The following is a 49,302-nucleotide window of genomic DNA, read 5'->3' as shown; positions in this document are numbered from 1 at the left end:
GGCGAAGCCGTCGATCAGTTCAGGTGTGTAGGTGGACCCGCCACCCACTACTGCGAGCTTCATGTCAGCCCTTTACTCCGGTCAGTGTGACGCCTTCGACGAAGGCCTTTTGTGCGAAGAAGAAAACGATGACGACCGGCGCCATGACGAGGAGCGTCGCGGCCATGGTCAGGTTCCAGTTGACGCTGTGGGCGCTCTTGAAGGACTCCAGGCCGTACGACAGCGTCCAGGACGCCGGGTTCTGCGCCGCGTAGATCTGCGGGCCGAAGTAGTCGTTCCAGCAGTAGAAGAACTGGAAGAGAGCGATGGCGGCGATGCCCGGTTTCGCCATCGGCACGATGATCGTCAGCAGGGTGCGCAGCTCGCCGCAGCCGTCGACCCGTGCCGACTCGATGTACTCCTTGGGAATGGTCAGCAGGAACTGCCGCAGCAGGAAGATCGAGTAGGCATCGCCGAACGCCATCGGGATGATCAGCGGCCACAGCGTGCCCGAGAGGTGGAACTGCTGGGCCCACACCAGGTACATGGGGATCACGATGACCTGCGGTGGCAGCATCATCGTCGAGATCACCAGGATCATCAGCGAACGCCTGCCACGGAAACGGAACTTGGCGAGCGCGTAGGCGACGGGAATGGTCGAGCACACCGTGAAGAGCGTGCCGAGTCCCGCGTACATCAGGGAGTTCTTCCACCAGCCGAGGAAACCCTCGGTCCGGAAGACGGCCGTGTAGTTCTCCCAGTGCCAGGAGTCGGGCCACAGGTCGCCGCTCATGGCCTGGGCGTCGCTCATCACGGACGTCAGGAATACGAAGACGAACGGCAGGATGAACAACAGCGCGACGGCGAGGGCCACGCTGTGCACGGCGATCCAGTTGAGCAGGCGCTTGCGGCGGGCGCGCGTGGCCTCCGGGCCGCGTGCGCGGGGGGTGGAAGCGGCCGGAGGTGCGGCCGGGGCGTTGATGGTCGTAGTGGTCACCGGAATCAGTCCTCCGCCGAGAGCAGGCCCGAGCGCTTACGCATGAGCAGCATGGTCACGGCCATCGCGATGGCGAACAGCACGAGCGACAGGACGCACGCCGCGCCGGTGTTGAAATTCTGGAAGCCCATCGAGTAGACGAGCTGAGGGACGGTGAGGGTCGAGTGGTCGGGGTAGCCGGGCTGGATGACCGAGCCCGGTCCGATGGAGACACCGGAGGCGAGCTTCCCGGCCACCAGCGCCTGGGTGTAGTACTGCATCGTCTGCACGACACCGGTGACCACCGCGAACATCACGATGGGAGTGATGGACGGCCAGGTGACGTAGCGGAACCTGGCCCAGGCCCCGGCGCCGTCGAGTTCGGCGGCCTCGTACTGCTCCTTCGGTACGTCCAGCAGAGCCGCCATGAAGATCACCATCAGGTCGCCGATGCCCCACAGGGAGAGCATGACCAGCGAAGGCTTCGCCCAGGACGGGTCGTTGAACCAGTTCGGTCCGTCCAGCCCGACGGCCGAGAGGATTCCGTTGACCGGGCCCGTCGCCGGGTTGAGCAGGAAGACGAACGCGACGGTCGCGGCGACCGGAGGCGCCAGGTACGGCAGATAGAAGGCGGTCCGGAAGAGGCCGGGCCCCGACTTGATCTTCGTGATCAGCAGGCCGAGCGAAAGGCCGAAGACCACCCGCAGAGCCACCATGACCACCACGAGCCACAGCGTGTTCCACAGGGCCGGTCCGAACAGTGGCATCTGCTCGAAGACGTAACGCCAGTTCCGCAGACCCACGAAGGTCGGCCGCTGGATCTGGTTGTAGTGCATGAAGGAGAAGTAGACGGTGGCGATCAGCGGATAGCCGAAGAAGACGCTGAAGCCGATCAGCCACGGGGAGAGGAAGCCGAGCGTGCGGAGTCTGCGCCGCGCCGGTGTGGAAAGAGTCATTGCCATGGTGTGCTGCTCCCGCGTCCGTCAGCTCTTCGACTGGAGGGTGTCGGCGTCGATCTGTTCGTCCAGCGCGCGCAGGCCCTTGCGCAGGTCGTGGGCCCGTCCTGCCTCGGCCGAGTACGCGAAGTCCTGCAGCGAGGTGATGTACATGCCCCCGTTGGTGGACTGAGGCATGGATTGGCTGTACTTGTTCTGCGCGATGTCGATGAACGCCTTGAACGTCGGGTCGGCGTCCAGGTCCGGCGACTTCAGCGCCGCATAGGTCGAGGGAACGTTGTGGATCGCGTTGGCGAAGGACACCACCTGCCGGGTGTCCGTCGTCAGGAACTTCACCAGCTCCCACGCGGCGTTCTGATGCATGCTGCTGTGCGCGATACCGGTGACCGTGCCGGTCAGATACCCACGCCCGTAGGTCTCGGCCTGGTCGTCGGGCACCGGGAGCGGCGCGACGCCCCAGTCGAAGCCGGCCTTGGCGTCGTTCAGCATCAGGCCGCGCCACTCGCCGTCCAGATGCATGGCGAGCTTGCCGGTGAGGAAGGCGTTCTGCGCCGACATCTCGTCGCCGAACGAAGTGCGGAACCTCTCCAGCGCGCCGTAACCGCCCTGTGCGTCGGCGAGTTGGCCGGTCACCCGGAAGAAGTCGTACGTGGCCTGCTGCTTTGCGAGGACCGAATTGCCCTTGCTGTCGAAGTAGGTCGGCCCCCACTGGCCGAACAGGCGGTCCGGACTGTTCTGGTAGAGGCGGAAGTTGGGCATGAAGCCGACCCGCTTGTACGAGCCGTTCCCGGAGCGCACGGTCAGCTTCTTCGCATCGCGCACGAACTCCGACATGGTCCGCGGCGGCCGCGCGATACCCGCATCCTCGAAGGCGTCCTTGTTGTAGTACATCCCGAACGCGTCGGCGAGCAGGGGCAGCGCACACTGCTTGCCCTCGAAACTCGTGTACTGCAGGAGCGACTTGGGGAAGACCTTCGTCTTGTCGACGCCCGTCTTGTGCAGGAACGGGTCGAGGTCCGCCCACATCCCGGAGTCGCAGTACTGGCCCACGTTGTTGGTGGTGAACGAAGTGATCACATCGGGGGCGCTGCCACCGCCGGCCCGCAGGGCCTGGTTGATCGTGGCGTCGGTGACATTGCCGGTCGAGGCGACGTGGATGTTCGGGTGGAGCTTCTCGAAACGGGCGATGGAGTCATTGATGGCCTTGACTTCGCCGGGTGCCGACCAGCCGTGCCAGAACTTCAGTGTGACGGGTGCGGTCGCATCGTCCTCGGCACTGCCGACGCCCGGGTTGGCGCAGCCGGACAGGAGCAGTCCGGCCGTGGCGAGCGCCGCGGACACGCAGGTGCGTATGCGCCATCGCTGCATGGCGGCTTCCTTTGCGGTGGACTCCCTCGCGGGGGAGTGCGGAACAGGGGGAAGGGGGTCGAGCGGAGGATCATCGGACGGGGGATCAGGCAGAGGTGTCGAAGATGGTGTGGCGCGCCTGAGTGAGGGCGCGGTGCAGGGCTCCGATGAGGATGGGATCGCCATCCAGGTCACTGATGCGGAGTTCGGGGCGTGGTAGCGCGAGACCGGTCATCTCCCGTTCCACATGGGCACGCAGGGCTTCACCGCCGGCCTGGGCGACCTGGCCCGACAGCACGACGAGGTCGGGGTCGACGACGGCGACGACCGAGGCCAGACCGGTGGCCAGCCGACGGGCGATCTCCTTCAGGACGGACTCGTTGCCGAGTGCCTCCTCCAGCGAGACGGCACCGCCGGCCAGCCGGCGTACGGCGGACGCGGCGACGAGGGTCTGGAAACCGCCGCCGGTGTCTTTCCCTGCGCGGGTGCTGTCCTCGCCGCGCGCAAGGGGGGCTCCGGGGAGTGGCATGTAGCCGATCTCGCCCGCGCCACCCGTGGCGCCGCGCACCAGCGTGCCGCCCAGGACGATGGCGGCACCGACGCCCTCGTCGATCCAGGCCAGCACGTAGTTGTCCCGGCCCTGCGCGACACCGTCGTGCTGTTCGGCGATCGCGGCGAGATTGACGTCGTTCTCGATCTCCACCGGGGTTCCCAGGACCTCGGCCAGTTCCGCACGCAGCGTGCGGGAGTGCCAGCCCGGCAGATGCGGGGCGTAGCGGAGCTGTCCGGTGCGCGGGTCGATCGCTCCGGGGGTGCCGATGACGGTGGCCTCGAGGTCGTCGTGGCCGAGCCCGGCCCGGCGCAGCGCACCGTCGACCGCCTCCGCGACGAGCTGAGCGGTGCGGTGGCGTACGTCTTCCGTGACGGCGCTCGCCGCAAGGCGGCAGCGGCCCACTTCGTGTCCGGCGATGTCGGCGACGACAGCCGTGATCCCGGCCGGGTCGGCGGAGAGCGCCGCGACATGACCGGCGCCGGGTTCCACCTCGTAGAGCAGTGCGTTCGGTCCGGGACCGCCGGTCTGCGCGCCGGTCGCCCGCACGAGGCCGGCGCCCTGCAGGCGGTCCAGCATCTGCGAGATGGTCGCCTTGGACAGCCCGGTGAGCTCCCCGATACGCGCCCTCGTCAGTGAACCGTGCGTCACGAGGAGGTCCAGCGTCGCGCGGTCGTTCATCGCACGCAGGACGCGCGGGGTGCCGGGGGTTCCCGGGACCGATGCGGCCATGGTGTGGCTCCTCGCCGAATAGTTAGGACACTTTCCGATCTATTCGGGGAATCTAGGTCCGCGTGAGGAGGGCGTCAAGAGGTGACCGGACGCAGCGGCCGAAGCGTTACCTGGGAAGTCCGGCAGGGCCAGGCGTCGTCACGCGGGACGACGCCCGGCCGCCTCCCGGGGTGTCCGGGCACCGGAGCGGGCGATCACGGCCGTACGCCGTGCCGGCCCGCCGGCAGCATCACGGAATGGGGTGACGTCGTTCGGCGGGCACCGATTCGCCGGAGACGCTGAAGAGGCCGCCGCCGGGGTCGCTGACGACGGATTCGGTACCGCCACCGGGTGAGGGGGTCGAAGGGCTTGCGGTTCCTCCCGCCCTGCGGGCGGCGACGACGACCGATTCCACGTCGTCGACCGGGAAGCGCACATGCCAGCGTGGCCGCACCAGGGGGTCGGGACACTCCCCGACGCCGCCTCCGCGCAGGGTGGCCACGGCGTGACTGCCCTGGCGGACGGTGACGGTTTCGCGCTCGTAGACGTAGCTGACCTCGCAGCCGCCGGGGCCGCCGGGGGCCCAGTCGAAGACCTCGGCGTAGAAGATGGCGGCCTCGAACGCGTCGCGGGTACGCAGCTCGAGAAAGGCCGGTGCGTCGCCGTGCCCGCCCGACCAGGGAAGAGCACGGCCTTCCCAGAAGCCGAACACGGCTCCGTCACGGTCGGCTGCCACCACACCCCGGCCCAGGCCGAAGCGCACCGGCCCGACGGCGATGGTGCCGCCCCGCTCATGGACCCGGGCCGCGGTGACGTCCGCGTCCGCCACGGCGAAGTACACGGTCCACGCCCCGGCCGCCGGCAGACCGGGTGCGGCCTCGCCCAGCCCGGCCACCGGTCGCCCGTGGGCGGAGGCGACCGAGAAGCCCGTGCCCAGGCTGGCCGTGCGGAACTTCCATCCCATGACGGTCGAGTAGAAGTCCTCCGTGGCGTGCAGGTCGCGGGTCATGAGGCTGACCCAGCACGGTGTTCCGCACACCGGCGTGATGTGCCTGTCGGGCGTCATCGGGATTCCTCCTCGCCCCGGCCGGTCATCCGGCGGACAGGGTCTCGAGAAGGTCGCCCACGGCAGGATCGGGCAGCGCCCGGGCGACGTCGGCCTGGGCGACCACGCCGACCAGCACATGACCGTCGATGACCGGCAGCCGCCGCACCTTGTGTTCGCTCATGGTGCGGAGAATCTCCGACGCGTCGTCGTCGGCGCCGATCGTGACGGCCGCACCCTGTGCCAGCTCGCCCGCCTTGATCTCGGCAGGATCCCTGTCCGCGGCGAGCACCTTGACCACGATGTCGCGGTCGGTGAGTACTCCTTTGAGACGTTCGTCCGCTCCGCAGATCGGCAGAGCACCGACGCCCAGTTCGGCCATCTTGTGAGCGGCGAGGAGCACCGACTCGTTCGCGCCGATGCACACGGCGTCCGGGGTCATGATGTCTCGAGCGGTGGTCATGGCGCACCCGTCCTTCCGGATGGGGTTCGGTCGGGCTTCGGCGCGGCCTACGGCGACCGGAAGGTCGCCACGCGGTCGATGGGAGCACACGAAGCGGGACGGTCGTGTCGGACCCTCGGTAAGGACCTCCTCACCCCGGACCCACCGACTCCTCGGGTTGTCCCGCTCCTGCGGGAGGCCAGGTCTCCCCGACGGCCGGAAGACGGCGCGTACTCCTCGATGTCCTCCGGTGCCGAAGCGTGCGGCGCGCCCGCCGCCGGGTTCCGCGGACGCCGCGGCCTCAGCACATTCCAGCGTACGGGGGAGTGGCTCCGGCCGGGGGCGATGCTGTTTCGCGGTCGAGTACCGACCGGTCACCGCCCCTGTTGGGCGACAGCCCGGCGCCGGAGCAGACTGGGGACATGGACCTCTACGAGGGGCTGGCGACAGTGCAACGCACGGACGGGACCCTCGTCCGTGTGTGGACCGAGGTCACCGTCGCCAGGGAGCACGGCCCGGCAGCCGCGCACGTGCCCTGGACGGCCCGGCTGACCGCTCCCGGCGGTGAAGCACTGCTGCTGCGGGGCGCCGTCACCCTGATCCTGGACTCCGGGGCGCACTGGCCCGCCGAGGTCACCCATGTCCAGTTGTCCTCCGGGGCGCACTCCGCGAACTGGACCGAGATCAAGGGCACCGGTCCCGCCGTGACCCGGTCGGGCGTGAGGACGCGGGACCGGGCCGAACGTGGTGACGGACCGCGGCCCGGCACCACGGATCCCGGTGAGCGCGGAGGAACGGATCTCCGGCCGGAACCGGACGCCGACAACGGCGGATCCATCTGAGCGTCCGCAGCGTCACGACCCCCGACGGCGCCGGCCGGTGCCGTCGGGGGTCCTGGGCAGGCTGCCGGAGGCCGTCACGGCTCGTGGACGACGGTGTCTGCGGAGGCCCTCGCCGGGCCCAGCTCGCGGATGATCTGCGCCAGGTCGGCCGGGGCGGCCGCGAGGCGTACGGGCGTGCCCGCGTCGTCGAGTTCGGCCACGTGCCAGCTTCTGGGAACGGTGTCGCCGTCGTCTCCCCGGACGCGCCGCACGGTCGTGACGCTGAGCCGCTCCACCGGGATCCGCTTCGCCGCGAACCGGCCCGGGCCGGAGTGGGGTGTCACCGCGGGCGGTTCGCCGCCGAGGACGATGTGGGTGCCGAAGCCGTGCGGGTTGTAGTCGGTGTCGTCCAGGAAGCGGGCGGACAGGAAGAGATCCTCTCCGTTCCGCCTCTCTGCGGTTCCGGCGGACCCCTCGCTCGCTCCGGTCTCTCCGGGCGTACGGATGCGGGTGGCACGCCAGGCCCAGCTGAGAAGGCCCAGCGTGGCCAGCGAACCCGCGCCCACCCACGCGATCGTCACCGGTGAGGAGGCCGGGGCCATGGGGTGGAGGTAGCAGAGCGGCAGCAGCCACAGGCCCGTACCGACGAGCGCGGCCGCGAACGGAAGGGCCGACGGGAGGACCTCGTCGTCGGGCAGCCGGCGTCCGCGCAGACGCAGCAGAACCCGGGAACCTGGATAGCCCGCGGCGAGGGCGCACGCGGCCGCGACGACGGCCAGGTCTCCGGAGCCGGGTATGTGCTTGCGCCATACATGCCCCGCTCCGGCGACCTCTCGCACCTCGCGGCGCCAGACGGTCAGTTCGACGCTGTCACCGGGCCGGAACGCCTGGGCGCCCTCCCGCGAGACCGCGAGCCGCTCCAGCGGCCGGCTGTCGGCGAAATGCAGCCAGCTGCGCTGACTCCCGCTGCCGACCTCGGTCCGCGTGATCACGGCCTGCAGGGTGGTGAGACACTCGCCGCGCTCCGCGGCGGGGGTCGCGGCGGTGCACGGGGTGGCCGACCTCCACGCCTGGCTCTCCGACCTGGCGATCGGCACGAACCACGCGGTCACCCCAGCGCCCGCGAGCAGCAGTACGCACAGGCCCAGCCACACGGCCGAACCGCGTCCCGCGGTGCGGTACGAGATGACGGGGACGCGGTCCGACTCCGGGGATCCATGACGGCGGTGCAGCGCCCGGAGCGCCGCCAGCTTCGTGTCGAAGTCGGCCCGGTCGTCGTGGGACGCGCTCACCGGCAGGGGCAGCCGCCACTTGCGTCCGTCGCGCAGCAGCGCGTCGACGCGGCGGATCTCCTGGTTGCGCCCGTGCTGCAGGTACACGCGGAGGTCGGCCACGTCGCGCCACGGCACGCTCCGGCGGCGCAGCAGCGTACGGCAGTACAGACCGTTCGCGTCGGCGCTCACCCGGGCGGTGACGACGGGGAGACAGACGATGCTCACCAGTGCGACAAGCAGGCCCGTACCCGCCCACACGTCCACGAGCCTGCCCCGGTACGCCATGCGCAGCGCGGCGAGGATCGCTCCGGCCGCCCCGAGTCCCACGACGAACCAGAGGGAGCGCTCCCGGAGGGGGCGGTAGGTCACTTCCCGCACATCGTTCATGCGCGAGATACTGCCATCGCCCCGGCCGCACCTTCTTGTGCTGCGTGCGGCAGTTTTCCGGACCGTGACGTTGCCGACCGGGCAGCAGCCGGGACGACGGCGACGGCGTTGTGGCTCTCATGGCGCATGCACGACGATCACCCGGCGTATTCGGGCTGATGGCAGACCTTGTACGCCGGGTTTCGAGGCGGCATGCTCCGGTTGGCGTGATGTGGTGCGGCGTAGCGCCGCAGCGCCGAGCCACGGCGGCACACTGAGTGAAGGCGCCGGCCCGGCGCCGAATGCGTCTCGGAAGGGGGCTCGCCCCCACCTGCGGGATCATCGAAGAGTCGAGGCATCACGCGTCGAACGCGGGTGGCGTCCCGACGGCCGACGGAGGTGGGTACCTTGACCGTGGCGGGCGACGTGCTCGTGATCATCGACGGCTCCGGTGTGATCATGGAGTGGAGCCGCGAGGCCGAGTCCTTGCTGGGCATGCCCGAGTCCGAGGCCCTGGGCCTTCCGGCGACGAGGCTCTTCACGGTCGGCGAGGGCAGCCACGGCGAGGAGGTGGTGCGGGCGACCGGCCGGGAGGGCGACACGGCAGACTGCGAGCTGCGGGTGCGACCGGTCCTCAGAGACAGGGCGGTGGCCTGGGAAATCGCGCGGCAGCCCGTGGAAGCCGCGGACCGGACCGGTGAGGGCGGTATCGGGGCCAGCGTCCTCGAGGCCCTCTTCACGCAGTCACCCATCGGCCTGCACATCCTCGACCCGGAGCTGCGCGTCGTGCGCTTCAACACGGCCGCACGAGGCATGAACGGGGTGCCGGCCGAAACCGTTGTGGGGCGGCCGTTCTCGGAGGTGTACCCCCTCTCGGACCCTGCGGCCGAGGAAGTCGTGGCCCGCAGGGTGCTGGAGGACGGACGGCCCGTTCTCGACCACCTGGTACGCGTTCGCCTTGCAGCGGATCAAGGCAAGGAACGAGTGTTCTCCACGTCCACCTGCCGGCTTCGGGACTCCGAGGGCAAGATCCTCGGGCTCGCGATCTCCACCGTCGACGTCACCGACCGGGAGCGGGGATTCGCCCACACCGCTGTCCTGGCCAGGGTTCGCGAGTGCGTCGGCCGGACCCTCGATGTGGTCACCACCTGCCAGGAGGTGGCGGATGCCCTGGTACCCCGGTACGCCGACATCCTCGCGGTCGAGGTGGTCGACGAAGTGGTACGGGGCGAGGACCCGCCCATCAGTCCTCTCAGCCAGGACGTGCCCCTGCGGCGTGCCGCCTTCCGCAGCTGTGTCGCGGAGCCCGTGCATCCGGTCGGCGATGTACGGGACGTGCCGTTCGAGACCCCGTTCGGGCTGGCTCTGTCCGACCTGCGTCCCCGGCTCCTGGACCTGACCACCAAAAGCGCGTGGCTGACGGCGGACCCGGCACGTGCCGCGGCCATCCGTGCCGCGGGAGCGCATTCGCTCATCACGGCGCCGCTGACGCTGCGCGGCACGGTGCTGGGGCTGATGTGCCTCTACCGCTGCGGGCAGACCGAGCCGTTCGGTGAGGACGACATCGGCCTCGCCCTCGAAGTGGCGGCCCATACCGCGCTGTGCATCGACAATGCCCGCCGGTTCACCCGGGAGCGGACGATCGCCGCGACGACCCAGCGCCGGCTCCTGCCGCAGAGCTCCTCCGCGCAGCCGGCCGTCGACACGGCGTGGCTGCACCTCCCTGGGGACCGGGGTGCGAGCTGGTTCGACACCATCGCCCTGCCCGGCGCCCGCACGGCACTGGTCACCGGCAGCGCGACCGGACACGGCATCTCCGCCGCCGCCACCATGGGGCAACTACGCACCGCCATCCACGCGTTGACCGCACTCGACCTGGCCCCGGACGAGCTCCTCGCCAGGCTGCACGACACCACCGGACGTCTCGCCGAGGAACGTGCGGCGCTCCCCTCGGCCGACCCGCTCCGCAAGGAGACGCTCACGGCGAGTTGCGTCTACGGTATCTACGACCCCATCACTCGCACCTGCACCATCGCTCGTGCGGGTCACCCCGCGCCGATCGTCGTGGACCCCGACGGCGCGGCCCGTGTCTGCGACGTCCCGGCGGGCCCTCCGCTGGGCAGCGCCGATGACATGCCCATTGCGCCCGCGAGTCTCCAACTCGCCGAGGGCAGCACCCTGGCCTTCTACACAGCGGCGCTGCTCCCGGAGACGGACGCGGAAGCGGCTCCAGGCCGGCTTCTCAGCGCCCTGGGGCGGTCCGGCCGCTCCCTCCAGTCTCTCTGTGACGATGTCGTCTACACACTGGGCTCCCACCCACGAGGCGACGCCGCACTCCTGTTGGCACGGACCTCCGGCATCGCCCCCGGTCATGTCGCCACCTGGCAGCTCAGCCCCCACGCGACGGCCGCCGGCGAAGCCCGGTCCCTCGCCCGGCGCCGGCTCAACGACTGGAACCTGGACGAGGAGACCATCAGTACGGCAGGGCTGATCGTCAGCGAACTGGTCACCAACGCGCTGCACTACGGATCCCCGCCCCTGCAACTGCGCCTCATCCTGGAGCAGACGCTCACCTGCGAAGTGACGGACGCCGGCAACTCCGCTCCCCATCTGCGGCACGCACGGGTCGTGGACGAAGGCGGTCGGGGGCTGTTCATCGTCTCGCAACTCGCCCATCACTGGGGCACCCGTTACGGCCGGAACGGCAAGACCATCTGGACCGAGCAGGTCCTCACACCCCACTGAGCCCGCACGCGGCGAAGGCCGGACGCCCCACCGCGGCCCCATTATCCCCGACCGGGCCGGGATCGGAGCATCTCTTCGGGCGACACCGACCCGTACGGCTGCACACCGTTCCGCCCCGGCAGAGCATCCGTGCCGTGCGGCGCCGGCCTGCGTAGCAGCCCGACAAAACGGGCATGGGCGTGAGTGAAGGGTGTCTTCTGCGCCCGCCTGGCGCACGAGCCTCATGGAGGGCGCCATGTTCATCATTCTCGGGCTGGTCGTTGTGATCGCAGCAGTCGTGGTCGCGGTCGCCGGCGTGCTCGGCAATTCCGGGAGCGGGCACGGCATCACGCGGGGGTTCGAGGTGTTCGGCTACCACGTGACCGGTTCGACCGGCACCCTCTTCCTGTACGGGATCGTGGTCGGGGCCGTCCTGCTGTTCGGTCTCGGCATGCTGCTCGCAGGTACCTACCGCACTTCTCGGCGAAGCCGGGCGGCCCGTGCCGAACTGCGTGATTCCCGCCGTCAGGGTGCCGCCATGGGTGAGGACCGCGACAACCCCGCAGCCCTGCGTGACACTGCCCGCATGGACCCCGTGGGCGGGTCCCCGGATGGATCTCCGCGCACCGATGCTCCACCCGCCCGGGGCGTGACCCATCGCAGGCGGCACCTGTTCGGACACTGAAGGGGAGGACTGCGGGGGCCGACCACGCACGCGCAGGCGGGGCACACAACGCTTTCCCCTCGGACACCGGCGGTGTCCCCGTGCCACTGCGAGCGGCCGTGGACATTCATCCGTGAGCCAGCAGCGGTTCAATCCGTGAGACGTATGCGGGGGCGGACCCGAGAAGTGGGTCCGCCCCCGCATACGCAAGGGTGTGGTCAGTCCTTGAGGACGTCCTTGACCTTCTCCTTGGCCTGACGGGCGTCACCCTTGGCCTGCTCGGCGCGGCCCTCCGCGGTGAGGCGTTCGTTGCCGACCAGGCGGCCGGCCGCCTCCTTGGCCTTGCCCTTGGCCTGTTCGCCCTTGGCCTGGGTCTTCTCGTCACTGGACACGGTCCATCACTCCAAGCGGTGGAAGACGCTTACGACATCGCTGGTGCCCTGCTCCCGAAGAGATAGTCATGTATTCGGGCGACCATTCTCTCGAGATGGTCGACGGACGCGAGCCCGGACGCCGCAGGCTGCACGGATTCCCGTCCGGGAGAATGAGAAACACGTGAATTCAAGCGCATGTGCGGGGTTCGGCGGGGCACAAGGCTGCTCGGAGGTCGATAACTATGGTTCCCCTGCTTCTCGTCCTGCTGCTTGCTCTGATCCTTTTCGGCGCCGGTTTCGCGATCAAGATCCTTTGGTGGGTCGCGCTCATCGTGCTGGTGCTCTGGCTGATCGGGTTCGTCGCCCGTCCGAAGGGCGGCACCGGTCGTTGGTACCGCTGGTAGCGGCGCCGGTCTGCTCGACGCACGGACGGCGGGGCCCACCCCCACGGGGGTGGGCCCCGCCGTCGTGTCGTGTCCGCCGGAATGCGGGAAGATTTCTTCAGGCCCGGTGACACTGCGGAATTCAGATATCGGAGGGCCGGCCGGGGAGATTTGCACTGCCCGGTGGCATCAGGCGCGGACAGCGGAAGTGGTCGAGAGAATTGCCGCCTCCGCTCAGCAGGTGAATGCTGCCGTGGTCAGGTGCCGCTCGGTCGTTCCTCCGGGAAAGGGGCTGCGGGTCTCGATGCGGCGCCTGCTCAGCCGCTGACCTTCACCACGCCCGAGGCCGTAGCGTCCGCGCCGGCGCCGTCCGCGGGGGTGGCGGTCAGGTGCCAGGCGTAGGCGCCGGGCGTCACCGGGGTGCCGGACCCGTCCGTTCCGTCCCACGTGACCCGTGCGCTGAAGGTCCCCTCGCCCGTCCAGGTACGGACCACCGCGCCGGTCGTGCGGCGGGTGAGGGTCAGCTGCCAGGAGGCCGCCGGCTTGGAGAGCCACCACACGGCAGCCCACTCCCCGGTCGGCGTCCGGGGCGCGGAGGTGCGGGCGACACGCAGTGGGGAAACCGCGTGCTGCGGCGCGGTGACGTGGACGGTGTCGTCCGCGTCGACCCAGGCGAGCTTGCCGGCGCCCGCGTCGAGGGTCCAGGTGGTGCCGCGTCCGTCGCCGTCCGCGGGCGGCTTCAGGCCCGTGACGGTGCCCAGGTCTGCTGTACCGCCGTCCGCCTGGAGGGCGGTGAGGCGCAGATCGCCGGATGTCTCGCGGTGGGCCAGGAAGTGGTCGCCCAGCAGGACGCCGGACGCAGGTGCGGGGTAGGTGTCCCCGGTCGCCAGGTCGCGTACGCCCGCGGCGTCCTGCGAGGCGCAGCTCCAGTACAGCAGGGTGCCGCTCCGCTGCAGTTCGTCGGGGACGCAGCCGGAGCCGAGAGCGATGGTCCCGGCCGGCTTGCCGGAGCGCAGGTTGATCACCTTCACCGTGCCTGGCTTGTTCGGCGCCGGCTTGTACAGCTTCTTCTGCTCCAGTACGGCGGCCTGCGACGGCTGCTCGCGGACGATGCGGTCGCGAGCGGTGTCGACGGCATACTGCTGTCCACCTGCCTCGTACAGTACGAACTCCGGTGCTGTGCCGAGGAGCCGGCCGTCCTTGCCCGGCAGCGGGAAGCTGTCCGCCGGGTGCTCCGGGTCGTCACCGGTCACCAGCACGTCGGTGCCCGTGTCCGGATCGGTGACCAGCCTGGCCAGTCCCTCGTCGGTTCCGTCGGCGAAGCGGCCCGCCGCGAGGCCTGGGAAGTCGGTGAGCCCCGCGCCGTCCACCGGGTCGAGTCCGGTGCCGATGTCCTTGCCGTGCAATGTCTCCGTACCGGCAAGGGCGTTGACGTACCGCAGCCGGCCCCGGTCGAGGCTCAGTGCCTCGACGGCGCCGTCCGCCGTCCTGACCTGCGGCACCTCCCGCAGCGGCAGATCCGCTACCAGCCCCAGGCCGTCCACGCTGAACAAGTGCACGGCGCGCTTTCCGTCGGCGTCCTTGCCGAGCGCGACCAGCGAACCGGAGCCCTCGGAACGCAGGAACACCTGCTCGACGTCGCTCAGCAGCGTCCGCTCGGTGTCCGCACCGGCGAAGGGGGTGAGACGCAGCCGGCCGCCGTCGCCTTCGTACCAGAGCACGTTGTCGCCCACCACGAAGGAGGTGACCTTGCTGTCGGAGGACTGCGTGGCGAGCGGTACGACGCGCGGGGCCGCTGCGCTGCCCAGCGGCATGACCCGCACGCCCGGCTCCCCGCTGCGGGAGAACCAGCTCACGGTGGTCTGTGTGATGCGGAAGCTGCTTGCCTCGCCCGTCACGGGGAGTGGAGCGACCTTGCCGTTGTAGGTGGTGAGGATGCCGTAGCCCTCGGTGCCGTCGGCGGTGCGGTAGCCGATGACGAGCTGATTCGAGTAGGCGCCGAGCAGCACGGGTTCGGCGCCGGTGGTGGCTCCGGCGGGCAACTGCACGACAGGGTCACTCGCCTGGGCCCCGCCGCGTGCCACGCGCAGCTGGTACGTGCCGTCGCCCTGGTCGACCGTGGCCAGCACCCAGCCGTTGGCGACGCGCGGGTTGATGTATCCCGCAGGCACGCTGATGGTGCTGGTGAGGCGGGGATCCTCGATGCCGACCCGCACGACGTCCGTGCCGCCGTCCTCGCGAGGCTTGGTGTAGACGACGCGGTCGACCTCGTCGTGCGTGGGCACGACGGCGTCCTGGGGTACGCCGTCGAGGGCCGGGACGGGCTTGGTGGTGCGGTTGTACGTCGTCGTCCAGAGGTAGCCGCCGTCCTCCCGGTGCAGTACACCCTGGCTGCCGGTCGCCAGCACCGTCTCGGCCCCGTCGCCGTAGGCATCGGGTGCGGGTATGCGGACCTCGATCGTTTCGGCCGCGTGAGCTGTCGTCGGCAGTACGGTGGCCGGTCCCGCGGCAAGGACGGCGGCGACGGCGATGGCGGTACGACGGGCACGCAGCATGCGGCTGGTTGTACGCAGGTGATGGGACACCTGACCCCCTCTTGTGAACCGTTAACAAGCGCGTTGTGGTGTGAACACGGTTAACCATACGCAGATATGCGGGAGTTGTGTCCGAAACGTGTGCCGCTCGTGTCGCAGGGCTGTCACGGGGCTCGTTCGGTCGATGGCCGCCCCGAGGGGAGCCGCCGAGGCGGCGACCCCAGCCGGACGGGTACACGGCACGCGGTGAGGTCGAGCCACTCTCCGTAGCGCCGTCCGGGTTCCGTCCCGCCTTTTCCCGGGGCCTGGTTGTCGCTCCCCGCTCGTCAGCGCGTACCTTGGCCCTGTCCCGTGAGCGGGGTGGAAGGCAGCCTCGGCGCCTCTGCACCTGCCTGATGGGGCGTCAGGAAAGTCAGCAAGAGGTCGGCCTCAGCCCTGCGCGACGCGAAGCGCTGCTGAAGCTGACCATGCCTGCGACTCGGACCATGGCGGGAAGCCCGCCACTGACCTGTAAAGGTGCAGGTCAGAGCGATGCCTCGGGAGGGGCCACATGCTTCGTCAGATATTCAAGTCGAAGATTCACCGAGCCACCGTGACCCAGGCCGACCTGCACTACGTCGGTTCCGTCACCGTGGATGCCGACCTGATGGAGGCTGCCGATCTGCTGCCGGGTGAGCTCGTGCACATCGTCGACATCGACAACGGTGCCCGCCTGGAGACGTACGTCATCGAGGGCGAGCGCGGCTCCGGTGTCATCGGCATCAACGGCGCAGCCGCCCACCTGGTGCACCCCGGCGACCTGGTCATCCTCATCAGCTACGCACAGGTCGACGACGCCGAGGCCCGCACGCTGAAGCCGAGCATCGTCCACGTGGACGCGGACAACCGGATCGTCGCGCTCGGCGCCGACGCCTCGGCTCCCGTACCGGGGACTGCCACCGAGCGGAGCCCGTACGCGGTCCCCGCGACCAGCTGACCGTTCCACTTCCCCCGAGGGGATCCGCCATGGACGAGAACACCGAGCTCGCCTTCCACGACGACCGGGGGAACGGCAGTCTGCTCGCCGTCGTCGACGAGGCGACCGCCGGCCTCATCGCGGGGCGCAGAGCCACCCCGGCCGGGCCCCGGAAGCCCCGGCGGAGCTGGTGGAGCGGGCGAAGGAACAGCTGAAGTCCCACCCGGAGCTGTAGTGATCCGCGATCCGTGATCCGCGATCCGCGATCCGTGATCCGCGATCCGCGTCGGCAGCCGGTGGCGGCCGCTGCCGACGCGGTGAGGGAGACCGGTGTGATCGTGGCCGCCCGTGCGTCGACGGCCGACGCGGTCACGCCGGTTCCGGTTCCTGTCCAGCTCCGGCCCCGGACTCGTCGCCCCGGGCTCGTCACCGCGACGGCCGTGCGCCGAGGCGCCGCGCGGGTGTTCGCCGGACCGCGCGGGAGCCACCCGTACGTATGGACTCGGCAGGCGAGGGCAGCCGCTCCGGGAGACGGTGGAAAGAGATCCGCCCCAGACCCCGGAGGCCCGAGATGACCAATCCGTATCCCGACCCCGTGCCGCCCGCGCCGACGCCCGGGCCACTGCCCGGACCGCCGTCGCCACTGCCGGGACCGGCTCCGGTGCCACCCGGTCCGGTGCCGCCCGGCCCGGCGCCCGACCCGATTCCGCAGCCGCCCACTCCCAACCCGGAACCGGTACCGGAACCTGAGCCCTCGCCGCAGCCGACCGGGTGACGGCTCCACACCGGACGGCTACCCAGCGCTCTCCGGATGCAGCCCGAGGAGGGAGTCGGCGTGGCCCGCGCCGCTCTCCTCGGCGACCGACTCCAGCGACTGGGCGTCACGCACCGGCGCGAAGCGCACCGCGTCGGCGTCCGTGTCCGCGCCCGGGTCCGGGGCCGCTCCGCCGGCCGTGCTGAAGCCGTACACGGCGGGGCGGGGCAGGCTGTTGTACGACCAGGGAGTGGAGAAGTAGTACGCGCCGGTGTCGTACAGCACCACGAAGTCGCCCTCCCGCAGCTCCGGCAGCTCCCGGGCGTGTGCGACGACGTCCCCGGCGAAGCAGCACGGCCCCGCGATGTCCTGCACCAGGGACGGGCCGTCCTTGGGGCGTCCTTCGCCGTCGAACGCCCCCACCCGCAGCGGCCAGGCATCCGGCATGAGGACGGTACGGGTGGCGATCTGCGCGCCCGCGTGGGTGAGCGCGATCCGGCGATCACCCGCGTCCTTCGTGTACTCCACCAGTGCTCCGATGAAGCCGTTCTTCGCGAGCAGCGACCGGCCGAACTCGGTGACCAGCCCGTACCGGCCGTCGAAGAGCCCCGGCACGGCGGCGCGCAGCGCCGCCGCATAGGCGGCGAAGGTGGGCCGTACGGTGTCGTCCTCGAAGTTGACGGGCAGGCCGCCGCCGATGTCGATGCTGGTGATCTGCCGGGTGCCGAGCCTCTCGTTGATCTCCTCGGCGAGCCGGTACATCTCCGCGACACCGGCCGCGATCAGTTCCAGCGAGCAGCCCTGGGAACCGACATGGGCATGCAGCCGGGTCAGCCAGGTGCGCTCGGCGAACGCCTGTGCGACGTGTTCGCGGGCGCCGGGATCGCGCAGCGCCACGCCGAACTTGGAAGTCACTGTCGCCGTGCTCATCGCGCCGATGGAACCACCGCCCACCTGCGGGTTGACGCGCAGCCCGATGACGGAGGCCGAGCTCCGGGGCCGCAGCGAGGCGATCCGCCGCACCTCGTCGAGGCTGTCGGCGTTGAGCGCCACGCCCAGGGCGAGGGCCTGACGGATGTCGTCCCGTGTCTTGGCGGGGGAGTCCAGGACGATCATCGACGGCGCGAAACCGGCGTCCAGTGCGAGCCTCAGCTCACCCGGACCGGCCACCTCGCACCCCATGCCGCAGTGGGCGAGCAGCCGTAGCACCGGGACCAGGGACGAGGCCTTGGCGGCGAAGGTGTGCAGCACGGCGGGCACGCCGGCGAAGGCGTCCTGGAGAGCGGCGACCGACTCGCGCACCCCGTCGGCGTCGACGAACCCGGCCACCGGCCGGCGCTCGCCGAGCAGCCCGGCGCCGACGGCTTGGCGGACCGCGGCGGCGACGCGCGCGGAGGACGAAGGGCCGGGAGCGAGCGCGGTGGGAGGCGTACGCCGGGAGTCGGTGATGGGATCCCCACAGGTCTCTGTCGGACGGAACAGGAACGGTGCCGGTCGGCGGCTGCCGGGCCGACCGTACGGATCAAGGTCTTCTGTCCGGTGCGGTGGACGGCGGGGGTGAGGAGCAGCCGGGTGTCGGGAGCCGTCAGGCGATGATCGGGACCACGGCCTCCGGGGTCAGCATGCGGAAGGTGAACGACTGCTGGAAGTAGAGCCGGATGTCCGTCGCGTCGTGATCCTGGTAACCGATGGAGAGGTCCTGGCCCAGGCAGAGCTCGAAGTCGCCGCCACGGGTGGACAGCAGCACCCCGCCGGCGACGGCCGGTGCCCACAGGATCTGGTCGTCCAGCAGCCGCGCGAGATGGGTGGCCACCGGATAGCCGTGGTCGGACGTCTCGGTCGCCTCGGTGAACGCGTCGGCGCCGAGCAGCAGCCGGTACGGCCCGTCGACACCGGCCAGCCGCAACTGGGTCAGAGCCTGGCTCACCGTGGCCGGATAGTCCCGCGCATCGGCGGGCAGCGGCAGCGGAGCGTGCGAGGAACCGTCCCGCAGGCCGGTGATCCCGGCCGCCGCGTACCCGTCGATGACGGCCATGTCCTCGGCGAACGCACAGGTCCGGGCAGCATCCTTGACGGGTTGCCAGTCGCTGTCGGCGGAGCCGCGCTCGACGTCGTCGACGGCCGCCCGGGTCACGGTGAACGGCACCCGCCATTGGATGAGCGGCATCGAAGTCCGGGCCCGGGCGATGACATCCGGTGCCGGCGGATCGATGTCGCGCAGATGGCCGTCACTGACCGCCGCGAGCTCCGGTCCCTCCGGATCCGACACATCGATGACGCGACGGCCCGCCAGATGACGGCTGAAGGTGCGCCGGGCCTCTTCTTCGATCTGGTCCCAGGCGGCTTCCGTGACAGGAGCGAGTTCGCGGTGGAGGTTGTTCATCACTGGGCGCTTTCTTGCAGGCTGCCGATGTGCAGCGAACCGTTCCCGTGGCCCGCCGGAACGGGGGCCTGCGCCACCGGCGCGGACGCCGGCTGCGGCACGGACTCGGTCCCGGACAGGGTGGGGGGCGGCGGCGGGGCGTCGAGGAAGTCGGCGCTGGGGGCGTGGAAGAGGGTTCCGGTGACCGCGGTCGAGAAGTCGAGAATGCGGTCGTACGTGCCCGGTGGACTGCCGAGGAACATATTGCGGAGCATCTGCTCGGTCACGTCCGGATCGGCCGCGTAGCCGATGAAGTACGTACCGAACTCGCCCTGTTCGAAGCTGCCGAACGGCATGTTGGCACGCAGGATCTCGCGCGCGGAGCCGTCCGGCGCGGTGAGGGTGTTCAACGCGACATGGGAGTTGGGGGGTTTGACGCTGTCGGAGAGTTCGACGTCGTGCAGCTTGGTGCGGCCGATCACCCGCTCCTGCTCCTCCGTGCTGAGCGCGTTCCAGGTGGTCAGGTCGTGCAGATACTTCTGGACGACGACGTAACTGCCCCCGGCGAAAGCGGGATCGGCCGATCCCACGAGTGCCGCTGCCTGTGCGGCGGCTCCCACCGGGTTCTCCGTCCCGTCCACGAATCCGAGCAGATCCCGGTGGTCGAAGTACCGGAACCCCTGGGTCTCGTCGATGATCCGCACCGCGCCGTCGAGCCGGGTGAGGAGCCGGGAAGCCCACTCGTAACACACGTCCATCCGTTCGCCCCGGATGTGGAGGAGCAGGTCGCCGGGGGTGGCGGGCGCGTGGTGGCGTGCTCCGCGCAGCTCCCGGAACGGATGGAGGCCCGCGGGCCGGGGCCCCGAGAACAGCCGGTCCCATGCGTCCGAGCCGATACCTGTCACACAGGCCAGACCGGCACCGGGCATCCGGAAGTCGATGCCCCGGGCGAACGCCGCGAGGTCGGGCAGCACGTCGCGGACGGCGGGCTCGCCGCCCGCTTCGATCGTGGCGACCAGGATCAGTGCGGCGGTGGTGAGCGGCGCGACGACGGGCTGGGTGGTGACCGGGTCCGGGACGGCATCGGGCATGCGGCGGCTCCGAGGAGGTGGTGGCGGCAGAGCGGCGCCCCGCCGGCGCAGTACGGCAACAGCACTCGCTGCTACTTACGCACGGCTTCGGTCCCGCCGCACGCCCGGTGACCCGCCCGGGCGAAAGGGCGCTCCGGGTGTCAGCCGGTGGAGACCTCCGACCGGTCGCCGCCCCAGAGGGTGTGGAAGGAGCCCGGCCGGTCCGTACGCCGGTACGTGTGCGCGCCGAAGAAGTCCCGCTGACCCTGGGTGAGCGCCGCGGGCAGCCGGTCGGCGCGCAGCCCGTCGTAGTACGAGAGCGCGGCCGCGAAGCCGGGGGTCGGCACCCCCTGCCGTACCGCCTCGGCGACCACCGCCCGCCAGTCGTCCTGCGCCGCGCCGATCTCCGCGGCGAAGTCCTGGTCGGAGAGGAGGCTCAGCAGCTCCGGACGCCCGTCGTACGCCGCCCGGATCCGGTCGAGGAACGCGGCCCGGATGATGCACCCGGCCCGCCAGATCGCCGCCACCGCACCGAGATCGATGTTCCAGTCGTACGCCTCGCTGCCCACCCGGATCTGGTGGAACCCCTGCGTGTACGAGACGATCTTGGAGGCGTACAACGCCTGCTCGACCCGGTCGGCGAAGGCCGCGGCCTCGGCTCCGGAGAGGGGAACGGCCGACGGGCCCGGAAGTTCACGCGCGGCCTCCCGCAGATCCGCGTGGCCGGAGAGCGAGCGGGCGAAGACGGCCTCCGCGATACCGGAGACCGGTACCCCGAGATCGAGCGCGATCTGCACCGTCCAGCGGCCCGTACCCTTCTGCTCGGCCCGGTCCTGCACGATGTCGACGAAGGGTTTTCCGGTGGCTTCGTCCGTGTGGGCGAGAACCTCGGCCGTGATCTCGATCAGATACGAGTCGAGCCGCCCCTCGTTCCAGCTGCGGAACGTCTCGGCGATCTTCGTGGGGGAGTAGCCCGCCACGGTGCGCAGCAGGTCGTACGCCTCCGCGATCAGCTGCATGTCCGCGTACTCGATACCGTTGTGCACCATCTTCACGAAGTGCCCGGCGCCGTCGGGGCCGATGTGCGTGGTGCACGGGGTGCCGTCCTTCGCCTTCGCGGCGATCTTCTCCAGCAGTGGCCCCAGCGATGCGTACGACTCGGTGGAGCCCCCCGGCATGATGCTCGGTCCGTTCAGCGCACCCTCCTCGCCGCCCGAGATCCCGACGCCCACGAAGTGGATACCGCGCTCCCGCAGCTCCTTCTCACGGCGGCGGGTGTCCTCGAAGTGCGCATTGCCGCCGTCGATGATGACGTCACCCTCCTCCAGCAGCGGGGCGAACTCCTGGATCACCGCGTCGGTCGGATCGCCCGCCTTCACCATGATGACCAGCCTGCGAGGACGTTCCAGCGCCGCCACGAACTCCTCGGGAGTGTGCGCCGCGACAAATGTGCCCTCGTCGCCGAACTCCTTGACCAGGGCATCGGTCTTTGCAGTCGTACGATTGTGCACCGCGACCGCGAAGCCGTTGCGGGCGAAGTTGCGGGCGAGGTTACGACCCATCACCGCGAGTCCAGTGACGCCGATCTGCGCAGTGCCGCTCATATGTGTGCTCCTGCAATCTGTCGAGGATGCCGGGATGACCAGTATGGATACGTGCCGCGCGGATGGCCTGTTCACGCAGCCCGCACCGGCCGGCGGGCCGCGGGAGAACGCGCGTGCGAGCGACCGGGGATCCGGCCGGTAGGACCAAGAAGTGGTCGAACAGGGGCTTCACCCGATGTGTTCCTCGGCCTCGTCGTGCGACCTGTCCACGACCCGTTGAGGCCCTGCTTCCCGCTCCGGCCGGAAACAGCCGTTCAGGTGAAGAAGCAGATCCGGCCGCATCAGCCCTCGTCACCGGCGACGCCGGCCGATCCGACCGGACGACCGCCCGCGGCCGCGATACCCGCCGAACCGGCAGGATCACGATCCGTGCCCGCGCTCCGTGAGCAACTCCGCGAGCCGGTCCATGAATTCGGTGAGACGGTCCAGTCGCGTTCCGCCGCGGGCCCTGCGGAATCCGTGGCGGCGGCCCCAGAACGCAGCCTGGACGGCGTGGAACTGGGCCCAGCGCCGGGTGCGTTCCCGATCAAGTTCTGCGGCCCGGGCGAAGACGTCCAGTGTGCGGTGGACGGCCTTGCGCAGGTCGTCCGCCTCGATGAGGGTCAGCGCGCGCGACTTGAGGAGCGTGCCGCCGTCGTAGGCGGGGTCTCCCGCGTACCCCTTGGGGTCGACGGCGAGCCACGGCTCACGGGTGGCGCGCAGGATGTTTCCGGCGTGCAGGTCGCCGTGGACGAGGATGTCCGGCTGGACGCGGCCAAGCTCGCGGGCGGTTGCCACTGCGGCGTCCACCACATGAGGCGACAGCGTGTGCGTCAGCTCCCCGGCATCCTTGCGCAACTGTGCCTCCCAGGCGTCGGCCCGATCCCGTAGCCGAGGCAGGCCGGGCGGTGCGGCGACGGCCAGCCGGCGGCTGACCCGCCCCGCGACCTTCGCCACCTCATCGCCGTCCTCGACCTCCGCCAGGGTCGAACTCCGGACCCGTTCCAGCAGCATCGCGAAACGCTCGTCGTCACGCTCGTGCAGCAGCACGGCTCCGCGACCGCCCCACGCCGCGAACGCGTCCGGCTCATGGACGTTGCCGGGATGCGGAAACGACACCTTCAGCACAGCGGCGCCCTCGGCCCGCCGTCGCACCGGGACGATCACCCCGACACCCCCGTGCATGACCTCGCCGTCCGGTACGCACCCCCAACGGCCGAGCAAGTGGTCCACGATCCGGGGCAGTTCGGCGAGCCAAGCCGCGCCAGGTCCTCCTTCACGTGCGACGGTGCTGCGTGTGAACGTCTCCGGGATCACGATCATTCGGGCACCCTACGCGGTGGTCCGACGTCACCCACAGGCCCGAGCCGATCCCGACCGTTCGCACATGACGGCGCCGGTCGAGGGGGCCACGGAGCTGCCGCGGTCACGGAGAGCGACCGAGGTGGGTCGCCGGCGGGGACGCGGCCAGGAAGTTGCGCAGGACCCGGTAGGCGATGAGTCTTTACGTGCGGTACGTCTCAGTGGGCTCGTCCGCCGGACAAAGGAGCGCTTCGCATGAGCTTTCGCCTGAAGCGGATCACCCGCGAGGAACACCTGGCCTTCATCAGGGACCGGCCCTCGGTGAGCCACATGCAAGTGCCCTCGTGGGGCGAGGTGAAGCCGGACTGGCGGGCGGAGAGCCTGGGCTGGTTCGACGGGAACGGCGGTCTCGCCGGGGCGGGCCTGGTGTTGTTCAGGCCGTTGCCCGGGCTCAGGCGCTACCTCGCCTATCTGCCCGAAGGACCGGTCATCGACTGGGATGCGGCAGATCTGGAGCAGTGGCTGAAGCCGATGCTGGAGCACCTGAAGGGCCGGCGGGCGTTCTCGGTGAAGATGGGGCCACCCGTCGTCGTCCGGCGCTGGGACGCGGAAGCGGTCAAGAGAGCCATCGCCGACCCGGCGGCCGGACGGCTGCGGGACGCCGAGGCGACCACGCACGAGCCGCGGGCCCTGGACATCGGTGAGCGGCTGCGCCGGATGGGCTGGCAGCGGACCGAGCCCGTCGGCGAGGACGGCTTCGCCGCCGGTCAGCCGCGCTATGTGTTCCAGGTGCCGTTCGCCGGCCGGTCGCTCGAGGAGATCCACCAGGGGCTCAACCAGCAGTGGCGCCGGAACATCAAGAAGGCCGAGAAGGCAGGCGTGAAGGTGGTGGAGGGCGGCTACGACGACCTGCCGGCCTTCCACGAGATCTACGTCGAAACGGCCGAACGGGACCGGTTCGTCCCGCGTCCGCTCTCCTACTTCCAACGCATGTGGACCGCACTGAAGGCCGAGGACGACGGCCGCATGCGGCTCTACCTCGCCCACCACGACGGCGAGGTCCTCGCGGCGGCCACGATGCTGACCGTCGGCCGGCACGTCTGGTACTCCTACGGGGCGTCCACCGGCAGAAATCGCGAAGTCCAGCCGAACAACGCAATCCAGTGGCGGATGATGTCCGACGCCCACGCACGCGGTGCGAGCGTCTACGACCTGCGCGGCATCACCGACACCCTCGACGAGAGCAACCACCTGCTCGGCCTGCTCCGCTTCAAGGCCGGCACCGGGGGCCAGGCCGTCGAATACCTCGGCGAGTGGGACTTTCCCCTCAACCGTCTCCTGCACAAGGCCCTGGGCCTCTACATGGCCCGGCGCTGAGCGCGGAACCTGAGGGCGCCCCGCGCCGTGGACACCGGTCCGGACCGCGGGAAGCCGGCCCGGGCGGGTCCGGTCGAGTGGCACTCGAACGGCCCCATGCGGCAGATGAGTACGAGGTGTGCGCGGAATGCCGCTGTCGAGTTCATCGGCCACGACGAGTTCGAGCGGCCGGTCGCCGGGTCGACAGAACAAGGACGGACGGAGCAAGGTCTGCTCCATGAACGATCTTTCCGTGCCACGTCTGCCGGCCGGCTATCGGAGCCGGCCCGCGTCCGTCGCCGATGCCGGCGAGATCCACCGACTGGTCGCCGCCTGTGAGCGCGAGCTGCTCGGCAGCGCCGAGACCGGACTCGACGCCGTCACGGCGGACCTGGTACGACCCGGACCGGGTGCGGCAGTTGACACGCTGCTCGTGTACGGGCCGGCGGGGGAACTGGCCGGCCGGGTATGGCTGAACGGCGGCCGGAAATGTGCCATCGATGTCCACCCCGGTCACCAGGGGCGTGGCTTGGGTGGCCGGCTGCTCGACTGGGCCGAGGACCGGGCGCGACGGGCGGGCAGCGGGCGGCTCGCCCAGACGGTTTCCGGCAGCGATCGGGCAGCTGTCGCGCTTCTGCGCACTCGCGGATACGGGCCGTTCGTCACCCAATGGCAGATGGAGATCGTCATGCCCGCCGAGCCCGGGGTGGCCGAGACGCCGGAGGGCATCACGGTGCGGACGTTCCGGCACGGAGACGAACGAGCGGCCCACCGGCTGACCGAGGACGCGTTCGACGAGTGGCAGCAGCGCCGGAAGTCCTACGACGAGTGGGCACGGCTCACCGTCGAGCGCCCCACGTTCGCGACGGCGGCTTCGCATATGGCCTTCGCCGGCGACGAGATGATCGGAGCTGTGCTGGCCCTGGACACGCAGAGCTCCGCCGAGGGATACATCGACCGGGTCGCCGTCAGAGCCGATCACCGGCACCGAGGGATCGCAGGGGCCCTGCTGCGGGAGACGTTCCGCACCTTCTACCTGCGGGGACAGTCGACTTGCACGTTGTGGACCCATTCGGGGACCAGCGCGTTGCCGCTGTACGAACGCGTGGGCATGACGGTCCGGCGCACCTCGGCGGTCTACGGGAAGGCCCTCACCACCGGGTGACGCTCCGGACGGCGGCCGCCGACGAGCGCCCTTCCGCCTTTTCGACCCGGCTCTCGTGGCAGGGCGGGCGCGCCCACTCCTCACAGGTGTTTGGCGCACGGGCTCTCACCGCGTGGCCGCCCCTTTCGGGAATGAACACCAACCTCCCGTGAATGGTGGGGAGTTCACCAACTCTTGACACCTTCTCAGCGGCGGCGCAACACTGGCACCGCTTTGGAGAGCGCTCTCCCGCGTCATCCCGGTCCGTATCGGAGAGGGCGGGACTCTCCGCGGTGCACCATCCAGCTCCACTCTCCCCCCACCGTGCACCCGATGTGTGCGGACGAAGAGCGGCATGGAGGTCCGCATGGCCGAAAGACTCTTCCGTAGAACCACGCTGGTGTCCGCCCTGGTATTCGTCGCCTCGCTGGCCCTCGTGGTCATGGGGCTCACGGCGATCACGGACGCCGGCCGCGCCGACGCGGCCTCGAGCGCCGCCGAACCCGCCGCGGTGACCCACGCGATGCAGGGGCACCTGATGGCGGCCGCGCAGCCGGTTCCGTCCGGCGACGACCCCGATGGAGACGGCTACATACCGGCGGATCCGCCGGTCACCGGTGTCCAGCCGTCCACCGATATACCCCCGCACCGCTACTTCCACGAGTTCCAGGCGAACTGCTCCGTCGACCACACCGCCTCGGACGATCCGATCGTCTTCCCTGGACAGCCCGGCAAGTCGCACAACCACACGTTCATGGGGAACGACACCACCGACGCGGTCAGCACCACCGCGTCGCTCGGTTCCGGCGGCACCACCTGCAAGGCACCCGGTGATCTGTCCGCCTACTGGATGCCGACGCTCTACAACGGCGACCAGGAAGTGCGTCCGGTCGGACCGCAGACCATCTACTACAAGGCGGGGGTCACCGACTACACCAGTGTGCGGCCGTTCCCCAAGGGGCTACGTTTCGTCGTCGGCAGTCCGATGCAGACGGCCGACCAGTTCCGTGACCACCCCGGCATGGTCGAAGGCTGGGAGTGCGGCAACCAGTACCACAACTACGAGTTCCCGGCGACCTGCCCGACCAGCCAGGACACTCAGCTCAACATCCGTTTCCAGGCTCCAAGTTGCTGGGACGGGAAGAATCTGGACACGCCGGATCATCAGGCTCACATGGCCTATCCGGTCGCCCAGGGGGCCAATCAGGATGTCTGCCCGGTCTCGCACCCGGTGGCGTTGCCGATGATCGAGTTCAAGATGGCGTGGCCCGTCAACGGCGACATGTCGCAGGTGAGGCTGGCCAGCGGCACCGGTCACAGCTTCCACTACGACTTCTTCAACGCCTGGGACGACGCCACCCTCGACGCACTCGTCGACCACTGCATCATCGGCGGTCTCCAGTGCGATGCCCGCGGCTACGACCAGACGAACCCTGAGGCCGGCGCTGCACTGAACGAGAACTACGAACTTCCCTGACCCTCGTCGCTCTCCTTCATGGACGCGCCGCACCCATGAAGGAGAGCGCTCTCCCATTCGCTCACACACCCGCAGGTGACATAGATGAGTCCCGACCCCCACATCCCCACCACCGGTGAACGCCCAGGCGGCAGAGGCCGCGCGACGGCCCGCCTCGCAGTGGCCGCCCTGATCGCGGCCTGTGCGGTCACCCTGCCCTCGCCCGCCGCCCATGCGGCCGGCAGCGTCGTCAGGGTGACCGGTTCGCAGGGCAACTGGCAACTGACCGTCGACGGTTCCCCGTACACCGTGAAAGGCCTCACCTGGGGCCCCGCGGTCGCGGACGCCGCCCAGTACATGCCCGACGTCAGGTCCATGGGTGTCAACACCGTACGGACCTGGGGCACCGACGCCACGACGAAGCCACTGCTCGACGCGGCCGCCGGTAACGGCATCAAGGTCATCGCCGGGTTCTGGCTCCAGCCCGGCGGCGGCCCCGGCAGCGGCGGGTGCGTCAACTACCTGACGGACACCGACTACAAGAACAACATGCTCGCCGAGTTCCCCAGATGGGTCGACACCTACAAGGACCACCCGGGTGTCCTGATGTGGAACGTCGGGAACGAGTCCGTGCTCGGGCTGCAGAACTGCTACAGCGGCGATGCGCTGGAGCAGCAGCGCAACGCGTACACCACGTTCGTCGACGAGATCGCGAAGAAGATCCACGCCGTGGACCCCGACCACCCGGTCACCTCGACCGACGCCTGGACCGGTGCGTGGCCGTACTACAAGAGGAACGCCCCCGATCTCGATCTCTACGCCGTGAATTCCTACGGGGCCGTCTGCGACATCAAGAAGACCTGGGAGGACGGCGGTTTCGACAAGCCGTACATCGTCACCGAGGGCGGTCCGGCCGGCGAGTGGGAAGTGGCGGACGACGCCAACGGCGTACCGGACGAGCCGACCGACGTGGCGAAGGCCGATGGCTACACCAGGGCCTGGGGCTGCATCACCGGGCACCGGGGCGTGGCGCTCGGCGCGACGCTCTTCCACTACGGCACCGAGTACGACTTCGGGGGCGTCTGGTTCAACCTCCTTCCCGCGGGTCAGAAGCGGCTCTCGTACTACGCGGTGAAGAGGGCGTACGGCGCCGACACCTCACGGGACAACACACCGCCCGTCATATCCGGCATGAGCGTCGACAACGCCTCCGAGATCCCGGCGGGCCGCCCGTTCACGGTGAGGGCATCGGTCTCCGACCCGGACGGCGACCCGTTGTCGTACCAGGTGCTCGTCGGCAGCAAGTACATCGACAACAGCAGCCAGCTGACGGAGACCCACTTCACGGACAAGGTCAACGGCACCTTCGAGGTGACGGCACCCGACCGACTCGGTGTGTGGAAGGTCTACATCAAGGCGTCGGACGGCAAGGGGAACGTCGGCATCGAGACGAAGTCGTTCAAGGTGGTCGCGCCGAAGCCCGGCGGGACGAACGTCGCCGCGGGCAAGGCGGCCACGGCGTCCAGCTTCCAGCCGGACAGCGTGGGCTGCCCGTGCCCGGCGGGCAACGCGGTCGACGGATCGCTCGACACCCGGTGGGCGAGCGACTGGTCCGACCAGCAGTGGCTGCAGGTCGACCTCGGTGCGAAGACCGCGTTCGACCATGTGCAGCTCGCCTGGGAGGCCGCGTACGCCAAGGGGTACACACTCCAGACCTCGGACAACGGCCAGGACTGGACCACGGTGCACACCGTCACCGACGGGAGCGGCGGCATCGATGACTTCGACGTCAGCGGCGACGCCCGGTACGTACGCGTGAACGCCTCGCAGCGCGGTACCGCTTGGGGTTACTCGCTCTACGAGTTCGGCGTGTACCGGCGCTGACGGCTTCCCGTCGGATCCGACGGCGAGCTCCGCACACACCGTCCGCGCCGTCCAACTCCCCGCCGTCGGCGCGGTACGGCGGTCCGCGGCGGTCACGGCAGTCCGTGGCCGCCGCGGATCCGTCGCGGGTGCGGTCGCAAGGAATGCCTGTGTATATTCGGAAAACGCCTAGAGGCTCCAGGCGGGGCGCTCCGAAGGGGGAGGCGGATGGCTCGCGCAGGCCTGACGACCGAGCGCGTGGTCGAGGCGGCGGCCGACCTGGCGGACTCCATCGGGTTCGAACGGGTCACGGTGTCCGCCCTGGCGCGCGGCTTCGGGGTGAAGGACGCCAGCCTCTACTCCCACGTCAAGAGTGTGCAGGACCTCCGTGTGCGGGTCGCGCTGCTGGCCGCTGGGGAGTTCGCCGACCGGCTCGGCGCGGCCGTTGCGGGACGGGCCGGAAAGGACGCGCTGGTGGCGTTCGCCGACGCCTACCGTGCCTTCGTGCTGCAGCGGCCCGGGCGTTACGAGGCGACCCAGATCCGGCTCGATCCCGCCGTGGCCGCGGAGTCCGCCGCGTACCATCGCACCATCCGGATCGTCTACGCGATGCTGCGCGCCTACGGTCTTTCCGAACCCGACTTCACCGACGCGGTACGGCTGTTGCGCAGCACCTTCCACGGCTACAGCAGCCTGGAGGCCCGCGGCGGCTTCGGCGCCCCCCGCGACGTGCAGAGGTCCTGGGATCAGTGCGTCGAGGCGCTGCATGTCGTGCTGCGGGACTGGCCGTCCGCAACGGTGGACGGCGGGAAGGGCGGCTGACCGCGGTGCGTTCCGCCCCGGCCGCGCCCTAGGGCCTTCCCCACCCCCGGCGCGCGGACCTCCGACAGGCCCACGGTGCCCGGGGCGCGTGGCTGCGGCGCCGGATGCCGGACGGGCTACGCCGAGTCCCGTACCACCAGCGACGGTTCAAAGATCACTGACGTTGCCGATCCGTCCGGCCGGGACAGCCGCTCGAGCAGCAGCCGGGTCATCTCGGCGGCCATGTTCTCGACCGGCTGACGGATCGTGGTCAGCGGCGGACGGCATGCCGACGCGGCGCTGCTGTCGTCGAAGCCGATCACCGCGACATCCTCGGGCACCCGTCTTCCGTGCTCCCGCAGCACATGGCAGGCGCCCATGGCCATCAGGTCGTTGGCTGCGAACACCCCGTCCAGATCGGGATGTTCGGCGATCAGCCGCTCCATCGCCGCCTCGCCGCTCTCCTGGGTGAACCGGCCCTCGGCGATGGGGACGTACGGATGTCCATGGAGCGCCATCGTGTCCCGGAACCCGGCCAGCCGCTCCTGGCCCGCGGGCACGTCCAACGGCCCGCTGATCGTCGCGATGCGACGGCGGCCCCGCGCCAGCAGATGTTCCGCGGCGAGTTGTGCGCCGTCCCGATGGGCGAGGTCGACATAGCTGATCCGTACCGGCCGGGCCGGGCGGGCGTAGAGCACCGCGGGCAGGCCGGCTTCGGTGAGCAGGGACGGCAGCGGGTCCTCCGCGTGGGTCGACACGACGAGCGCTCCGTCCGCGCTCCCCTGGCGCAGGTACGAGACGACCTCGTCGCGCGCCCGGGAGGTCTCGGCGAACATCAGCACCGGATGCATCCCACGCGGCCGCAGATAGTCGACGACCCCGGTCACCACCCGGCCGAAGAACGGGTCGGCGAAGACCTGGGCCGTGAACGAGGCCCCGCCACCGCCCTCCCCGCTGCCGGTCTTCCCCGGGCCGGCGTCCGGGCCCCCCTCGACGCCCGCGCCCGACACCACCAGCGCGATCGCGTCGGCGCGCCGCGTCACCAGCGAACGGGCGGCCCGATTGGGCGTGTAGCCGGTGAGGGACACCGCCTGCCGCACCGCCTCCTGGATCGCCGGGTCGACATTGCGTACGCCGTTGATGACACGGGAGACGGTGGCGCGCGAGACACCGGCTTCCCTCGCCACGTCCTCCAGCGTGGGTGCACCCACCGTTCGCAGATCATCCGTCATGAGCGCATTTATAGCACCACCGGAGAGCGCTCTCCATCGTCCTCCTGGAGGTTCGGGACTCCCAGGGCCTCCGCACCGCCGTGCCGGGCCGCGTCGGCGGGCCGGCCGACCGTCGTCGTGACCCCCAGCGGAAGATCCCCCGCGGAGCGGCCCGCCAGCAGCAGGTATTCGCCCGACTCCGTCTCCCAGCGGTGCTGTTGTACCGACCAGTGCGCCGCCGCCCGCCCCGGCACCCGCACCACGGCGACCGCCGTCCCGCCGGGATCCGCCTCGACGGCCGCGTATCCGACGAGCTTCCGCACCGGCCGTTCCACCGTCGACCCGGTCCGGGCGAGATAGAGCTGGACGACCTCGCGGCCACGCCGCGGACCGGAGTTGCGCAACCGTACGCGTACGTCGAAGGGTTCACCGGCCCGCACCGCGGCCGGGGCCGTCAACTCCTCGTACTCCCATCGCGTGTAGCCGAGTCCATGGCCGAACCAGTAGGCGGGCGGTGTCCCGGAGCGGAGCCAGGCACGGTAACCGATGTGCAGGCCCTCCTTGTAGTGGAGCCGCCCGTCCCGGTCGGGCCGGGTGTCGAGCACCGGAACGTCGTCCTGGACGGTGCCCCAGGTCGTCGGCAGCCGGCCGCCGGGCTCGGCCCGCCCGAACAGCACATCGGCGATACCGTGTCCGGCCTCCTGGCCCGGGAACCAGGCGAGCAGCAGCGCCGGCACGCCGGTGTGCCAGGGCATCGCGACCGGTCCGCCCGCGTTCACGATCACCACCGTTCGCGGATTGGCCCGTGCCACGGCCCGTACGAGAGCGTCCTGTCCGTCCGGCAGGGCGAGGGTCTCGCGGTCGTGCCCCTCGGACTCGTTCTCCTCGGTGGTGCCCACGACCACCACGGCCACATCGGCCGCCCGCGCCGCCGCCACCGCCTGGGCCAGCGCCGCCGCCGCGTCACCGGCGGGCGGGGCCGCGGCCAGCACCGTCGCCACACCGGAGTCCGCGGCCAGGCCACGTCGCGCCACCACCTCCACCTCGACGCCCGCGGTCAGTTCGACCGACGCGCACCGCAGTGGCGGTGCGACATGGACACGCGTCGGATCGTCGCTGTCCAGCGCGAACGTCCCGGACAGCGCGGCTGTCCCGTCGACGGTCAGCGAGATCGGACCCCAGCCGCCGACCGCCCAGGTCCACGTCCCCCCGGCGCGCGGCAGGACCCGCGCCCGGATCTCCACGGTCGCAGCGCCCTCGACGGTCACCGACGGCTCCACGATGCGCCCGGACAGCCGGTGTTCGGCATGGAGCTCGGCGCCGGAGCCGTCCAGCAGCCTGACGAGCACACCCGGTTCACCGGTGCGCGGATTCCTGGCCCAGGACCGGTCGAGCGGGCGGGGCAGACCGGACGGCGGTAGTCCCGGACGGTACGTCACGGTCGCCCGCGGCTCCGCTCGGCGCAACGCCTCCTCGATCCCCTCCAGCGGTGTCACCACGGACTCGGGGAACACCTCGGCGCTGCCGCCGCCCTGAACGCGGACGGCCGTGGCACGCGGACCGATGACCGCGACGGCGCGCAGCCGCGCGGGACGGAGCGGCAGCAGATCCGCGTCGTTGCGCAGGAGTACCGAACCGGCGGCTACGGCGCGGCGCAGCAGCCCGCGTTGCTCCGCGAGGGGGATCGCGGGCCGTCGGGCCGGCCGGGGCTCACCCAGTGCGCCGACCCGCTGGGCCAGGCGGAGCAGCCGGCGCACCTTCTCGTCGATCACGCCGACGGGTATGAGCCCCCGCTCCACCGCGGTCAGGAGGCCGGCCGCCCACGGGCCGTCCGGGCCCGGCATCGCCAGATCCTGCGCGGCACCGGCGGTCTCCAGCAGTGAACGCACGGCTCCCCAGTCGGAGACGACCGGTCCGTCGAAACCCCAGCCGTTCTTCAGCGGCCGGTCCAGCAGGGGAGAGGCGGACAGAGTGACGCCGTCGACCTTGTTGTACGCGGACATCACCGCCCATACGCCCGCCTCGACAGCGGCCTCGAAGGGGGCCAGATAGACCTCGTGCAATGTTCGTTCGTCGACGCGGACATCGGCGGTCAGCCGGTCCGTCTCGGCGTCGTTGGCGACGAAGTGCTTGGCGGTGGCCGCGACCCCACCGGACTGGATGCCCCTGATCAGCGCGGCACCGGTACGCCCGGTGAGGACCGGATCCTCGGAGAAGCACTCGAAGTGCCGCCCGCCCAACGGGGACCGGTGGAGATTCAGGGTGGGGGCCAGGAGTACGTCGACGCCCTTGCGCCGGGCCTCGGCCGCGAGCAGTGCGCCGAGTTCGGCGACCAGCCCTTCGTCCCAGGAAGCGGCGAGAGCCGTCGGCGACGGCAGGACGAGCGAGGTCTCGCGTTCGTCCCAGGTCTCGCCGCGCACCCCGGCAGGCCCGTCGGAAAGCGTCAGGGAGCGCAGTCCCACGGCCGGTTCCCGGTTGGTGCGCCAGGTGCTCGCGCCGGTCAGCAGGCGGACCTTCCGGCCGAGGTCCAGCCCTCCCAGCAGGGCGTCGATCCCGTCCAGGGGCCGGGTCCCCGGGCGGGCACCGGACTCCTCGTCGTCCGTCATGACGGCATGCCCCCTCACCCCCGGCGCGCTCCCTCCGGAGAGCGCTCTCCCATACATATGGCCTCAGCGTCGCTGGCCGGTGCGAGCCCTGTCAATGGGAGTGGGTCCCGGCGTGTCCTCGTTCCGCCCGGGACGGGTGGGTGTGGGTCGTTCCCTTGTCACCGTCCTTTGTCTGCCCATAAGTTGGGCGCTTGCGACGTGTCCTACAGCCAGTGGGGGAGCCAAGTCATGGCCGCGAACGGAAGACATCGCAGATACCAGCCGAGCCGTATCAACCGTGCCTCGCTCACTGTCACGGCAGGCGGGGCGGGCATCGCGATCCCGCTGCTGACCGCGGCTTCGGCGGGCGCCGCCACGGCCGATGTCTGGGAGAAGGTCGCCGCCTGCGAATCCACCGGCAACTGGCACATCAACTCGGGCAACGGCTACTTCGGCGGCCTGCAGTTCACCCGGTCCACCTGGGAGGCGTACGGCGGCACCCGCTACGCCCCGCGTGCCGATCTGGCCACCAGGGAGCAACAGACAGCCATCGCGGAGAAGGTCCTGGAAGGACAGGGGCCCGGCGCCTGGCCGACCTGCTCCACGCGGGCGGGCCTGACGCGGGGCGGCGACGCCCCCGACATCACGCCGCAGTCGGGGCGGGGCGGGCCGGTCGACGCGTCGTCGGCCGAGGCCGCGCCGTCCGGGAAAGTGAGCCCGACGGCCAGGGCGACGTCCGCGCCGGTGACGCCGACCACGGTGCCCGGTAAGCGGGAGTCGTACACCGTCGCGCGGGGCGACTCGCTCTCCGGGATCGCGGCGGCCGAACAGGTGCGGGGCGGCTGGCATCGCCTCTACACGGCCAACCGCCAGGTGGTCGGTGACGACCCGGACCTGATCTTTCCGGGACAGCGGCTCACCCTGGACGTGGCCGGGGCCCCGGAACCGGGGACGAGGACGGCCCCGAAGACCGCCGCGCGGGCGAGCCGGCCGTCCGGCAGGCAGCAGACGAAACCGTCCCGGCAGGCCGGGACCGCGAGACCGAAACAGAGCGCCGGGCCGCACCAGGCCGCGAAGCCGCAGCAGAAGAAGACCGACCGGGCCGAGAAGCATTCCGGTCTCGTCGCCCCGGTGGCCGCGACGCGCATCGGCACCTCGTACCACCAGGCCGGATCCTGGGCGAGCGGGTACCACACCGGCATCGATTTCCCCGTCCCGACCGGGACCTCGGTCAAGGCGGTCGCCTCCGGCACGGTCGTGTCGGCGGGCTGGGCGGGGGCGTACGGCTATCAGATCGTCATCCGGCACAGTGACGGCAAGTACAGTCAGTACGCGCATCTGTCCGCGCTCCATGTGCGCGAGGGCCAGCACGTCAGCAGCGGTCAGCGGATCGCCCGCTCCGGTTCCACCGGCAACGCCACCGGACCGCACCTGCACTTCGAGATCCGTACCGGCCCCGGCTACGGCTCCGACGTCGACCCGGTGTCCTACCTGAGAGCCGGCGGGGTCAAGGTCTGAACGCTTCTGTGCGCAAGGGTGGAGTCATCGGGGCCGACGGGTATCGCGTCCCGCCCGGTGGAGCCGCTGCCCGGGCGGCGCGCAGGACCGAACTCCACCTTCCCGATCCGGCGGCCCTCCAGCGGCATCGTCACCGGCAGCTGAAGCGGCGGAGGCGTTCCGGTGCCGGAGGGTGCGGCTCCCGCGTGCGGGGCGGGCTCCGTGCGTACAGCCACAGCGGTCCCGGCCCCGGACGGAGCGGCCGTCACCTCCACGGTCTCCACCGGATCGACGGCCGGCACGATCGCTGAGCCCTCGTCCACCGGCGGTGCGTCGGCGGCTGCGACCCGCCGCCGACCCTCGCGCCGCTCCGCACTCAGCCTCTCCGTCGTCAGCATGATCAGACCGGCTGCCGCGACCACCCCGCACACCAGCGCCAGAGCCGTGCCCGCCGTGCCGTGCCGGAAGTCCTCGCCGAAGAGCGTGATGCCGACCGCCGCGGCGACCACCGGGTTGACGACCGTCACGGTGGCGAGCGGTGCGGTGAGGCCGGCGCCGCGGTACGCGGTCTGGGACAGCAGCAGGCCTGAGCCGGCCAGCGCCGCGATCACCAGCAGCGTGGGCAGGCCCGCGCCCACCGCACCCGAGGCCCACTGCATCGCCACCGTCTTCGTGAACACCGATGCGATACCGAACGCCACACCGGCGGCCCCGGCCAGGACCACGCTCCGGACCACCGGCCGCCGCATGCCCTTCGAGATCAGCAGGAGGAGCGCCACCGCTCCGAACGTCAGGGCCGCGAGCGTCAGCTGCTCCGGACCCGCCAGTGTGTTCGACTCGCCGCTGCCGGTGAGGGCAAGCAGGCCGGCCAGTCCGGCGGTCGCCATGAGGGCGCCACGCCAGGCGGTGGCCCCGGCCCGGCGGCGTACGAAGAGGGCGGCCATCGGCAGGGCGAAGACGATCGTCAGCGCACCCAGCGGCTGTACCAGGCTGAGCGGGCCGTACGCCAGTGCCACCACGTGCAGGACCGCTCCCACGCCGTTCAATGCCACCGCCACCCACCAGATGCGGTTGCGCAGCGAGGTGAGGGAGCGGCCGTCCCCGGCCGCGGCGACGCGCTCCTGGACGATCGCGCCCGCCGCATAGGCGACCGCGGAGATCAGTGACAGCACCACGGACAGCGCGAGGAAACTCATGTGCACCACGATGGCCCTTCGAAGCCGCCGAGTCGTCGTCCTTGAGACTGCGATCCGACGTACTGCTCTGGTAGTACGGGAGTGCTTCCTGTGTCCTCCTACCGACGGTAGTCCGCACCGTTGCCGCCCTCTCACGACGATCATCCCGCACCGGTACGGTGGTCGGCGAGCCGCGGCGCCGGAGGTGTCCGCGACATGACCGGGAGTCGTCGGGGGAGCCATGGAGGAGCAGCGCATGGAGCAGGCCGACGGGTCCTCGGTCGGGGGGTTCTTCGTCCTGCGCAGGACACCGGTGCCGGGCGGTGCGCACCGCCCGCTTGCCGGACTGTACGCGGGGGAACGGGCACCGCTCACGGCCCGCGTCGACGCGGTCGCCGCCGCGCTCCGTACCCCGGAGCGCAGAGTGGCCGCCTCCGTCGCCCATCTGGGCCTCGCCGCCCGCCTCTGGTCGACCGCGCTCGGCGCCGCCGCCGTCGGGGGGCGCATCCCGGACCTGTCTGCGGACGGACTCCACTGGGACCCCGGGCACTCCGCGCCCGACGACCTGTGGCTCGATCCGGTGCCCACGCTTCCGGGCACGGCGGAGCGGATCCGGGAGGTCGTCCAGTACGGCCATCTCGTGCCGCTCGCGGAGGCGGTCCGGAGCGAGGAGAAGCTCGCGCACGGACTGCTGTGGGGCAACGCGGGCTCCGCCCTGGCCGGCGCGGTGCGCACACTGGTCGCCTGGGCGCGCGACCACCGGCGCCCCGACACGGCCGAGCGGGCCCGCGCGCTGGCCGCCGAACTCTTCGACCACCCGGATCTGCGGGACACCGGCGCCCCGCACACCCCGGCGTTCCGCAGGCGCAGCTGCTGTCTCTACTACCGGTGCCCGGGCGGCGGGCTCTGCGGGGACTGTGTCTTCGGCGACCGGCCCGGGACCTCCACAGGATCCGCACGCTCCGGCGGCCGGACTCCTCGCCGCTGAACCTCCTTGCCCAGAGGAGTGGATGACGGTCCCTCACGCGGTGGCGGGCACGGCGTCGAGCTGTCCGTGAACCTTCGGTGAGCAGGCCGAATGCCGGCTCGGCGTGCTGCCTCGCCGGTCCGTGATGTGACCGCTCCTACCGTCTCTACCTGCCCTTTTCCGTACTTCCCGTCGACCCTGTCATGGACCTGGACAGCCGAGCCGGTGTCGTGCTGTCATGCCAACTGCCGTTCCTTCCAACGTTGTACATCCTGTTGCAACGAGCCGCCACCCTTCCTCACCAAGGAGGATCAGTGCGCATCAGAAAGAAACTCGTCCTGCTTCTCGCCGTCGCACTCGGCACCGCCGGGCTGTCCGGTGTGCCTGCCGCGTCCGCTGCCGCGGACCCCGGCAGCACTGCCGAAGTGCACGGCCTGAAGGGCGAGTACTACACCCAGTCCGCCCCCGGGGCCTTCGACTTCGGACAGCTGAAGGCCACCGGATTCGATCCGGACATCGACTTCGCCAGCCTGGAATCTCGACTGAGCTCGGCCACCGGGCAGGCCGACGACGCCAGCATCCGGTGGACCGGGAAGATCGTGCCGGAGAAGACCGGTGCCCATCTCTTCTCGATGATCGGGGACAACGGGTTCCGTCTCTGGATCGACGGAAAGCCCGTCATCGACCACTGGGTCGACGACTGGGACAAGGAGCAGACCTCGCAGCCGGTCGAGCTGACCGCGGGCAAGGCCTACGACTTCAAGGTCGAGTACTTCGAACACTTCGGCGGGTCCAACCTGCACCTCAGGTGGACCGAGCCCGGTGGCACCAAGGAGCCCGTGCCGCAGTCCGCCTTCCGGCTGCCGGACGACTTCACGTACGACGGAGCCATCGGTGCCACCGTCCTCGGCGACGGCCGCACGCTCAAGCTGGACTTCGCACAGAAGCTCGCAGCCCTGCCCGGCGGACTCGCCGACCACCTCAACGCCGTCATCGGCGGCGCGACGTGGCCGCTCGGGACCATCAAGGCGGATCCCGCCGATCCGCGCAGCCTCACCGTCGCGCTCAAGGAACCGGTCGTCGGGAACAAGGCCGGCGACGCCAACGGGCTGGCGGATGTCCGTTACGACGGCCAGGGCGGACTGACCGGCCAGGACGGCAAGGCCGTCGGGGCCTTCTGGTCCAGTGGGCCCAACCACTCCACGTACGAACTCCGTACGAAGTGGGCCGACGAGGTCGGACCGCGCAACGCGCTGCCCGAGTACCCGCGGCCGCAGCTCACCCGGGACAACTGGCAGAACCTCAACGGCTCCTGGGAGTTCGCCGCGGCGAAGGCGGGGGAGCAGCCGCCGGTCGGCAAGAAGCTCGGCGAGAAGATCCTCGTTCCGTATCCGGTGGAGTCGCAGCTCTCCGGCCTCGAACGGCACGAGGACCGGATGTGGTACCGCCGCACCTTCACCGTTCCCCAGGGCTGGAAGGTCGGTGACGGCAAGCGGCTGCAGCTGAACTTCGGCGCCGTCGACTGGCAGTCCGAGGTGTATGTCAACGGGCACAAGGTCGCCGAACACAAGGGCGGCTACGACAAGTTCAGCGCCGACATCACCGATGCCCTGAAGCCGGGGCGGACCCAGGAGCTGATCGTCGGCGTCTACGACCCGACCGACGCCGCCGACGGCGAGAACCCGCCGATGGGCAAGCAGCGCCTCGACCCGAGCGGCATCTGGTACACCCCGTCGTCCGGGATCTGGCAGACCGTGTGGATGGAGCCGGTCGCCGCAGACCACGTCGACTCGCTCAAGCTCACCCCCGATGTCAAGGGTGAGAAGGTCGCCGTCGAGGTGCAGGGGGTGCGGGACGGGGTGCCGGTCACGGCGACCGCGTACGACGGGAAGCGCAAGGTCGGCACCGTGACCGGCCGCACCGGTTCGACGCTGAACCTGCGGGTTCCGCACCCGCACCTGTGGTCCGCGAACGACCCGCACCTCTACCAGTTGAAGGTCTCCGTCGGCTCCGACCGGGTCGGCAGCTACTTCGGGATGCGGTCCATCGCCGTGGAGAAGGTGAACGGCACCCCGCGCACTGTTCTCAACGGCAAGCCGGTCTTCATGATGGCCACCCTCGACCAGGGCTTCTGGCCCGACGGGCTGCACACCGCGCCCACCGACGAGGCGCTCGCGTCCGACCTGAAGATGCACAAGGCCATGGGGTTCAACTCCGTGCGCAAGCACATCAAGGTGGAGCCCGACCGCTGGTTCTACTGGGCGGACAAGCTGGGCCTGCTGGTCTGGCAGGACATGCCGGCGATGAACACCGTCAACCCGTCCGCCGCCGCCCGCACCGAGTACGAGCACGAGATGAAGGAGATGATCGACGAACACTACAACCACCCGTCGGTCGTCATGTGGGTCACGTTCAACGAGGGCTGGGGCCAGTACGACGAGGCCCGCATCGCCGACCAGGCGAAGTCCTGGGACCCGACCCGGCTGGTCAACAGCATGTCGGGCATCAACCTCGGCGTCGACGGAGGCACCGGCGACATCATCGACGAGCACGGCTACCCGAGCCCGGCCCTGCCCGCACCGGACGGGCAACGGGCCCTGGTCAGCGGCGAGTACGGCGGACTCGGACTGGCGGTGCCGGGCCACGCCTGGGCCGTGCAGCAGTCGTACATCGCGGTCGACCAGTCGACCTACACCGATGACTACCTCACCAAGCTCGACGAGGTGCGGGCGCTCGCCTGCAAGGGCGGCAACGGCGCCGTCTACACCCAGATCTCCGACGTGGAGGGCGAGTTGAACGGACTCCTCACCTACGACCGGAGGATCGTCAAGCCCGACGTGAAGCGGGTCGAGGCGGCGCAGGACGCGCTCGTCCGCGACGCGTCCAACCCCGTGGTCGCGGGGTGCCCGTCGGCCTGACCGTCGACACCGCTCCGGCCCGCCCCTCCCCGGGCGGGCCGGAGCGTTCGTGTCCGAACCCTTGACGTGGATCACCGGGGAACCAAGAATGATCGCGCTCTGACAACGTTGTCCTAGGAGGAGTACACCCAATGCACCGGATCCCACGGCCGAGACTCCGCGGCCCGGCGGCCGCGCTCGCCGCTGTCGCGCTTCTCGGAGGTGTCCTCACCACCGGGGCCACGGCCCAGGCCGCCCCCCGTGCCGACGGACAACTGACCGACCTGGTCAACTCGTTCATCGGAACCCAGAACGAGGGCAACACCTATCCCGGCGCCTCCGTGCCGTTCGGCATGGTGCAGCTCTCTCCGGACACCGGTCACAACACCGGGTACGACTACGCCCAGAACCAGATCCGTGGCTTCTCCGCCGTCCATCTCTCCGGTGTCGGCTGCGGACTCGGCGGCGATCTGCCCACGCTGCCCACCACCGGTGACGTCACCCAGACCGACTACGCCAAGTACGCGGCGGAGTTCAGTCACGACGACGAGAAGGCGAGCCCGGGCTACTACAAGGTCGGACTGAAGACCGGGATCGACGCCGAGCTCACCGCCACCAAGCGCACCGGTGTGCAGCGCTACACCTTCCCGGCCACCGACAAGGCCAACGTCCTGCTCAACGCGGGCCAGTCGCTGCACCGGACGCTCTCGTCCACGGTGGAGATCCTCGACAACCGCACCGTGCGGACGGCGATCACCGGCAGCGGCTTCTGTCAGGACACCAAGCCGTACACCGTCTACACGATCACCCACTTCGACCGCCCGTTCACCACCTCCGGCACCTGGAACGGCGACACCGTCACCGAGGGCTCCAAGAAGTCCTCGGCCACCGATGCCCGCAACGGTGCCTGGCTGCGCTTCGACACCACCAAGGACCGCACCGTCGAGGCCACCACCGCGCTGAGTTACGTCGACGCCAAGGGCGCCGCGCTCAACCTCCGTGCCGAGGGCAGCCGCAGCTTCGACCGGGTCGAGCACGCCGCCCAGCAGTCCTGGGAGGAGCGGCTGGAAGGTGTGAAGGCCGAGGGCGGCAGCGACGCACTGCGCCGGACCTTCTACTCGTCGCTCTACCGTTCGTTCCTCGCGCCGAACGTCGGCAGCGACGTGGACGGCCGCTACACCGGCTGGGACCAGAAGATCCACCGCGCCAAGGGGTTCACGTACTACCAGAACTGGTCGCTCTGGGACACCTACCGCACCCAGGCCCAGCTCCTCTCGCTGCTCGCCCCGCGCGAGTCGCGTGACATGGCGATCTCGGTCCTGCGGATCGACGCCGAGAGCGGCTGGCTGCCCAAGTGGGGCTACGGCACGGTCGAGACGAACATCATGACCGGCGACCCGGTCACCCCCTTCCTCACCAACGCCTACCAGCAGGGACTGCTGAAGGGGTACGAGGAGGAGGCGTACCGCGCCCTGAAGAAGAACGCCGACGGGGTCCCGCCCGCGGACTCCGCACCGGTAGGCCGCGAAGCCAACGTGCAGTATCTGAAGGACGGCTTCGCCCCGTACATCAAGGACCGTCAGCACGTGAAGCCCGGGGACTCGGACTTCGACCACGGCGCCTCGGCCACCCTGGAGTACGCCCTCTCCGACGCCATGCTCGGCGAGATGGCCCGCGACCTCGGACATAAGGCAGACGCCCGGCGTTACGAGGCGCGCGCCCAGAACTACCGGAAGATCTTCGACCCGTCGACCGGCTTCTTCCGCGCCCGTGACGCCTCCGGTGCCCTCACCGGCCCCGCCGACCCCGCGCAGAGCGAGGGCTTCCACGAGGGCACGTCCTGGCAGTACCAGTGGCTCGTTCCGCAGGACCTGCCGGGCATGGTCGGGCTGATCGGTGGCAAGGACGCCGCCAACCAGCGGCTCGACTCCTTCTTCGCGTACGACAAGCTGGTCGCCGATCCCGCGAAGACCGCCCGCGAGGTGTGGGTCAACGGCCCGTACGCGTACTACAACGCGGACAAGTACAACCCGCAGAACGAGCCCGACCTCATCGCCCCGTACACCTACCTCTCCACCGGGCAGCCGTGGAAGACCACCGATGTGGTGCACGCGGCCCTGACCCTCTTCACCGACGGTCCGACCGGTATGACGGGCAATGACGACCTCGGCACGATGTCCGCCTGGATGGTGCTCTCCTCGATCGGCGTCTTCCCGGTCCAGCCCGGCACCGACACCTGGGGCCTGTCCACGCCGGCCTTCGAACGCGTCGACATCACGCTCGACCGCCGCTACTACCCGCACGGGTCGCTCACGGTGAGCGCGCCCGGCGCCTCGGACACCGACCGGTACATCCAGTCGGCGCGGATCGACGGTGCGGCTCAGGGGCGCACCTACCTCACCACCGACGACATCCGCTCGGCCCGCTCGCTCTCCTTCACGGTGGGCAGCAGCCCGTCGGCCTGGGGCACCTCGCCCGAGGACGCACCGCCCGCTCTCGGCTGAGCCCCGCTCCGTCGGAAACCCGGACGCCCGCCCCCGGCTCACCAGGGGGCGGGCGTCCGCCGTTGCCGGGGGTCAGGCCGGCAACGGCGGGTCGACGGCCTCCGCCACGGTGGCGAAGACCGGCAGCGCACTGTCCAGTCCGAGTACGCGGATGAGCCTGTCCATGAAAGGCGACGGTGCGGCGAGCCGCATCCGGGGGCCCAGCAGAGTCTGCCCGTGGAGCAGCGTGTTCACCGTCGTGGAATCCGCGAACGACACGGCGGACAGATCGACGACGACCGGGGCGAGCCCGTCCCGCGCCGCGCTCTCCAGCGCGGTGCCGAGCATGCCGACGTTGTCGATGTCGAGATCACCCGACAAGGCGAGTACCAGCGCTCCCCGCTCCTGGCGTGGGACGATTCGCATGGCCTTTTCTTCGCTGGGCGGTGGAAGCACGGAAGGCACCTCAGGATGCACTGGGTGGACGGGAACGGCCGTCGCGGGCGGGCGGCTCGGTCGCGATCCGTCCCGGCTCGCGGCGTGGGGTACCTGCCGAACGATAGAAGGAACAGTTGTCGCTTGACAACATTCTCCGTGGGTAACAATCTATTTCCAGTTGATCAACAACGACCGCACCCACGTCGGGTCCGGTTCGCTCACGCGCAGGACAGGGGCCGGATGATGCTAGGCGCTCTCCGCGACATCGTCGCGCAGCCGGGTCCCAGGACCGCCGTCCGCCCCGATCCGCTCGGCAGCGGCCGTGTTGAATGCGGCCAGCCCTTCCGCGAGCGCGGCCACCGCGGCCTGCGGCATCCGTCCCAGCACCGCGGCGAACTCCCGGGTGCGGATCGACCGGTACTCCTCCAGCAGGGTGCGGCCGTGCTGGGTCAGCCGGAGCTCGACCTCCCGGCGGCTGGTGGCACTGGGCTCCCGCCGGACCATCCCCATGGCCTCCAGACGGTCGCAGAGCCGGCTCACCGAGGGCGCGCGCGAACCGAGTGCCTCACCGAGCGATCGCAGATTGCTGCCCTCCTGCTGCTCGATCACGAGCAGTGCCCGCAGCTGCGAGGGCGAGAACGCGACCGCGGCCTCCTGCCCCCGCGACCACAACACCTCCAGCAACTCGGAGGCGGAACAGACATCCGCGGACACCTGCTCCAGGGGGCGCGGGTGACCGGTGGTACGGGGCATCCATCCACTCTTTCACTCCGCACACCCGTCTGTCAGCCCGGAACCGGCCCGGCTGCCGCTCGAAGAAGGACCCGGAGACCGTGAGCGCCCGCCAGGAGATCGAAAGAGCGGTGCGGGCGGCGGCGCCGTACGCCCTGGTCGAGACGGTCCGCGACGCACTGCGCAGGGAGTACGGCGCGCTCCGCGTCCAGCTCCTGCTGGCGGACTACGGCATGACCGTACTCAGGCCCGTCGACCCCGTCGACGGCCCCGGCGACCCGCTGTCGATGCACAACAGCCCGGAGGGCCGGGCCTTCGGCAGCCAGGAACCGCGCGAACAGCCCCTCCGGCACGACGACGCCCGCGACCATCACCTCCCGGTGACGGTGCGCGGGGAACGGCTCGGCATTCTCACCGTGCGCCTGCCCGCCGGGAACTCCACCCCGGCCACGGTGGACGAGCTGACCCATGTGGCCGATCTCCTCGGCCACGAGATCCTGGTCGCGGAACGGGACACCGACCTCTACCAACGGGCACGCCGGGTCAGCAGGCTCACCCTCGCGGCCGAGATGCAGTGGCAGCTCCTTCCCGCGCGGGCCTGCACGGCGGCCGAGTACGCCATCGGCGCGCAACTGGAACCCGCCTACGCCATTCACGGCGACAACTTCGACTGGTCCGCCGACGCCGGCGAGCTGACCGTCGCCGTCACCAACGGCATGGGCGAGGGCATCCAGGCGTCGCTGCTCACCAACCTCGCCGTGAACGCGCTGCGCAACGCCCGGCGTGCCGGGATCGACATCGCCGACCAGGCGTCCCTCGCGGACCAGGCGATCTACGGGCTGCACCGCGGAAGCGCGCACGTCTCCACCCTGCTGCTCCATTTCGACCTGGCCACCGGCCGGGTGGGCGCCGTCGACGCGGGCTCTCCCCAGCTGTGGCGGCTGCGCGGCAGGACGGTCACCCGTATCGGCCTGGAGGCGGAACTCCCGCTCGGCATGTTCGAGGAGTCCCACTACTCCGTCCAGGAGTTCCACGTGGTGCCGGGGGACCGGCTGGTGCTGGTCAGCGACGGCGTCTACGAGGCCGTGTCGCCACTGGGGGAAACGTACGGGGAACGGGCTCTGGCCCGCGCGATCCTCGCGACCAGGCTGCTGCCGGCCGCCACAGTGCCGCGCGCCGTGCTGCGGGAGCTGGCCGACTACCGGGGCTCGGAGACACTCGACGACGCACTCGTCATGTGCATCGACTGGTTCGGCCGGCAGTAGGGAGTCTTCCCAGGGACACGGCTCCAGGGTCTGGGCAGGACCGTGTCCGGCCCGCCACCGAGCGGTCAGCTGCTGAGCTCGAACTCGGCCCGGATCCGCTTGCCCACCGGGACACGCTCGGCGGTCAGCCGGTCGCAGAGAGCGACGACGATCTCCATGCCGTGACCGCCGAGGCGGCTCGGATCGGGGGAGAAGAAGACGGGAAGCGCCGTGCTGCTGTCGTAGACCGTCACGCTGATCCGCCGCGCGGTGCCCTCCAGCTCCAGCAGATAGGGGCCGTGGCTGTAGCGGTCGGCGTTGGTGACCAGCTCGCTCACGGCCAGCATCAGGTCGTTACGGGTGTGCTCGCCGAGCACCGCCAGCCATTCGCTGGTGAGCCGCATCAGGAACTGGTCGGCCAGGGCACGTGCCTGCGCGATGCAGCCCGGTTCACCGCCGAACACCTCGGCGATGTGGAGTGCCTCTGTGAGCCGGTGACCCGGCTGCGGGTCGTCCGGGCGGGAGAGGGCGTGTTGGTTCATGAGCTCCAGCCAGGGCGCAGCGGGGGAGGTCGGTGACCTTTTCTTCGCGGTTCATCTACCCGTGTCAAGAGATCCCACTCCTGGACATCACGAAGGCGGTCAGGAGCGGCCGGGCAGCCGTACGACTGTCACGAAGAACTCGTCGATCTGGCGCACGGCGGCGATGAACTGATCCAGGTCGACCGGCTTGGTGACGTAGGCGTTGGCATGCAGTTTGTAGCTGCGCAGGATGTCCTCCTCGGCGGAGGAAGTGGTGAGTACGACCACCGGAATGAGGGCCAGCTCCGGGTCGCTCTTGATCTTCTCGAGCACCTGCCGGCCGTCGTACCGGGGCAGGTTCAGGTCGAGCAGGATCAGGTCGGGGCGGGGAGCGTCGCAGTGGTCGCCGCGGCGGTAGAGGAAGTCCAGCGCCTCCTGGCCGTCCCGCACCACATGGAGGGTGTTGCGGATCTTGTTGTCCTCGAAAGCCTCCCGGGTCATGAGCTCGTCGCCGGGGTCGTCCTCCACGAGAAGGACTTCTATGGGCTGTACCGGGGTGTTCACGTGGCGTCTCCGGAGGGATCGGAATCAGGAGCGGGAGCGGCGGCCTCGGCAGCCGGGTGGCACGCCGTGTCGGGGCTGACCGGCAGCGAGAAGTGGATGCGAGCGCCTTCGCGGTATTCGAGGTCCAGCCAGATCCGGCCGCCGTGGAATTCGATGATCTTGCGGCAGAGCGCCAGTCCGATGCCCGTGCCGTCGTAGTCGTCGCGGGAGTGCAGCCGCTGGAAGATGACGAACACCTTCTCCGCGAACTCGGGGGCGATGCCGATGCCGTTGTCCTGCACGGTGAAGAGCCACTCGTCCTCCTCCCGGACACAGCTGACCGTGATCACACACGGAACCTCGGGCCTGCGGAACTTCACCGCGTTCCCGATCAGGTTCTGCCAGATCATCGTGAGCGTCGTCGGGTCACCGATCACCTGCGGCAGCGTGTCCTGCCGGACGAGGGTGGTACCGGTCTCCTCGATGGACAGCGCGAGATTGGCCGCGGCACGGTCCAGCGAGCGGTCGAAGTCCACGGAGTTCCAGCTGTCGTGCACCCGGCCCACCCGCGAGAAGGTGAGCAGGTCGTTGATGAGCACCTGCATCCGCTTGGCCCCGTCGACCGCGAAGTCGATGTACTGCTTGCCGCGCGCGTCCAGCTCCTCGCCGTACCGCTTCTCCAGGAGCTGGCAGAACGACGCCACCTTGCGGAGCGGTTCCTGGAGGTCGTGCGAGGCGACGTAGGCGAACTGCTCCAGTTCGGAGTTGGAGCGACGGAGCTCCTCGGTCTGCTGGGCCAGCAGCGATTCACGCTCCTGGGCCTCTTCGAGCTCCGAGACCAGACGGTTGCGCATGTCCTCGACGGCCGCAGCCACCGCCCGCACGTCGGACGGCCCGTGGACCTCTATGCGGTGCCGGAACGCGCCGGCCCGTACCTTGCCCGAGCCGATGGCGAGGACACTCAGCGGGCGGGCCACCACACGGTTGAACAGGATGCTGAGCGAGATCACGGAGAGCACGAAGACGAGCAGCAGGGCGATCAGCGCCCGGTCGCGTATGACCCGGGCGCCGTTGAGCTCGGCACGCGCCCGGTCCCGGGCGACGTCGAGGTGCCGCTGCTGCGTTCCGTACAGCGAGCGCAGGATGTCGAATTCCCGCTTGCTCTCCAGGATCCTGGCGGCGGAGTCGGCAGCCGGCCCCTGTCGCGCCGAGGCGATCAGCGGTTCCGCGTGCAGGGTGCGCCACCGTGCGGAAGCCTCGGCGATCCGGTTCAGGTCGTCGCTGAACGGCTGTTCGTCACCGAGTACCGCGCGCACCCGGGCGATCCGCTGCTTTTCGTCCCGCTTGCCGGCCTCGTAGGGTTCGAGGAAGGTCTTGTCGCCGCTGAGCGCGTACCCGCGGACCCCCGTCTCCTGATCGAGCAGGGCGTTCTGCAGCTGGAAGGCGGACGAGCGGGCCGGCTGGATACGGTCCACCAGTTCGATGGTCCGGTCGGATATTCGGGCCAGCACCAGCCCTCCCACCACCAGGCACCCGCAGACGACCAGCACGAATCCGCCCAGGATCAGATGCACCCAGTTCTGGACCGACAGGCGGGAGAACCCACGCTTGCGCGGGGCCGGTCCGGTGGCTGTGTCACTCATGGGGGGTCTTTCTCCAGCCGAGATGCAGTACGGCGACGTCGTCGGCCAGGCCCCCGTAGGGCGAGGCGCCTTCGGTGGCGCCGGCGACCAGCGCGTCGATGAAGGGGCGGGCGGCGAGTTCACCGGCGTTCCGCGCCATGGCGAGCAGTCCTTCCTCGCCGAGACGCGAGTCAGGGCCCGTGCGCCCCTCGAAGAGTCCGTCGGTGAAGAGCACCACCCCGCCGTCGCGGGGGAGTGCGAGTTCGGTCGTCGACCACTGGCCGGCTCCGGGGAGGAGACCCAGCGCCATGCCGCCCTCGGGCTCCACCCACTCGACCTCCGTGCCCCGCCGCAGCAGGAGCCCGGGGTGCCCGGCCCGCACCACCCTGACGAGCCGGGCGTCGGAGGGGAAGACGAGTGAGGTCACCGTCGCGAAGACATGGGGGTCGGAGCGTTCGGCGACCAGAATCGCCTCCAGGAGCCGTATCTGCTCCAGCGGGTCGGTGTCGCACAGCACGGCTGTACGCCACGCCACACGCAGACACACACCGAGCGCGGCCTCCGCCGCGCCGTGCCCCGACACGTCGCCGATCACGGCGTGCACGGTGCCGTCGGGGGTCTGCACCACGTCGTAGAAGTCGCCGCTCAGCAGTCCGTGCGCGCGGCCCGGCTCGTAGCGGGCGACAGCATCGAAACTCTCGTCGCGCAGCAGCGGCACGGGCAGCAGCCCGCGCTCCAGGCGTGCGTTCTCCTGGGCCATCAGCCGGTTGGCGCGCAGCGCGGCGGCGGCCCGTTCGACCTGCTTGCGCTGGAGGGCGTAGCGAACGGCACGGGACAGCGCCTGCGGGTCGATCCGGCCCTTGACGAGGTAGTCCTGTGCGCCGGTGGCGACGGCGGCGAGGCCCGCTTCGGCCTCCGCCAGTCCGGTCAGTACGACGATCGCGGCGTCCGGCGTCGTCTCCACGATCTGGGTGACCGCCTGCAGACCGTGCACATCGGGGAGATGCAGATCGAGCAGCACACAGACCGGGGTGGTGAGGGCCTGCAGGAACTCCAGGGCCTCGGTGAGCGACTTGCGCCAGATGAGACCGGAGTCCAACTCGCTGTCGGTGAGCATCTCCTCGACGAGGAGGGCGTCACCGGCGTCGTCCTCGACCAGCAGGATCGTGGCGTCGACGTTCCATACGGAACGCCCGGGGCCGGACTGCGCCGGGAGGGCGGCCAGGGCCGCGGGATGTGCCGAGGCGATTGCGCGCGGCTCAGACACTTTCCACCCCCCTCGTGTGGTCGGCGCAGGTCATTACCGGTCGCCCGCAGCATATGCGAAGCAGCGGTGCCGACACGCGGCCGGGAGCGGACGGTCCGGCGGGCGCCGGTGTGCCAGGGCGGCGCACGGCGCGCCGGGAAACTCACCGGCGGAGCGGGCGGCATCGCTTCGCTCCGACGGTGAGTCTCCCGGCGGATCAGCTCGGTGGCAGCAAGCCCGTCGTCCCCGCCGACGGGCCGTGCGGGGCGGATGCGGTGAGTTCCGCCACGGTCCTCGCCGACGCACCTGCGCGGACGGCCGGAACTGCTTCCGGCCGTCCGCGCAGGTG

Annotated in this window: 39 protein-coding genes; 16 read left to right on the top strand and 23 right to left on the bottom strand. The window is 70.3% G+C overall.

From position 1 onward, the window contains the following. Positions 1–64: 64 nt before the first annotated feature. The 6 genes from ACFVXE_RS28820 to ACFVXE_RS28795 all read right to left on the bottom strand — a co-directional run bounded on the left by ACFVXE_RS28820 (position 65) and on the right by ACFVXE_RS28795 (position 6,027). A complete protein-coding gene (locus ACFVXE_RS28820) occupies positions 65–976 on the bottom strand; it encodes a carbohydrate ABC transporter permease (protein ID WP_389675488.1) in 912 nt (303 codons plus the stop codon). Positions 977–981: 5 nt separating this feature from the next. Continuing rightward, complete coding sequence (locus tag ACFVXE_RS28815; RefSeq protein ID WP_313936087.1) at positions 982–1,917, bottom strand: sugar ABC transporter permease; 936 nt, start codon at positions 1,915–1,917, stop codon at positions 982–984. A 21-nt stretch (positions 1,918–1,938) separates the two neighbouring features. Further along, positions 1,939–3,279 (bottom strand): extracellular solute-binding protein, encoded by a 1,341-nt coding sequence (locus tag ACFVXE_RS28810; RefSeq protein ID WP_389675486.1) that lies wholly within the window; start codon positions 3,277–3,279, stop codon positions 1,939–1,941. Between the two features lie 85 nt (positions 3,280–3,364). Further along, positions 3,365–4,540: an ROK family protein gene (locus tag ACFVXE_RS28805; RefSeq protein WP_389675484.1), complete on the bottom strand. Its 1,176-nt coding sequence runs from the start codon at positions 4,538–4,540 to the stop codon at positions 3,365–3,367. Between the two features lie 229 nt (positions 4,541–4,769). Further along, on the bottom strand, positions 4,770–5,585 hold the full coding sequence (locus tag ACFVXE_RS28800; RefSeq protein ID WP_389675482.1) for a VOC family protein: 816 nt from the start codon (positions 5,583–5,585) through the stop codon (positions 4,770–4,772). A 25-nt stretch (positions 5,586–5,610) separates the two neighbouring features. Beyond that, positions 5,611–6,027, bottom strand: a complete 417-nt coding sequence (locus ACFVXE_RS28795; protein ID WP_389675481.1) for a CBS domain-containing protein — start codon at positions 6,025–6,027, stop codon at positions 5,611–5,613. Positions 6,028–6,428: 401 nt separating this feature from the next. On the opposite strand from ACFVXE_RS28795, the gene ACFVXE_RS28790 reads away from it, so the two are divergent. Next, positions 6,429–6,848 carry a hypothetical protein gene (locus ACFVXE_RS28790; RefSeq protein ID WP_389675479.1) on the top strand — a complete coding sequence of 140 codons (420 nt, stop codon included), beginning with the start codon at positions 6,429–6,431 and terminating at the stop codon, positions 6,846–6,848. 74 nt (positions 6,849–6,922) lie between these two features. Here the strand turns inward: ACFVXE_RS28790 and ACFVXE_RS28785 are convergent, their stop codons facing one another. Then, positions 6,923–8,488: a PH domain-containing protein gene (locus ACFVXE_RS28785; RefSeq protein ID WP_389675478.1), complete on the bottom strand. Its 1,566-nt coding sequence runs from the start codon at positions 8,486–8,488 to the stop codon at positions 6,923–6,925. A 393-nt stretch (positions 8,489–8,881) separates the two neighbouring features. Between ACFVXE_RS28785 and ACFVXE_RS28780 the strand changes: the two genes are divergently transcribed. Then, the gene (locus ACFVXE_RS28780; RefSeq protein ID WP_389675494.1) at positions 8,882–11,212 is read left to right on the top strand and encodes a SpoIIE family protein phosphatase; all 2,331 of its coding nucleotides are present in this window, start codon (positions 8,882–8,884) and stop codon (positions 11,210–11,212) included. A gap of 235 nt (positions 11,213–11,447) precedes the next feature. Further along, positions 11,448–11,876, top strand: coding sequence for a hypothetical protein (locus tag ACFVXE_RS28775; protein ID WP_389675476.1), 429 nt, complete (start codon positions 11,448–11,450; stop codon positions 11,874–11,876). Positions 11,877–12,073: 197 nt separating this feature from the next. Here ACFVXE_RS28775 and ACFVXE_RS28770 read toward each other — a convergent pair whose 3' ends face one another. Continuing rightward, positions 12,074–12,247, bottom strand: a complete 174-nt coding sequence (locus ACFVXE_RS28770; RefSeq protein WP_389675474.1) for a CsbD family protein — start codon at positions 12,245–12,247, stop codon at positions 12,074–12,076. A 224-nt stretch (positions 12,248–12,471) separates the two neighbouring features. Between ACFVXE_RS28770 and ACFVXE_RS28765 the strand changes: the two genes are divergently transcribed. Then, positions 12,472–12,633, top strand: a complete 162-nt coding sequence (locus ACFVXE_RS28765) for a hydrophobic protein (RefSeq protein WP_389675473.1) — start codon at positions 12,472–12,474, stop codon at positions 12,631–12,633. A gap of 296 nt (positions 12,634–12,929) precedes the next feature. On the opposite strand, the gene ACFVXE_RS28760 is transcribed toward ACFVXE_RS28765, so the two are convergent. Next, entirely contained in the window at positions 12,930–15,167 is a 2,238-nt protein-coding gene (locus tag ACFVXE_RS28760; RefSeq protein WP_389675471.1) for a hypothetical protein, read from the bottom strand. Between the two features lie 529 nt (positions 15,168–15,696). Here ACFVXE_RS28760 and panD point away from each other — a divergent pair. Further along, positions 15,697–16,122 carry an aspartate 1-decarboxylase gene (gene panD / locus ACFVXE_RS28755; protein ID WP_389675469.1) on the top strand — a complete coding sequence of 142 codons (426 nt, stop codon included), beginning with the start codon at positions 15,697–15,699 and terminating at the stop codon, positions 16,120–16,122. 29 nt (positions 16,123–16,151) lie between these two features. After that, positions 16,152–16,316 (top strand): hypothetical protein, encoded by a 165-nt coding sequence (locus ACFVXE_RS28750; RefSeq protein ID WP_389675467.1) that lies wholly within the window; start codon positions 16,152–16,154, stop codon positions 16,314–16,316. 578 nt (positions 16,317–16,894) lie between these two features. Here the strand turns inward: ACFVXE_RS28750 and ACFVXE_RS28745 are convergent. From ACFVXE_RS28745 to ACFVXE_RS28725, 5 genes are all read right to left on the bottom strand, one after another. After that, positions 16,895–18,304 carry a diaminopimelate decarboxylase gene (locus tag ACFVXE_RS28745; RefSeq protein WP_389675492.1) on the bottom strand — a complete coding sequence of 470 codons (1,410 nt, stop codon included), beginning with the start codon at positions 18,302–18,304 and terminating at the stop codon, positions 16,895–16,897. Positions 18,305–18,440: 136 nt separating this feature from the next. Then, a complete protein-coding gene (locus ACFVXE_RS28740) occupies positions 18,441–19,238 on the bottom strand; it encodes a family 1 encapsulin nanocompartment shell protein (protein ID WP_389675466.1) in 798 nt (265 codons plus the stop codon). Next, positions 19,238–20,308, bottom strand: coding sequence for a Dyp-type peroxidase (locus ACFVXE_RS28735; RefSeq protein WP_389675465.1), 1,071 nt, complete (start codon positions 20,306–20,308; stop codon positions 19,238–19,240). The genes ACFVXE_RS28740 and ACFVXE_RS28735 overlap by 1 nt, the downstream gene beginning before the upstream one ends. A 140-nt stretch (positions 20,309–20,448) precedes the next feature. Beyond that, a complete protein-coding gene (gene gndA / locus ACFVXE_RS28730) occupies positions 20,449–21,891 on the bottom strand; it encodes an NADP-dependent phosphogluconate dehydrogenase (protein ID WP_389675464.1) in 1,443 nt (480 codons plus the stop codon). Positions 21,892–22,251: 360 nt separating this feature from the next. Further along, the gene (locus tag ACFVXE_RS28725; RefSeq protein WP_389675462.1) at positions 22,252–23,193 is read right to left on the bottom strand and encodes an aminoglycoside phosphotransferase family protein; all 942 of its coding nucleotides are present in this window, start codon (positions 23,191–23,193) and stop codon (positions 22,252–22,254) included. A gap of 234 nt (positions 23,194–23,427) precedes the next feature. On the opposite strand from ACFVXE_RS28725, the gene ACFVXE_RS28720 reads away from it, so the two are divergent. From ACFVXE_RS28720 to ACFVXE_RS28700, 5 genes are all read left to right on the top strand, one after another. After that, the gene (locus tag ACFVXE_RS28720) at positions 23,428–24,549 is read left to right on the top strand and encodes a lipid II:glycine glycyltransferase FemX (RefSeq protein ID WP_389675461.1); all 1,122 of its coding nucleotides are present in this window, start codon (positions 23,428–23,430) and stop codon (positions 24,547–24,549) included. A 217-nt stretch (positions 24,550–24,766) separates the two neighbouring features. Further along, the gene (locus ACFVXE_RS28715) at positions 24,767–25,693 is read left to right on the top strand and encodes a GNAT family N-acetyltransferase (protein WP_389675459.1); all 927 of its coding nucleotides are present in this window, start codon (positions 24,767–24,769) and stop codon (positions 25,691–25,693) included. A gap of 346 nt (positions 25,694–26,039) precedes the next feature. Next, entirely contained in the window at positions 26,040–27,149 is a 1,110-nt protein-coding gene (locus ACFVXE_RS28710; RefSeq protein WP_389675458.1) for a DUF1996 domain-containing protein, read from the top strand. A gap of 84 nt (positions 27,150–27,233) precedes the next feature. Next, positions 27,234–29,012, top strand: a complete 1,779-nt coding sequence (locus ACFVXE_RS28705; RefSeq protein WP_389675456.1) for a discoidin domain-containing protein — start codon at positions 27,234–27,236, stop codon at positions 29,010–29,012. A 207-nt stretch (positions 29,013–29,219) separates the two neighbouring features. Beyond that, positions 29,220–29,813 carry a TetR/AcrR family transcriptional regulator gene (locus tag ACFVXE_RS28700; protein ID WP_389675454.1) on the top strand — a complete coding sequence of 198 codons (594 nt, stop codon included), beginning with the start codon at positions 29,220–29,222 and terminating at the stop codon, positions 29,811–29,813. A gap of 116 nt (positions 29,814–29,929) precedes the next feature. Here ACFVXE_RS28700 and ACFVXE_RS28695 read toward each other — a convergent pair whose 3' ends face one another. Both ACFVXE_RS28695 and ACFVXE_RS28690 read right to left on the bottom strand, forming a co-directional pair. Then, positions 29,930–31,024, bottom strand: coding sequence for a LacI family DNA-binding transcriptional regulator (locus ACFVXE_RS28695; RefSeq protein ID WP_389675453.1), 1,095 nt, complete (start codon positions 31,022–31,024; stop codon positions 29,930–29,932). Between the two features lie 8 nt (positions 31,025–31,032). Further along, the gene (locus ACFVXE_RS28690) at positions 31,033–33,609 is read right to left on the bottom strand and encodes a glycoside hydrolase family 3 C-terminal domain-containing protein (RefSeq protein WP_389675451.1); all 2,577 of its coding nucleotides are present in this window, start codon (positions 33,607–33,609) and stop codon (positions 31,033–31,035) included. A gap of 228 nt (positions 33,610–33,837) precedes the next feature. Here ACFVXE_RS28690 and ACFVXE_RS28685 point away from each other — a divergent pair, with 228 nt between their 5' ends. Further along, positions 33,838–35,106, top strand: coding sequence for a transglycosylase family protein (locus ACFVXE_RS28685; RefSeq protein WP_389675450.1), 1,269 nt, complete (start codon positions 33,838–33,840; stop codon positions 35,104–35,106). Here ACFVXE_RS28685 and ACFVXE_RS28680 read toward each other — a convergent pair. Beyond that, the gene (locus ACFVXE_RS28680; protein ID WP_389675448.1) at positions 35,076–36,290 is read right to left on the bottom strand and encodes a DMT family transporter; all 1,215 of its coding nucleotides are present in this window, start codon (positions 36,288–36,290) and stop codon (positions 35,076–35,078) included. The two genes, ACFVXE_RS28685 and ACFVXE_RS28680, sit on opposite strands and share 31 nt — an antisense overlap. Before the next feature lie 226 nt (positions 36,291–36,516). Here ACFVXE_RS28680 and ACFVXE_RS28675 point away from each other — a divergent pair, with 226 nt between their 5' ends. From ACFVXE_RS28675 to ACFVXE_RS28665, 3 genes are all read left to right on the top strand, one after another. After that, positions 36,517–37,248, top strand: coding sequence for a (2Fe-2S)-binding protein (locus tag ACFVXE_RS28675; RefSeq protein ID WP_389675446.1), 732 nt, complete (start codon positions 36,517–36,519; stop codon positions 37,246–37,248). A 293-nt stretch (positions 37,249–37,541) separates the two neighbouring features. After that, positions 37,542–40,145, top strand: a complete 2,604-nt coding sequence (locus ACFVXE_RS28670) for a PA14 domain-containing protein (protein WP_389675445.1) — start codon at positions 37,542–37,544, stop codon at positions 40,143–40,145. Positions 40,146–40,276: 131 nt separating this feature from the next. Further along, entirely contained in the window at positions 40,277–42,628 is a 2,352-nt protein-coding gene (locus tag ACFVXE_RS28665; protein WP_389675443.1) for a GH92 family glycosyl hydrolase, read from the top strand. 72 nt (positions 42,629–42,700) lie between these two features. Here the strand turns inward: ACFVXE_RS28665 and ACFVXE_RS28660 are convergent, their stop codons facing one another. Continuing rightward, positions 42,701–43,033: an STAS domain-containing protein gene (locus ACFVXE_RS28660; RefSeq protein ID WP_389675442.1), complete on the bottom strand. Its 333-nt coding sequence runs from the start codon at positions 43,031–43,033 to the stop codon at positions 42,701–42,703. Positions 43,034–43,291: 258 nt separating this feature from the next. Next, positions 43,292–43,798: a MarR family winged helix-turn-helix transcriptional regulator gene (locus ACFVXE_RS28655; protein WP_389675440.1), complete on the bottom strand. Its 507-nt coding sequence runs from the start codon at positions 43,796–43,798 to the stop codon at positions 43,292–43,294. An 80-nt stretch (positions 43,799–43,878) separates the two neighbouring features. Here ACFVXE_RS28655 and ACFVXE_RS28650 point away from each other — a divergent pair, with 80 nt between their 5' ends. Further along, entirely contained in the window at positions 43,879–45,042 is a 1,164-nt protein-coding gene (locus ACFVXE_RS28650) for a PP2C family protein-serine/threonine phosphatase (protein ID WP_389675438.1), read from the top strand. A 65-nt stretch (positions 45,043–45,107) separates the two neighbouring features. On the opposite strand, the gene ACFVXE_RS28645 is transcribed toward ACFVXE_RS28650, so the two are convergent. From ACFVXE_RS28645 to ACFVXE_RS28630, 4 genes are all read right to left on the bottom strand, one after another. After that, complete coding sequence (locus tag ACFVXE_RS28645; RefSeq protein ID WP_389675437.1) at positions 45,108–45,563, bottom strand: ATP-binding protein; 456 nt, start codon at positions 45,561–45,563, stop codon at positions 45,108–45,110. 99 nt (positions 45,564–45,662) lie between these two features. Next, the gene (locus tag ACFVXE_RS28640) at positions 45,663–46,106 is read right to left on the bottom strand and encodes a response regulator (RefSeq protein ID WP_389675435.1); all 444 of its coding nucleotides are present in this window, start codon (positions 46,104–46,106) and stop codon (positions 45,663–45,665) included. Then, the gene (locus ACFVXE_RS28635; RefSeq protein ID WP_389675433.1) at positions 46,103–47,728 is read right to left on the bottom strand and encodes an ATP-binding protein; all 1,626 of its coding nucleotides are present in this window, start codon (positions 47,726–47,728) and stop codon (positions 46,103–46,105) included. Before ACFVXE_RS28635 ends, ACFVXE_RS28640 begins: the two co-directional genes overlap by 4 nt. Further along, complete coding sequence (locus ACFVXE_RS28630) at positions 47,721–48,932, bottom strand: PP2C family protein-serine/threonine phosphatase (RefSeq protein ID WP_389675490.1); 1,212 nt, start codon at positions 48,930–48,932, stop codon at positions 47,721–47,723. Before ACFVXE_RS28630 ends, ACFVXE_RS28635 begins: the two co-directional genes overlap by 8 nt. Between the last annotated feature and the right edge of the window lie 370 nt (positions 48,933–49,302).

The organism is Streptomyces sp. NPDC058231 (assembly GCF_042882275.1).
Taxonomy (GTDB): domain Bacteria; phylum Actinomycetota; class Actinomycetes; order Streptomycetales; family Streptomycetaceae; genus Streptomyces.
Note: the sequence above shows the minus strand (reverse complement) of the source record. Positions and strands in the feature narration are given on the sequence as shown.

What these genes read in the sequence shown, in the direction of transcription:
- ACFVXE_RS28815 (WP_313936087.1), bottom strand. Translation starts at nt 1,917, where the DNA reads ATGGCAATGACTCTTTCCACACCGGCGCGGCGCAGACTCCGCACGCTC.
- ACFVXE_RS28810 (WP_389675486.1), bottom strand. Translation starts at nt 3,279, where the DNA reads ATGCAGCGATGGCGCATACGCACCTGCGTGTCCGCGGCGCTCGCCACG.
- ACFVXE_RS28805 (WP_389675484.1), bottom strand. Translation starts at nt 4,540, where the DNA reads ATGGCCGCATCGGTCCCGGGAACCCCCGGCACCCCGCGCGTCCTGCGT.
- ACFVXE_RS28800 (WP_389675482.1), bottom strand. Translation starts at nt 5,585, where the DNA reads ATGACGCCCGACAGGCACATCACGCCGGTGTGCGGAACACCGTGCTGG.
- ACFVXE_RS28795 (WP_389675481.1), bottom strand. Translation starts at nt 6,027, where the DNA reads ATGACCACCGCTCGAGACATCATGACCCCGGACGCCGTGTGCATCGGC.
- ACFVXE_RS28790 (WP_389675479.1), top strand. Translation starts at nt 6,429, where the DNA reads ATGGACCTCTACGAGGGGCTGGCGACAGTGCAACGCACGGACGGGACC.
- ACFVXE_RS28785 (WP_389675478.1), bottom strand. Translation starts at nt 8,488, where the DNA reads ATGAACGATGTGCGGGAAGTGACCTACCGCCCCCTCCGGGAGCGCTCC.
- ACFVXE_RS28775 (WP_389675476.1), top strand. Translation starts at nt 11,448, where the DNA reads ATGTTCATCATTCTCGGGCTGGTCGTTGTGATCGCAGCAGTCGTGGTC.
- ACFVXE_RS28765 (WP_389675473.1), top strand. Translation starts at nt 12,472, where the DNA reads ATGGTTCCCCTGCTTCTCGTCCTGCTGCTTGCTCTGATCCTTTTCGGC.
- ACFVXE_RS28760 (WP_389675471.1), bottom strand. Translation starts at nt 15,167, where the DNA reads ATGCTGCGTGCCCGTCGTACCGCCATCGCCGTCGCCGCCGTCCTTGCC.
- panD (WP_389675469.1), top strand. Translation starts at nt 15,697, where the DNA reads ATGCTTCGTCAGATATTCAAGTCGAAGATTCACCGAGCCACCGTGACC.
- ACFVXE_RS28750 (WP_389675467.1), top strand. Translation starts at nt 16,152, where the DNA reads ATGGACGAGAACACCGAGCTCGCCTTCCACGACGACCGGGGGAACGGC.
- ACFVXE_RS28740 (WP_389675466.1), bottom strand. Translation starts at nt 19,238, where the DNA reads ATGAACAACCTCCACCGCGAACTCGCTCCTGTCACGGAAGCCGCCTGG.
- ACFVXE_RS28735 (WP_389675465.1), bottom strand. Translation starts at nt 20,308, where the DNA reads ATGCCCGATGCCGTCCCGGACCCGGTCACCACCCAGCCCGTCGTCGCG.
- gndA (WP_389675464.1), bottom strand. Translation starts at nt 21,891, where the DNA reads ATGAGCGGCACTGCGCAGATCGGCGTCACTGGACTCGCGGTGATGGGT.
- ACFVXE_RS28725 (WP_389675462.1), bottom strand. Translation starts at nt 23,193, where the DNA reads ATGATCGTGATCCCGGAGACGTTCACACGCAGCACCGTCGCACGTGAA.
- ACFVXE_RS28720 (WP_389675461.1), top strand. Translation starts at nt 23,428, where the DNA reads ATGAGCTTTCGCCTGAAGCGGATCACCCGCGAGGAACACCTGGCCTTC.
- ACFVXE_RS28715 (WP_389675459.1), top strand. Translation starts at nt 24,767, where the DNA reads ATGAACGATCTTTCCGTGCCACGTCTGCCGGCCGGCTATCGGAGCCGG.
- ACFVXE_RS28710 (WP_389675458.1), top strand. Translation starts at nt 26,040, where the DNA reads ATGGCCGAAAGACTCTTCCGTAGAACCACGCTGGTGTCCGCCCTGGTA.
- ACFVXE_RS28705 (WP_389675456.1), top strand. Translation starts at nt 27,234, where the DNA reads ATGAGTCCCGACCCCCACATCCCCACCACCGGTGAACGCCCAGGCGGC.
- ACFVXE_RS28700 (WP_389675454.1), top strand. Translation starts at nt 29,220, where the DNA reads ATGGCTCGCGCAGGCCTGACGACCGAGCGCGTGGTCGAGGCGGCGGCC.
- ACFVXE_RS28695 (WP_389675453.1), bottom strand. Translation starts at nt 31,024, where the DNA reads ATGACGGATGATCTGCGAACGGTGGGTGCACCCACGCTGGAGGACGTG.
- ACFVXE_RS28690 (WP_389675451.1), bottom strand. Translation starts at nt 33,609, where the DNA reads ATGACGGACGACGAGGAGTCCGGTGCCCGCCCGGGGACCCGGCCCCTG.
- ACFVXE_RS28685 (WP_389675450.1), top strand. Translation starts at nt 33,838, where the DNA reads ATGGCCGCGAACGGAAGACATCGCAGATACCAGCCGAGCCGTATCAAC.
- ACFVXE_RS28675 (WP_389675446.1), top strand. Translation starts at nt 36,517, where the DNA reads ATGGAGCAGGCCGACGGGTCCTCGGTCGGGGGGTTCTTCGTCCTGCGC.
- ACFVXE_RS28665 (WP_389675443.1), top strand. Translation starts at nt 40,277, where the DNA reads ATGCACCGGATCCCACGGCCGAGACTCCGCGGCCCGGCGGCCGCGCTC.
- ACFVXE_RS28660 (WP_389675442.1), bottom strand. Translation starts at nt 43,033, where the DNA reads ATGCGAATCGTCCCACGCCAGGAGCGGGGAGCGCTGGTACTCGCCTTG.
- ACFVXE_RS28655 (WP_389675440.1), bottom strand. Translation starts at nt 43,798, where the DNA reads ATGCCCCGTACCACCGGTCACCCGCGCCCCCTGGAGCAGGTGTCCGCG.
- ACFVXE_RS28645 (WP_389675437.1), bottom strand. Translation starts at nt 45,563, where the DNA reads ATGAACCAACACGCCCTCTCCCGCCCGGACGACCCGCAGCCGGGTCAC.
- ACFVXE_RS28635 (WP_389675433.1), bottom strand. Translation starts at nt 47,728, where the DNA reads ATGAGTGACACAGCCACCGGACCGGCCCCGCGCAAGCGTGGGTTCTCC.